A 57,671-nucleotide genomic window follows, 5' to 3' on the forward strand; every position below is an offset into this window, starting at 1 on the left:
TGATAGATTCCAGCCTCTTATTCTTCATATTTATCGGCAAAGACTTTAAACCCGCCTGACTGTACTTATAATGAAAGTAATTCGCGACTTTACTCTCATGAGTTGACAACATAATTTGCAACTCATGAAATTCATATCGCATCATTTGAACAAAAGAAGCCATATTTACTTCATCCATAGTTTGGACTGGGTCATCAATCATTAAAGTAGATAACTTGGAAGGGTAAACTTTATTCATAGCTAGCATAAACGAGATAACAACACCAGCGAGCTGCCCTGAGCTCATTGTATTCCATGCATCATGACTATCATTAGGTGTAGCGCTAAACTTCATAAAGCCTTTTTCGCTTGCCTTCGTGGGCGTAATTAAAAATATCCCGCTTCCCTCTGGGCGAGACTGAAGTATTTTAGAGCTATAAACAAAAAGCGGTATTGCAATATGTTTTGCGACATCTTTTTCATAAGCTTTAATTTCAACTTTATAGACTTTACTAATTGCCGCTATTTCTTCTCGCTTCAAATTTAACTTTCGCACTTTTTCTTGTAGCTTGGATATCTTTAAAATTTTTGCTTTATAGGATAAAGAACTTTGCTGCAATATTAGCCGAGATAATAATGATAAGTCCCTACTAATATCACCCAAATCAACTGGTAGTTTTCCAGCTTCATTAAAGGCTAAGCCTAATGCTTGCAAATCTTTTACTAAGTCCGAATACTCTTTTAAAGGCTCTTCTGAAAGTAATTTTTTGTGGCTGTTAATAAAAGTAATGAGTTGCTCTTTGGTTTCATCATAATTTTGATTAACTACAAGTAGTTTGTTATCAATAAAATGTGTGCAATCGCCAATATTGGATTCAAGCCATGTTCTTATTTTAATCATGCTCTGGAAATCGGATTTCCCTAGATTTTTATGATTATCCACACTTATTAAATCAAAGTTTAAGTAATCTTGATACTTAGAGAGATAGTTTCGCATTTTGGTAATAGAAGGGACAATAAGCTCTGTTATTAAGTTTTCAGTTACTATCTTAAGAGACTTATCATTATCCCCTAACTGTTCTAAGAAAAACTCTGATTGTTTGTCATATTCATTAAGCAAATCTTCCCCTGTTGGTTTCATATCCCCACATAATGGGCAGGGTATGTTTTTATGCTCTTTAACTCCATCATAACCAATATGCTCTTTGTAATGAGATAATAGATTTTTTCGACTGTCATCGATTTTAATAAGTAAAGAGCTCAGCGAACTATTTACCTTAGATAAACTTAAAAATGAAGTTATATCACTTATGAATCTATCATAGCTTGAAGGAAAATTTTCTTTGTAAATATTTAAAGTATCTTCGCTAAGGCTATTTGGCTTATCATCAAAAAATGTAATTAGCTCATTATAGATATCAGCTTTTTTCTTCGCCTTCCGCCAAATCAAGTTATGCTTATTTAGTTTTTTTGTTAGCCCTTCATAATTTTCAACTAAGCCAACTTTTAAATAATTCTCAAGTTGCTCAGTTCGCTCTGTTGTCATTTTATTCAACAAATAATTAAATTTTAGCTTTTTATAATCTGAGTTATTTTTTATGAGCCACTCAACACCTTCTAAGCTATATTTGTAAACTTCAAGCTGCTCAAGGGTACTAGATGATAAATCACTAAATAGAGCAATTTTCCCACTGCTAAGTATGCTTTCTGAACCTTCAGCTTCAGTAGTCGGCTTTGCTAACTGTATTAACTCTCCTTCTTCTTTTGTGATTAAGGGGATGTAGTAATCATTTATTGTTTGCTTCAGCTTGGTAGAAAGTGCATCTAACTTATCTGCTTTATTTTTTTCTTCTATCGTACCAAATAGATAACTTATTTCTTGGTGGCGTTTACTTTCATCAAGTTTTAAGAAGTGACACGTCTCTTCTTGTTGGATGTAATTAAACAAAGTAAAAGTTTTATCTAGTTTTTCATTTTCTAATAAATTATCTAATCTGCCTTCATCCAGCTTATTTTTACTTAACTCACGAAAAACAGCTGCATCCTGCCACATCTCCGTTTCAAAACGCTCTATAGCATTTTGATATTTTGCTACCTTTCCTGCTTCGCCTGAGATATTCGCTGGTATATGAATACCGATAACTAATAAGGTTCTTGTGTCGTTTAAAAGCTCTAATTGAATAGTCGTTGGCTCAGCATTATCTCCCTTGAGAATATGATCCCCTTTGCTCTTTGTGTCAGTGTGCTTGACTCGGGATATTTTCCCCGTGAAACACAGCTCAATAGCATCAAATATTGTTGTCTTTCCAAAACCATTTGGACCATCAAAAAGAACTAAATCATTACCAGTGAAATCAAACTCAACCGATTCTTTAAAAGATTTAAAGTTCTCAATTCGCATCTTTCCTAGTTTAATCATTATTTTCATCTTCCTTAACAAGTTCAGTAAACCAGTCTTCAAGATCATTTATATCAAGATCTAGCAGCTTCTCACATTCAGCTAATTGCTCTTTAGACAACTTATTATCTATCTCCTGTTGCAAGACGTCCTGAACAGAAGGAGTAACTATTAAAGACAAAAAAGGAATTTTTTCATAAAGCTTTGCTACAAATAAGTATTCAATTTCTCTTTTAGATAACTTTGATGCTTTAGCGTTAGTAAATTCATTAAACCTTTCGATATCAGAAATTAGACTTTGAATATAAGCAATATGACTGCCTTTACTACTATTAAAATAACTTTCAATGATTGGAAGTTCTTCAACAGATGATAATAGAACTTGTTTCTTGAAAAAGTATGGATCTTCTTCAATCGAAATAGCATTTTTAATTGCATCGTTCTTTGTACTAGATTTATGAGTAGTAAAAATTATCAAAGTAGCATTTTTATCAAATGAGGATGAGATCTCTACTGCTGAATCTGTTATTTGCTCGAAGCTTTTAGAATGGTTTTTAAGTAAAGAGAGTAACTTTATTTGAATATCATTCGTGACATGAGGCAAAAGTCTTTCTGGTAAATGAAGATAAATAAAGTAGTCGCCTTGTAATGTTTGACCAATATAGACTACTGCTGAAAAATCATGATCCTTTTCAATATATTTTACTTTTGCTAAGGAGAGATGAGACTCTATAAAAATCTGCTCTATTATACTATCCATTGATTTCCCCTAATGCTTTTCTACTATCCATAAAACTAATTTCTTTTTGTTGGGTAATTTTATCTGACTCTTTTAAATCTGAGCTCTGTTGCTCATAGCTTTTCACTTCAGTTATTTTTTCTATACCAGCTAAAATTTCATCATCTTTATCTGTTGAATTAACGACTATATAATCAACATTTGTGAAAATGTTAGATTGATTTCCTTGATTGTCGGCTAAACCTTTTTTTACTCTTTCAACTTCAATAAACTTACTCTCAGGATCAGCTTCATTAAAATTAATACAACTGGGTTGATACTCAAAAATATTATTTTTGCATTCTAAAGTTAACTTCCCTGACGATTTTTCAACTTTTTTAATAAAGTTGAAAAAAACACTCTTAATTTTCTTTGGCTCTGATATTTCAGTATAATACTGATGTTCCGACGTTCCTTGAAAAATATGAGGGTATATGCGCCTCAAAAAACCCGCGCAGTCATTAGGAAAGTATTGTTGAATTACGTTTTTACGAACAGACTCTAACCTTACCGTATAATATTGGTATGTCTCATTATCAATAACTGAGTTTGCTAACAGCGTGTGAGTGTCTTCAATTTGTTCTTTATAAGCCTTTTCAAAGTTTTCACGACAAACTAAATTCCAATAAGCCTCATTTTGTACTCTAAAACTAGATTTTAACTCCCTAACAATTTCATTGAAATTAATGCTTGGTTTTGTACGTCGTAGATATTGAATGTCGTTATCGGCCTTATCTCTAATGTGCTGATGCCTTGTTACTAAGTTTTGATCAATCAAAGCACATAAAGCCGTTTTATATAATTTAATATTTTCTTCTAAACAAGCTTCTTTAGGATGAAATAATGCTAAAAGTTCCTTTATTAGGTTATCTAGCTCTAAATTAAGTGCATTATCAGATAGTGCAAGCTTGTAATCTTTAGAGTTATCAAAACTAAGAAAAACCTGTTGGCAAGAAAGGCTCATCGGCTGAGCTAAATTTGGAATTAGATGGCTTGGTATACCTGCAATATCGGTAATACTTTCCAGAGGTGGTTCAACTTCATCTGCAGTATGAAAATAGGTAGTTGAGATGCTAAATGCTTTTTGTGAAAGTGATTCAAAATCGGTAAAACATTTTGCAAGATTTCTGCGATATTCAATGTTGGCAGACTGAACATTAGATTTCCAATTACTATCTAATAAACCATTATCATTAACAAGCCTACAATTAATTATCTCCGTTTTAATCTTCTCTTTTTCAGCTGCAGTATCACCTTTTTTTTTGCTTTTAAATGTAAAGTATTTAAAGATATCAGTGTCTGAAAGTACACCATTCTTTCGATGTAAAATTGTTGCAATAGCCTCAACATGGTCTTTAAATTTATTTTCGCCTTTATGTTTAACTTGGTGAAGAGACAAATAATCCTCACCTCTTTTAATGGCAAAATCTTCAATCCATTCATACTCAATATGGTGCTCATCTAGGAAGGTATCGAAAGCAGGTAAATCAACTCCTACACGGCCTTCTTTAAGAATATTTATTAAACAAACATAGAGGCCTACTTTTCCTTGGTAGTTATAACCATTCCAAGAGGGTGTCGCATCGTGCAAAATGCTTTTAGATGATGCATTACTCATATTAAAGTTACTCGCTTATACAAACTAGATATAGTCAAAAATCTTTACTTCAGAAAGCCAATTTACCAACATACTCCAACTCCCCGTGATCACACCTGAAACTTAGTTAATGATGAGTAATTTACAGCATGGATGCTGTACAAAGCGTAGCTTGGCCATGGATGGCCTATCTACGCTGGTTACGTTCACATCATTCACGTAAGTTGAAGATAAAGTGTGATCCTCGGGTGCGCCGTGGGATTCCAAAGGGCGGTCGGCGGCAGCCGCCCTTTGGTTGCCATCGTCAACGCGATATAACCTCGAATAGAGGTTTTTAATCCCTTGAATATCAAGAAAAATTTATGATCGCGATATAAAATCGTGACTACAAAACCACCTGTTTAAAGCGTGCGAACGTTCGCATGCTTTCATCTGCAATCATTACTTCGTAATCTGGGTTTTGAGCAATTAGCTCATATTGCCCGTTTGGTAATTTATTTACTTTACGAAGTAAATACTGACCTTCCCCGTCTATTTCATCTCGCTCTATAACAACTATTTGGTCGCGTAGCGAACCCGCTTTATCGGGTGTTATAAGTTCAAGTAGCAGTAAATCACCATCAAATATTGGGTGTTTACCGCCATTCATAGAGTTGCCCGATGCGCGTGCTAAAAAATGCACATTTGGATCAAGCTTGCCTGCGCCAAGTGGCGCTTCTAAATATTCAACATCGCTGCTATCGCCTGTTTTAAAATGCCCACAGGCTATTTTAATATTTGGGAAGTACGGCAGCTTTAATGCGTTATCAATTGATTTTAAACTAACGGCTGGTTCAGCAACTTGATTTAACTCAGGTTGTGGTGCATTGGGAAGCGTAAACAACTCAGCCGTTGGTTTTGCTTGTTCAAAACTGTTTTTGCCAAGCCATAATTTAGCACTGCTTGATTCTGCTACCTGATACGCCCAATTGCTTACAGCGAGAGATTTATCGGCATCGCAATGAAAATACGCGCTTAGCTCGTCACTAATAATTTGGCTGTTAACAACCAAATTTTGATTTTGCCAGCGCTCACGGTGTTGTTGCGCAGCTAAAAAATTGCTTTTGCTCTTATTACATGCTCGGTGCGCGGCCACAAAGTTATGTCCAAGATCGTTTGTGTAGCGGGAAAACGGTATAAAGTGATCAACATCAACATCGTCTTTCATTGGCTTTTGGCAATAAAAACACGTATTTGATTGCAGCTCTACTAAAACAGGTTTTGCTTTAGTGAGTGCGCTGCGGTCTATCCCAAATAAAAATTTTTGTAGTTGGCTTGGCGGGCCAATTAACGCTTGGTTGTGCGTTATGCTTTGAATTTTTTGTAACCAACCACTTTTAGCTAAATAGGTTACTAGATCGTAAAAGCGCCTAAAACAGTCGGCGATACCTGCATTTAACGTAATGTATTCTTTACTATTAGTATGCGGGTATAAAAAACATACTTCTTGTTTAGATAGCTTCTGTAAACGCCATAACGGTTGTTTCGTCAAAGTAGCTAACACTTCACTATGGGTCGTTTTATAGTATTTACTTCGTTTTAATTGCTGTAGGTGAGTAATATTTTTTTGCTGACAATTATAAAGTAGTGAAATCACTTTAGACTGTGTGTCGTTACTTTGTCTTAGTAATGCATCTTTGCCAATCTTATCTGGCGCAAACGGCACTGCATGATGCCAATATAAAACAATTAGCTTGTCGGTTAATGTCGCTAAATCTATTTTCAGCTCTGATTGCTCTGATTGAAGCGGCTGTTCTATACATACATCTGCAATAGCATGCAACAATGCATATTTATAAGTAGCTGTGAATTCACCTTCAACTAACATACGTTGTATATAAGCAATAAATTCGAGCTGTTGTTTCATTCCATTTGTCATATATTAGTCACTTTTTTATTAAGGCATTGAGCCATACTTCACTTTCGCGCTCTGGACGCTGATCAATACTTTGCCATTGTTTTATTATTTTAAGCTCGGTGAGCTGATCTATTAATGCAGTTAAAGTACTTTCATTTAAATCGGTAAATTCACGACCATTATGTACACGCTCTTGCGTGCCATATTTAAACGATACATACAAAACGCCATTCGGTTTAAGCGCATTTTGTAGGTTTAAAAACACCTCTGGTAACTCAGCTTTTGGAACGTGTAATAAACTCGCGCAGCACCAAATACCGTCGTATTGGTTTACACAATTTAGCTCTTGGAATGTTTTAACCGCTACAGGTTGCTGTAAGTAACTGCTTGCCAACTCTGCCAGCTCTGGGCTTGCATCAAACGCACTCACAGTAAAACCCTGCGCTTTAAAAAATGCGGCATCGCGAGCGCTGCCACAACCGGCATCTAAAATACGCCCGTGTTGTGCAACGTGCGGTAAAAACTCAGCATAAAGCGCCGACATATCAACGTTAAGTGTTGAGTCGCTAAAGGCTTTGGCATTTTGGTTGTAATAAGTAAGTGTGGTGTTTGACACGAGACTCACCGCTCCTTGGCTAATCGTTTAACAGCTAAGACACTGTTAATACTGCATTCATTATTTGTTTAATCTACAGGAACAAGCGTATTAAATATAGGCTTAATAAGTAGAAATTTTTAAATTAATACGCCATTGTTATTAAGCACTGATTTTAAGTGATACATACGCAGTATAAAATTTAAAATGCAATACAAACGCCTTTATCTGTGCTCCTCTAGTGTGTTGTCAGATTCCAAGGGCGCTTGCAATCCTTGGTACCGAGATATTAAGCCGCCTCTCATTAAAAATCTCTGATCTAAAACACCAACAAACAAATTACCAATAACTTTTCAATCATCACTTTTATTTGCAAACAAGCCAAATACCGCTAAAATAATCATTAACACCTTAATGACCGAGTAGGCACTCATTAATGAGATCGGAACAAGCTTTAAAAATGGCGCAGCGATTAGGTGATTTAATACGCCAGCACCGCACTTTGCATTACACGCAAAGCACCTTTGCAAAAATGATTGGTGTGTCGCGCTCTACTGTGCAAAAACTTGAGCAAGGCGAGACAGTTAAAAGCGATATTTTATTTGAAGCTTTAGTTGTGCTGCAATTACAAGGATCGCTCCTTGATGAAATTAATGAATTAGCCGCCGATGTAGGTGGCTACAATGCACGGCAACGTAAAACCAATAAAGCGCAGGTTATTAACGATGACTTCTGAATGTTATGTGTTTATTGACGGGTTTGAAATTTATTATTTCAAGTATGGCGCTTTGCGAACATAAGCGACATTGATGCTGCACGCTTAACAAGCGTGATTTCTACTATTGAATAAAAAATTTAAAAAGCGGTTATGCACTTCAAATTGAATCTGCGTTATGTTTAGCGCGATATAAATCACGCTAAACGTTTTTTATTTACTTTTTTCTTAGCCAAAAAAGACTCGCAGGCACCGAAATCCACGCCTGTTTACCTAGTGAATCAAGGTAAACACCTACCTCTTCTTTGCTGCCTGGGCTAAAATATGGCGACTGTTGTTCTTTTAGTTTTTCTTGCCCTGTAAGTATTTTGCTAAAGTGTTTATTTTGCTGCTGGAGCATTTTTTTGTAATCGTTAGCGGGTTTTGAATCGCCATGTTTTACAAAAGCACTTAGCGCACGGCTTGCTGTTGCGTGTAGTTCTTCACTGTCGGACTTAACCAATAGAGCGTCTAACTTGTCCCATTCTTTATTAATTATTAGGCAGTTCATTAACAAAAAGCGGTTTGCTTGATTGTCGTTTGGGTTTAGCGTTAATAACTCTTCGAGTTCTGACTGCGCTTTTTGGGTATAACCATGCAGTGCGTGTATTTTTGCTCGATGCGCGCGCAGCATCATATAAGGGCGGGTTTCGTGCAATCCCCAAAAGTGCCCTGTGTTGTCTTTAATAAATTGCTTTGTAATGTGCCCTTCCATCATTTCTAAAAGCATCTGCATTGGCTCAAGTGCTTTTAGTTCTGTGTCGGCAAGTACCAGTTCAAGTAGTTCATCAAGCTCATCTAATTCATTTGGTTCTTCGTCTAAAAAGCTGTTGTTAAATTGTGCCTCATCTTCATCACTTAAAGTTAGGTCGTTACTAAATCGAAGTTCAAAAATAGCGTCGGCCATAAAATACACATAATTACGTTTATATTCTTGGGCGTTGTATTGGGCAAATTCACCAAATACTTTTGCCGCTGCTTTTTCGCTAGTAAAAGCTTTTAAAACGCCACTTAGGCTATCAACAGCCTGTTTTTGTAGTGCATTAAGTGCACGTTTATTTATGTGTTTAAGCGCCTGTAAAACCCCTTTACAGTAACTTGGTAGGGGCATATTCGGCTTTAGCGAATCCCGGTAGTCTTGCTTGGATAGGCTGCATTTTGCTGGCATTTTTAATTCGTTTTGAATTACTTTATCCATGCTTTGGTTATACAACGCCATTAAGCTTTCGAGATATTTTAGCTCGCTCTCTTTTTGAAGGTTAATACCTCCAAATAAATCAGGTTGCCACTCACTCGGGGGAAGCATTTGGGGTAATGCGCCTAACCCCATTAAATAGCCTTGTATAAAATAGTAATTTGGTTTTTTAGTGCTTAATTCACTGATTTTTATAACATTGTTACGCATTTTAGTTGGCGACATAATGTGACCTGCTATGTATTAATTTATTATTAGTGTACCCGTAGATAAGGTTACCAACAATATGACTATTAAATTCACACAATAAATACAATTTTAGATTAGATGACCAATAACTATACCTAGGTTACTTTATCCTCAAGTACATTTTTACGAGCTATTTACATATTCACACAAACCCGCGCCGCTAAAATATAAAAGCTGGTTTATACTGTTGTAATAATAAACAAAAATAAATAAACCCGAGGCGCAATGAATAAAATAATAACCATATTTTTATGTGTGCTGTTTACCGCTCAAATAAATGCATTTGCTTGCGAAAGAACCTTTAGCGTTGCCTCGCACGATGCCTTTTGGCCGCCGTATGTAATAGGCATGAGTGATGTATTTAAAGGTACTGAAGTTGATGCGCTTAACCTAATTTTTAAAGACTCCCCTTTTTGCTTTAAAGTAGAGCTACTGCCTAATTCTAAACGCGCTTTTACTGAAGTTAGACATGGCCGAATAGATTTGGGTTGGGCTGGTAGCTATACCGAAAAACGTGCTAAATACGCTCACTACACTGTTAGCTATCGTACTGAGGTTATGCGTTTATACGAAAACAAAAACAATACGCATGTAGTTAAAAGTTTGGCTGATATTTTTGACCAAGGTTTAACCATAGGCGCTAACTTTGGAAGTTACTACGGCGAAGAGTTTGAAAAATATAAAACAACGCATAAAAAACAAATTGAATACACCAGTGCAACCAGTAAACGCTTTGAAATGCTTAATAAAAAACGTATTGATTTTGCTATTGAAGACGAGTTAGTGGGTGCTTATTTTGCAAAAGAAAACTCGAGCATAAAATTAGTCACCAACATTGAGTATGTAAATAAAGACGATATTTATTTAATGTTTAGCAAAAAAACGGTATCGGTTGCTGAACTTGCAATAATTAATGATCATATAAACAAAAACGAAACCGCACTTAATGCGCTGTTTAAATACTAGGAGTGTAATGAAAACTTTATTTTTAGCGTTTACAACACTGCTATTTACTCAATTTAATGCCCTAGCATGTACAAAAACATTAGTGATGGGCACTAACGAAACTAATTGGCCGCCTTACCTTGTTAAGCAAGGTGATGCATTTTTAGGCACAGAAGTGGATGCTGTAAACGCTATTTTTAAAGATTCAAAATTTTGTATTAAATGGACTTATTTCCCGAGTTTTTCGCGTGTTCAAGCTGAGCTTAAAAATGGCCGAGTAGATATAACCTACGCGGCAAGTTACACAAAAAAACGTGCTCAATATGCGCACTTTAGTTTGCCCTACCGCGCAGAAGTTATGCATCTTTATAAACATAAAGACTCGCCTGATGTAACAAGTTTACCTGAGCTTTTTAGTAAAGAGTTTACAGCTGGTATTAACCGAGGAAGCTTTTTTGGTAACGAGCTTGAACAACTAAAAACTAAGTATTCAACACAGGTAGTGCTTACTGCTCAAGCAAATAATCGATTTAGCATGTTAGATAAAAAACGAATCGACTATGTTATTGAAGACTCTGTGGTTGCGCAGTACTTTGTAAAAAAACACCCCTCAATTACGCAGGTAAAGTCTATTACACCGATTAACGTTAACAATGTGCACTTTATGCTAAGTAAGGAGTCGCTAACACTGGATGATGTGGCGACCGTTAATCAATTAATTACTAAAAATGCAGCCGCTATAAAGTTAATTTATCAACCTGTGCATTAAAGCATGGGCAATAACTTAGCTCTTTGACTGCAACACTTATTTAATATTGCTGGCGGTGGTACTTACTTACATTCCCCGCTGTAAGTAAGTACCACCGCTCACGCTAAAAATAGTGGCTTAAAAACGAGAATTGCCGTTATTTTCGCTTGGTTATAAATTAGCTGCCTTTTATCTTTCATTCGTTGTGGCTGATCTGTATAATTCGCCAGCTAATTTACCCTATTGTCTGGTTCTTGTTTGTGGCGTATTGCTGCAGCGTACTCCTGTCAGTACTAATCTAGGATTACCCTTTTTGATCTCCACCGCAAATATTACGATGCAGTTTGGCGCAGAGCCGTTGTTTGAAAACATTTCAGCTAAATTTGGTAACGGTAACCGTTACGGTTTAATTGGCGCTAACGGCTGCGGCAAGTCGACTTTCATGAAAATTTTAAGCGGTGCGCTTGTTCCAAGTGCGGGTAATGTATCTATTACTCCAGGGTTGAAATTAGGTAACCTAAGCCAAGACCAGTTTGCTTTTGAGCAATACAGCGTTGTAGACGCGGTAATTATGGGCGACGTGGAGCTTTGGAAAGTAAAGCAAGAGCGCGAACGTATTTACTCGTTACCAGAAATGAGCGAAGACGACGGCATGAAAGTAGCCGATCTTGAAAGCGTATTTGCTGAAATGGACGGTTACACGGCAGAAAGCCGTGCTGAAGAAATTTTGCTTGAAGCGGGTATCGATAAAGAATTTCATTACGGGTTAATGGCAAACGTTGCCCCAGGTTGGAAACTACGCGTGCTTTTAGCACAAGCGTTATTTGCAAATCCTGACATTTTGCTACTGGATGAGCCTACCAATAACTTGGATATTCATACAATTACGTGGCTTGCTAACGAGCTAAATAAACGTAGATGTACGATGATAATTATTTCGCATGACCGTCACTTTTTAAACTCGGTATGTACGCATATGGCCGACATTGATTACGGCGAGCTTCGTATTTACCCAGGTAACTATGAGAAATTTTTAGAAGCGGCTGGTCTGCAACGCGAACAGCTTTTAGCTGAAAATGCTAAAAAGAGCGCTGAGATTGACGAACTACAAGACTTTGTTAACCGTTTTGGTGCTAATGCATCTAAAGCTAAACAAGCAAGTTCGCGCGCTAAAAAAATGGATAAAATTAAGCTTGATGAAGTTAAATCTTCAAGCCGTATGAGCCCATCGCTTTCGTTTGACGAAGGTAAAAAAATGTATCGTCAAGCGCTTGAAGTTAATAAGATTGGCCATGGTTTTGATGGCGAAATGTTATTTACTGGTGGCGATTTGTTACTTGAAGCTGGCGCTAAGCTTGCTGTAATTGGCGAAAATGGTGTGGGTAAAACAACCTTTTTACGCTGTTTAGTAGATGAGCTTAAAAGTAATGAAGGCGAAATTAAATGGTCTGAAAATGCGACCTTTGGTTATTGCCCTCAAGACAGCACTAAAGATTTTGAAAACGATTTAACGTTGTTTGATTGGATGTCGCAATGGCGCACAGCTAAGCACAACGATTTAATGGTTCGTGGCATGTTAGGCCGTTTGTTGTTTACAGCAGACGATTCAAACAAAAAAGCACGTAACTGTTCTGGTGGTGAAAAAAACCGCCTGTTATTTGGTAAGTTAATGATGCAAGACGTTAACGTTCTTGTAATGGACGAACCAACTAACCACATGGATATGGAAGCCATTGAAGCGCTTAACAATGCGCTTAAAGACTTTGAAGGTACGCTTATTTTTGTAAGCCATGACCGTGAGTTTGTTTCGTCATTAGCTACGCGTATCATTGATATTAAAGATAAAAAAGTAATCGACTTCCAAGGTACGTTTGACGAATACCTAGCAAGTTGTGAAGAGAAAAAAGCGTAAACGCTTTTTCTCATTACTTATAAAAACGGTGCTAAATTTAGCGCCGTTTTTTTATGTGTGGAATTTGAGTTTAACTATAAAATTAATTAATAAAGGCTTAAATAAATAATTCACTAAGAGGTTAAGAGACGCTACGCTTTTAGAGTCAGTGATAAAATACTCGTTTTCGGCTTGGTTCTTCTCATTTACTCCTCTTTGGCTTCTCCTAGTGCAATAGTTTTTCAAGTAAATAATTCACTAATGGTGATATAAGACGCAGCGCTTTTAAAGTGAGTGATAAAATACTCGTTTTCTGGCTTGGTTCTTCTCATTTACTCCTCTTTGGCTTCTCCTAGTGCAATAGTTTTTCAAGTAAATAATTCACTAATGGTGATATAAGACGCAGCGCTTTTAAAGTGAGTGATAAAATAAAAAAGCACTGTTTTTTTGACTTTATTTTTCTTAGTTACTGCTGCTTCGCTTTTCCTTATGCAATTAATGGCTCTTATCGCAGAGCTAATTATTCACATTATTTTATTGGTAAATTCTGCATACATCACTGCTTTAAATCTAGTCATATTCTCCTGTAAGTCTTTGTCACTTAATGCTAATGTTTATGGAGTGAGTTATTTAAAACTTTAATGGCTAAACCAAGAGGTAACTATGTCTAATTGGGTTGAAGCAACAGTAAAAAGCGTAACATGGTGGAGCGAAACGCTCTTTAGCTTAACCGTTAATGCTAATGTAGAGCCGTTTAAAGCAGGGCAATTTACAAAGCTTTCTATAATGGATGGCGACAAGCGTATTGCTCGGGCTTATTCATATGTGAATGCCCCTGAAAATCCCGATCTTGAATTTTACCTTATTAACGTTATTGACGGTTTGCTTTCTCCTCGTTTAGCTACATTACAACCTGGCGAAACCGTACTTATAGAACAACACGCAACCGGCTTTTTTACCCTTGATGAAATACCACAAAGCGATCAGCTTTGGATGTTAGGTACTGGCACTGCCATAGGCCCTTTTTTATCGATATTACAACAGCCCGATGTATGGAAAAAATACAAAAGCATAAACTTAGTGCATGGTGTACGTTTTAATAACGACTTAAGCTATCAGGCACTTATTAACGAGTTATTAAGAGTGTACCCAGAACAACTCAACTACATTCCTGTTGTAAGTAGAGAAGAGCCATTACAAGGCTTAAGTGGCCGGATTACTAACGCTATTGAGAGCAACGGCTTGTTTGAACATGTAAAATTAAATCCTGAGCCTAGTAACGCGCAATTTATGATTTGCGGAAATCCACAAATGGTAAAAGACACCACCGCGCTACTTCTCGATAAAAACTTTACGCGTAACCGCCGCAAAGCACCCGGTAACATTACTGTAGAGCAGTACTGGTAGGCTACAGTGGTGGTATTAACTATCCGATAACGTTAAAATTTGCTATGTTGCACCCTTATACCAATATTATCAAAAATATGATCATTCTATCGCATTAAATAACTCACTAACTGCGTTAAAAGTTATTCATATAGAACAACTATATGTCACAATTTTCGCCTTGTTATTGTGCTATTTTCTTGACGCTATAATAGATCACTTATTTAATGTAATTGGTATTACACGTGTTTAGTGTTCATTTTAGGAAAGTTATGAAACCGTTATCTATTATTTTTGCCTCGTTAATTACCACCGTTGCGCTTATTACTTACGCCGCAGAACAAAGCGAGCCTGAGCAAAAAGAGCAGCAAGTTGAAGCTCAAGCAAACGTTGAAAAACCAAAAGTTGAAGATGAGCAATCAGTAACTCAAGTCAAAGCTGACGACAAAGTAAATACGCTTGAATACAAAGCACCTGAGCTTAAAAAGCCAACAATTGATGCGACTAAACCAGACGATTCAAAGGTATTGGGTAACGAGCAGATTAAACCTACTGAAAAGCCGAAAAATAAAATAGAAAAAGCAGTGGCTGTAGCCGAAGCTGAAAAAGCAGTTACGCAAGCAAAAGAAGCGCTGACAGTTAAGCAACAAACTAAAGCTAAGCAATCGCGCGAATCACTTGCGGTAGTAGAGCAGTTAGTTAAAGCGTATAACGCGCGTAACATTGAAGAGTTTCTTCGTGTATATGCCGAAGATGTTGAGTTTTATATTTTCCCTAATGAGCTATTATTTAAAGGTAAAGAAAAACTAATAGAACGTTATGGGCTAATGTTTAAAAAGTTAAAGTGTATTCACTCATCACCAATTAAGCGCATAGTGCACGGCGATATAGTGATTGATCACGAACTATCAGAAACCTGCTCAACTGACGAAAAGGTAGTTGATAAACGCTCAGAACTTATTTCGAGTTACCAAATTAAAGATGGAAAAATAGTACGCGTACTGTTTTTTAGATAAAGGCTTTATATGCAAATAAATGACGACAAAAAAATTCGCTTAATGTATCGCATCGAGCCCGGTTGCCTTGGCCCTAAGGGTGCTGAGCATGTTGAAGATTTTTGTCGTTTTGCAAATAAACATATTAAGTCACCATTTTATGGCCAATTTGTATTTTTACCTCGTTACGATAAAGCCATAGACGAGCGACAATATAGCGTTAACAGCCGTAATTTATCCCTTGTGCAGGCTCATGCGTACTTAAAGCATTTTGATATTGATATAGAAGAATTTGAAGAACAGCTCGACGAGCTCCTCACTAAAGCGATTGATTTATACTTTAAGCGATAGCGTTTAATTGCTGTTGCTTAGGTATTCTCCTCCTCCACAATGCGTTTTTATTTATTTTAATTATTATTAAAAGTATAAGTAATTTCTTCCACAAAGATAAGGTAATCAGTAATAGCTGAGAAAAACCAGATCGGCCAATATGTATCACTTACTCTAAAAGCGCAGTGCCTCTTAACCTCTTTGTGAATTAATTAGGTCTTTAAAAGCTTTTATTTGCACAATGAGAAGTAAAAGAGGAGTGAATGAGAAAAGCCAAAAACAAAAACCAGTATTTTTATGTTTTATCACTACTCTAAAAGCGCAGCGCTTCTAACCTCTTTGTGAATTAATTAGCCCTTTAAAAGCTTTTATTTGCACGATGAGAAGTAAAATGGGAGTAAATGAGAAAAGCCAAAAACAAAAACCAGTATTTTTATGTTTTATCATTACTTTAAAAAGCGCAGCGTCTCTTAAGCTCTTTGTGAATTAATTCGCCCTTTAAAAGCTTTTATTTGCACAATGAGAAGTAAAAGAGGAGTAAATGAGAAAGCCAAAAACAGTATTTTTATGTTTTATCACTACTCTAAAAGCGCAGCGCCTCTTAACCTCTTTGTGAATTAATTAACTAAATATTTTAAAAGCCCTTAAAACAAAAAAGCGGTGTTAATTTTAACACCGCTTAATGCGAACTATTTATAGCTATGTGCTTTTATAATCAGATTTACAACATCGGTTTTATAACATCAAACACAGCTTCTATGTGGTCGTCTCTGTCGTTTAGTGCCGCTATGTAACGGTATTTTTTGCCGCCTGCGTTTTCGAATATTTCTCGGTTTTCGCCTTCCAGCTCTTCAAGTGTTTCTAGGCAGTCGGCGCTAAAAGCAGGACTGATAATGGCTACATCGGTAATACCCTCATCAGGCAGGGCTTCAAGCGTTGCGTCGGTGTAAGGCTTTAACCACTCGGCTTTACCAAATCGACTTTGAAAAGTACTAATTACTTTGTCTTTATCAAGGCCCAGTTTTTCGACAACTAAACGCGTGGTTTGTAAACATAGGCAATGGTACGGATCGCCGCGCTCTAAAAATAGTTTAGGCATACCGTGATACGAAAAAACAATTTTTTGTGGCATACCATTCGCTTCTAAATCCTCACTAATACTATTAGCAAGTGACTCAATATAACGGGTGTTTTTATGATAGCCATTAATAAAATGCAGCTCTGGCACCCAGCGCCATTTACGCAGTACGCTTGATACAGCATCGAACGTTGAACCCGTGGTTGGGCTAGAATATTGCGGATACATTGGCAATATAATAATACGCGTTAAGCCTTTATCACGAAGCTCTTCAAGGCCTGCCTCTATTGAGGGATTACCATAGCGCATAGCCATTACCACTTCAGTATTGGTATAACCTTGTTCTTTTAATAAGGTATTTAGCTTTACGCTTTGTTGGCGAGTAATGTGAGTAAGCGGTGAGCCATTTTCGGTCCATATACTTTCGTATAATTTAGCTGAACGCTTAGGGCGCACACGCAAAATAATGCCATGTAAAATTATCATCCATACTAGGCGTGGTATTTCTACAATGCGTGGATCTGATAAAAACTCACGTAAGTATATACGAAGCGCAGCAGCTGTTGGTGCATCAGGGCTACCTAGGTTAGTAAGCAGTATTCCCGTTTTTTGGTTAAAACGCCCATCATGGGGGTTATCAGTAACCGCAGAAAATCGCGACACAGAGTGCTCCTTCAAGCAAATTCAATAATGTATTTTATGCACATTGTAACGAAAAAAACTGCCGTTTAGATCAATCATTTAGCAGTTTTAACCATAATTCTAAATGGGGCTGGTTTTTTAGATTCTAGTTGCTGCAGTTTTTCTATTGATTTGCGGCTAAACACATGACCTTTAGGCAGCAACATTATACCCGAATGGCTGTGCAGAGCATGGCCGAGTATCATTTGATCTTTGAGTTCATGGGCATTACAAATTAGTACTGATCCTGCTGAACTTTTTTGTTCGTGTAGTTTTGCATGGCTTGCTTCAAGCGCACGAACTATTTTAGGGTGGTAAAACGAACCACTATAAAGTTTTACACTTTCGAGTGCGTCCTCATGGCGCTGTTTTTCATCGCTTGCATTGCTCTGCTCAAACGCATCCCAATAGTCGCGCGCTAAACCTAATACCATAGCCCCTATCGGTATGTCGTTTCCAGCAAGGCCTTTGGGCATTCCATTTCCATTAAAACGTTCAAACTGATAATAAATAGCATCCGATAAATCGTGTAAATGTATTGCTGGCATTAGCATTAATTGTGCAGTACTTGGGTGAGTATAAAAGGTCTTACGTTGTTGCTCATTTAACCGATTTAGCGGTTTTTTATAAAGCTCAGGGTCCATAGCAAGCAAACCTATTTGTGCTAAATAACCCGCCATTGGGGCAAGATCAATGCTTTTTTGCGACAGGTTTAAGTAAAGCGCTATTTGTGTGCAGGTATTTGCAATATTTTGTGCTTTGTTGCCATCAAGATAAGGGTTTGCGTTAACAAAATTATATAGCAGCTCAACGGTTGATTTGTGCTCTTGTTTTTCGCGTTCGTTGGCGTCTTCAAGCTTTTTTAAAACTTGTTTAATTTGTAAGGTGCGTTTTTCTACTCGTTGCTCTAACGTGTTATTTAGCTCAAGTAGTTCTTGGTTTTGTGCCTTAACTTGTGTTTCTAATTTTTTGTTTTGCTTTTTTAGCACAAATTTTTCTAGGCTATCTTTAATGCTTCGAAGTAATAAGTCATTTTGCCATGGTTTTTGAATATAACCATTTATTTGCCCTTGGTTAACAGCCGCTAGGGTTGTTTGTATATCGGCGTAACCGGTTAATAAAATGCGTTGAGTGTCGGGTGCCAGCGCACGCGCTTTTTCTAAAAACTCGGCACCGTTCATTACTGGCATCCGCATGTCGCTAATAATTAAACCAAATTCATGATTTTTAAAAAGTGTTAGTGCGTTTTGCGGATTATCGCAAACAATAACCGTTAAGCCATTTACTTCAAGTAGTCGTGTTAACGTACGTAGTACTATTTCGTCATCATCAATACAAAGTACATCGATCTGATTCATTGGTGTGTTTGGTGTTGCTTGAGTCATTGCGCCGCCTTTAAATTACTTCTGGCTAAATAATAGCTTAAAAAAACATCCGTGACCTGTTTATGCTTACCTTTTATATAGAGTAGGAGTCACCTAATGTGGTTATTATCTATAAGTAGATAAATGCTCACACTAAAGTTGCAAATTTGCATGTAGACGACTAAACGTTAAGTATAAAGTTATCTATATGGATGAAAGGAATGAATGGATCAGATGGTAATTTTGAACGTGCTTTTTTAAACGAACAAAAGCTGCGCTTGGCCGCAGAACAATTACTCAAAGATAAAAGCACCGTTTTAGTTGCCATAAATAATGAATTACAAAAAAAAGTAGCCGATTTAGAACACCAGCAAATGCTGTTTGTGCAAACCGAAAAAATGGCAACCTTAGGAACGCTTTGTGCAGGCGTAGCCCATGAAATAAATACCCCGCTTGCCTATGCAATGAGTAATATAGAAAGCTTACAAAATTCTACTCCTTTGCTTATCACGTTGCTAAAGCTTAACGAGCAATACTTAAACAATGAAATTAAAGAAAGCCGTTTTAAACACGAAATCGACATACTCAATTTACAGTATCCGTATGCGTGGCTTTATAACAATTTGCAGGGACAAGTTAACGACAGCGTTGAAGGACTCAAACGAATAAAACAAATTGTGCATGACTTATTAAACTTTGCCCACCCCTCCTCCTCGCAAGATAAACAACTAACCGATGTAACAACGGGTGCTAATAATGCTTTAAGATTATTAAGTAACAAACTCAAACTATGCGAGATAAAAACGCGGTTTGAACCACTACCACTTATTTGGTGCAATTTATCGTCAATTAATCAAATTTTTGTAAATCTATTAATGAATGCTTGGCAAGCATGCGAGCTTGATTTAGAAAAAGGCTGCATTATTGAGGTCAATATTTTTGAACTAAACACAAATATCTGTATTGAGGTAAAAGATAATGGCTGTGGAATGAGTGAAGACACAATAGCGCATATGTTTGACCCTTTTTACACGACAAAAGAAGTTGGAGAAGGTACCGGTATGGGTATGACACTTGTATACGCTATGGTGAGCGATCATGGCGGAAAAATAGAAGTTAACAGCACATTAGGGACAGGTACGACCATCCGCTGCCTATTACCTTTAAAAGCGTAAACTAACGAACAAAATCACAATGTAAATAAAAAGTTAATATATCTTTTTTTTGAAGTTTAATGCCCTTGTAGCGTGTATTTTAATCGATTAAAGGTGGTTTTTTCTTATCTTGAAATTTATTTGCATACTTAGACCAAATATTTAGTTTTTTTCATTTCTTTTTGTTTGCATATGTTGCTAGGATGTTTGCAACAGGTTATGAGCACCATAACCACACACATATTATAAGAATACAAAAAAACAGGGTCGTCACTATGCCAACATACCGTTTAAACACACTTGCTGTAGCCGTTGCTTTCGCGTTTAGCGCACCAAGCATTGTTAACGCAGAAGAAGCACCAGTGCAAGCTGCTAAAAACATTGAGCAAATATCTGTATTAGGATCGCGTGTATCTAACCGTACTTCTACTGAGTCTTCTTCTCCTATTGATTTAATTGACGCAGATGATTTAACCAAAGGTGGCTTTACCGAGCTTGGCCAAAGCCTTCAAGCGACAGCGCCTTCATTTAACTTTTCGCGTACACAAGTATCTGACGGTTCTGATTTATTTAGACCCGCAACACTTCGTGGCCTACAGCCAGATCAAACTCTTGTATTAGTAAATGGTAAACGTCGTCATAACCAATCAATTTTTGGCCTTAACGGTACTGTAGGCGCGGGCGCTGCGGGTACTGATATGAATGCGATTCCGCTAACGGCCCTTAAAGGCGTTGAAGTATTACGCGATGGCGCAGCGGCGCAATATGGCTCTGATGCTATTGCAGGCGTAATTAACTTATCTCTTAATAACTCAACCGGTATTACAACGGGTTTTGTACAATACGGCGGCACAAGTGAAGGTGACGGCGACACTATTTCAGCAGGTTTAAACCGTGGTTTTGAATTAGGTAACGAAGGCGGCTTTATTAACCTATCGCTTGAGTACCGTGATGCCGATGGCACTAACCGCGCCGAGCGTGATACGGGGGGGTCGCTTAATGTTGAACCAGGTACGTTAAGTGAAGACGTACGCTGGGGCCAAGGTAACTCAGAAAGTGAATTTACGTCGTTATTTTACAACATGGCATTACCAATGGGCGACGGCGAGCTTTACTCGTTTGGTGGCTACTCAGAGCGCACGGCGCTGGGTAATGGTTTTTACCGTAACTTTAACGAAGCGTCTAAAAACGTAACTCAAGTATATAGCGATGGTTTTTTACCGCGCATATATAACGAAGCACAAGATATTTCAGTCGCGCTTGGTTTTAAAGGCGATATAAACACAGATTGGAATTACGATGTTTCGGCCGTTTATGGTGAAAACCAATACGACTTTACATCACGCAATACATTAAACGCTTCTTACGCGGCTGAGTATTTATTTAATAACCCAAGTGCAAGCGATGCCGATATTGCAGCAAATTCAGGCCCTAGTGGCGGTTACTCAGGTGGTTTTAGATTTGATCAAACAACGCTTAACCTTGATGTAAACGGTATTGTAGATATTGGCCGTGGTGAACCTTTATATGTAACAGTAGGCGCTGAATACCGTAAAGAAAACTACGAAATAGTGCCTGGCGATGAAGCATCATACGCCTGTGGACTAGCAAATATGGATACCTCGTACCCATCAGTAAACGATCCGGACCAATTTGCACAGTGTGGTTTTCAGGCTTATAACGGCCTACGCCCTGAAGCAGCTAACGACAGCGACCGTAACAGCTACGCAGTTTATGTAGACGTAGAAACTATGATCACCGATGCATGGAACGTAAGTGGTGCGCTACGTTATGAAGATTTCTCAGATGCTGGGGATGATTTAATTGGTAAATTAGCAACACGTTATGAATTTTCAGATGATTTTGCTGTACGTGGTGCGGTATCTACTGGTTTTAGAGCACCATCACTTCAACAAAGTGGTTATACAGCCTTTACAACTAACTTAGGCTCAGACGGCACATTAACGCAATCGTTCACTGCAAACACAGGGACCGCTTTCCCAAGTGCGTTAGGCGTAGATAGCTTAGAGCTTGAAACTTCAACAAACTACAGTGCAGGTTTTGTTTACGATGTAACAAGCGAGCTTTCGTTAACGGTTGATTTTTACCGTGTAGAAATTGAAGACCGTATTACGCTTGGCAGCTTACTTACCGCTGACGACGTATCGTTTAGCTCAGAAGCAGTTGCAGCGCTACAAGCAACTGGAGCTGTGCAAGCTAACTACTTCTCAAACTCGGTTGATTCTACTACGCAAGGCGTTGATATTATTGCATCGTACCGTACAGAAGTTGAAGGTGGCAATTTAGGAGTAACCTTTGCAGGTAACCTAAACGATACTAAAATTGACGGCGTAAATGCTGAAGACGGTATTCCTGAAGCGGTTGCTTTTGATGATTTACAACGTAGCTTTTTTACCGACGGACAACCTAGTGAACGTGCAACGCTTACGTTTGACTACGAACGCGATGCCTACACATCAACCATTCGCTTTAACTACTTTGGCGAAACAGATGTAAAATACTTTGGTAATGACCATATTTCATTACCAGGTGAGCTTTCGCCTACGGGTTCATTTAAACCAACAAGTACGGTTGAGTCTGCTGTGTTAGTTGATTTAAATGTTAGCTACCAAATTAACGACATGTTTGCGCTTTCAGTGGGTGCCGATAACGTATTTGACGAAACGCCAGACGAGCTAGGCGACGACGAAGTACTTAACTTTATCACCAACGGCGCATTTAAATACCCAGTACGCGCATTGCCATACGGCTTTGACGGCAGAACGTACTATGCAAAAGTAAGCTTTAGTTTTTAATTTATAAAGCAAACTAAAGTAATATTAAGCGCAGTTATTAACTGCGCTTTTTTTATACTTTTTTATTATTAAAAAAGTATCTGTTGGGCATTAAAAATACTTGCGCGGTTGAAAATTAAGCCTACAATCGCCATCTCTTAAATAGGCTAATATAAAAGCCTTTTTATTATTTAACTTAAAATAACCATTAGTTGATAGGAAATATATGACTAAAAAATCTAAAGCAAAAACCGCAAGCAACAGCGCGGTAGACACAGGACGAGGCGTTATAAACCACAATGCACTAGCGGCGATGGTCACCTCTAAATTATTTAAACCACAAGTGGTTAAAGCTAAAAAAGGCAAAGGTTCGTTTAAACGCAACAACAAGCATTCAGGACAAGAGTCCTATTTAATCGCGGCTTAAATAGCACCGATCAAATAGGGCTTTTGAATATAGTAAGCGAGGTTTTATACCTCGCTTTTACTTTTAAAGCATACAAGCCACGTTACATAAGCGCGAAATAAATTCGCACCTACGGGTTTGATATTTGCACGATGTAGGTGAGGTTTTATACCTCGCTTTCACTTTTAGAGCATTAAAGCCATGTTACATGAGCGCGAAATAAATTCGCACCTACGGGTTTGGTGTTTGCACGATGTAGGTGAGGTTTTATACCTCGCTTTCACTTTTAGAGCATTAAAGCCATGTTACATAAGCGCGAAATAAATTCGCACCTACGGGTTCGGTGTTGATGTAGGTGAGGTTTTATACTTCGCTTTCACTTTTAGAGCATTTAAGCCACGTTACATTAGCGCGAAATAAATTCGCACCTACGGGTTTGTAGAGCACGGTGGTTTAAACTGCTGTGCTGAATTTTTAACTGTTTGTGATGGGTTTTCACCAAATAGTTGCGTGTAATCTTTAGCAAATTGTCCCGCATGCCAAAATCCCCAATTGGCTGCTATTACTGAAATTGGCTTATCTTGGTTTGGTTTTTTTAGTTCCCGCCTTACATTATTTAAACGTGTTAAACGTAAAAACCGCAAAGGGTTAATTCCTAAAACACTCTCAAAACTATACTGAAGTGTGCGCCTACTTACAAAGGCAAGCTCGCACAGCTCGGTTATGGTTATTGGGTTTTGTGGATTTGTGGCCACGTAATCTTTTACTTTATCTACTACGGCTTTTCGATGTTTATAACTTGGCGCAATATTTTGTTGTGGATTATCTGCTTGTAATAAGTGTAGTGCCAACATGTTTAGCATATCTTGCTGTGATTCGGTTTTAAGTCCAAAGCCCTTGCCTACAACCATGCTATTAATTATTTGCCTTGCCGTTTGCAATGATGAGTTGCTTACCGATAAGCGAGCTGATTGTGCTGATGATAGGTTTTTCAATGTTACGCCTTGTAGCTGCGCCATATATTCAATTGAATTCCAATCGATTACCAAACCATAAATATTAAATTGCTCAGGGGTTATCAGCTCAAAGTCATTATCACTTGTGCGGCACATAAATTGATTACTTGCCACACTTAGACCATTAATCTTACTTTGCTGCGACTGACAAGGAATGCCAAGCCAAACCGAATTGGGGGCGATGTTACATTGCTGACGAAGCGCTCGCTCGGTGTATTCTTTAAACACATGAATATTGACGTAATCTGTTTCTTCAATAAAACCATAAAAGCTGCCGTCGCTCATTTGATCGTATTTTTGCTGCCATTGAGTAAGGCTATGCGCTTGCTCGTCTATATCGTGTGTTTGCACCTTGCTCTTTAGTGGTGCGTTGTAGCTACTTTGCTGCGCCATATAGGGGATGCTCTTTTTGGTTACACTTTTATTATGGTTAAGTTAACACCGCTTTGCGTATGTAACCAATTGAATTGGATTAATAAATAATCTTTTGCCGAAATTCGATAGTTACTTGGTACAAAATAAGCTGTCTTGTAACTATTGAAAATTGATTTATAGCTAAAGATGCAGCAAAACCTATACCAAGGTTTATCATGTTAGTTATGTGGAGTAAATCATGGGGCAAGCGTACAGTTACACTTTAGGTACACACACTTATAAATTCAAGAACTTAGCCCAGTTAATGGCTAAAGCAACGCCACAGCGTTCGGGTGATCGCTTAGCGGGCGTCATTGCACAATCAGCACAAGAACGTGCTGTGGCTCAAATGACATTGGCCGATGTACCTCTTAAAACATTTTTAAATGAGGTACTTATTCCCTACGAAGATGACGAAATTACACGCTTAATTATTGACGAGCACGATGCCAATGCCTTTATGGCTATTGCACATTTAACTGTAGGCGATTTTCGTAATTGGCTTTTAAGCGACTTTGCAACACCCGCTGTACTTGCAAGTATAAGGCAAGGAATTACGCCTGAAATGGCTGCTGCAGTTAGCAAAATAATGCGCAATCAAGATCTCATATTAATTGCTAAAAAGTGCCATGTTACAAGTGCTTTTAGAAACACTATTGGCCTCCCTGGGCATTTATCTACACGTTTACAACCCAATCATCCAACTGACGATATTAACGGTATTGCTGCATGCATGCTTGATGGGCTGCTATACGGTAATGGCGATGCCGTAATAGGTATAAACCCAGCAACCGACAACGTTGCCCAGGCCATTAAATTAATGACATTAATGGATGATGTTATTCAAAAATACGCCATACCGACGCAAAGCTGTGTGCTTACACATGTTACTAACACTATTGAATGTATAGAAGCTGGCGCACCGGTTGATTTGGTATTTCAGTCGATTGGCGGCACGGAGGCTACTAACTCAAGTTTTGGTTTTAATTTAAATACTTTAGCTGAAGCGCAAGATGCCGCTTTGAGTTTAAAGCGCGGCACTGTTGGCAATAATGTGATGTATTTTGAAACTGGGCAAGGCAGTTCGCTTTCAGCAAATGCGCATCATGGGCTTGATCAGCAAACGTGTGAAGCTCGCGCTTATGCAGTTGCTCGTAAGTTTGATCCGTTACTGGTTAATACCGTGGTGGGGTTTATTGGCCCTGAATATTTGTTTGATGGTAAAGAAATTACCCGAGCAGGACTTGAGGATCACTTTTGCGCTAAGTTACTAGGCATACCGATGGGGTGCGACGTGTGTTACACCAATCATGCAGAGGCCGATCAAAACGATATGGATAATTTGCTAACGCTATTAGGTGTTGCAGGTTGCTCGTTTGTAATGGGAATACCTGGCTCTGACGATATTATGCTTAATTACCAAACTACGTCGTTTCATGATGCATTATATGTGCGTCGAGTTCTTGGCTCTAGACCCGCCCCTGAGTTTGAAGCATGGCTAAGCAAAATGAAAATTATGCAAAGCACTACCGACATCACACTTTCAGATACCTTGCCTCCCGCTTTTGCTAAACCTCTGGGTGCAATTGCTGGAGGTGGCTCATGAAATCACGTTCAAAACCGACCACTCCATTAGATAACTCAATAAATGAGCATAAAAATAACGGTAATGTAGTGCACAACCCTTGGAGTGATTTACGGCGTTTTACCGACGCCCGTATTGGGCTTGGTCGCGCTGGTATAAGTTTGCCAACCTCAGAAATGCTGGCTTTTCAGCTATCTCATGCACAAGCGCGTGATGCGGTGAGTTTTCCGCTTGATATTAACGAAATGACTGAGCAACTAGGCAGTATTAATGCTCTAAAAGAGGTTGCCCCTCCCCTGCATTTACACAGCCAAGCCGTTGACAGGGTTACTTACCTTCAGCGACCCGATTTAGGCCGCAAACTTGATGAAAATGGTAGGCAAGTACTTCTCAGCTATATGAATAAACAAAAGCACACTGCGCAGGCTAAATACGATTTAGCGATTGTAGTGGTTGATGGACTTTCGTCGTTGGCGGTACAAAAAAATGCATACCCATTTATAACAGAGCTATTAACGCACCTTACAACAGACAAGCAATTTAAAATTGCTCCCATTACTTTGGTTGAGCAAGGGCGAGTAGCGATTGGCGACGATATAGGTGAGTTGCTAAATGCGCAGGTGGTTATGGTGTTAATAGGAGAGCGCCCAGGACTTAGTTCGCCAGATAGCCTTGGCTTGTATTTAACATGGGAGCCCAAAACAGGACTTAACGATGCATGTCGTAATTGCATATCGAATATTCGCCCTGCAGGCCTACCTTATACAGAAGCGGCGAGACGCGCACTGTACTTATTACGTGAAGCTAAAAAACTAAAACTAACTGGGGTTAATTTAAAAGACCGCACACAAGATGATGTAATTGAGCATCAGGTTTCAACCACTAACTTTTTAATTGCTGAATAATTTTAATTAAAAACACATGAAATAAAAAATAAAAACTAAACATCAACGGAGAAAGGTTATGTCTACTAATAATAATACAGAGTACCTTGCTAAAAGACAGTTAAAACGGGGTACTGCGGGGTGGTTATTGCTCGCAGGTTTGGGTGTGTCGTATGTAATATCGGGTGACTTTGCAGGCTGGAACTTTGGTATCGCCGAAGCCGGTTGGGGTGGTTTTGCCATTGCTGCAGTATTAATGGCGGTTATGTATTTAGCGCTTGTACTATCGCTTGCTGAAATGTCAGCTGCAATACCTGCTGCAGGCGGTGGTTATAGTTTTGCGCGTCAAGCTATGGGGCCAGCGGGAGGCTATTTAACCGGGCTTGCCGTATTAATTGAATATGCCTTAGCGCCCGCTGCTATTGTTATTTTTATAGGCTCGGCAGTTGAAGTCCTCACCGGGTTTAATGGTCCATGGGTATATGCATTATTTTACTTACTATTTGTAGGAATTCATTTAGCGGGCGTAGGAGAAGCGCTAAAAGTAATGATGGTAATAAGTGGTTTAGCGGTATTAGCTATTATTGCAACGGCTTTTGTTTTAATCACAAATTTTGATGCATCACGCTTATTTGACGTCCCCGTAACCGATGCAGTGGGAGCTAGTGAGTTTTTACCTTTAGGTTGGTACGGGGTTTGGGCTGCATTACCGTTTGCCATGTGGTTATTTTTAGCAGTTGAAGGTGTACCGCTTGCTGCTGAAGAAGCAAAAGATCCCGCTAGAGATGTGCCAAAAGGCATTATTGGTGCAATGATCTTTTTGTTATTTACTGCTTTTTTAGTTGTTGTTTTAGTACCTGGTGCTGGCGGTGCTGCTGCAATGGGGGCAAGTGCTGTGCCTTTAGTTGATGCATTAAATGCATCGGGTAGTGAGGGCTTAGCAACCGTTGTAAATATATTAGGGCTTGCGGGTTTAGTTGCTTCGTTTTTCTCTATTATTTATGGTTATAGTCGCTTAGTGTTTGCTTTATCTAGAGCCGGTTATTTACCTCGTTCGTTGTCTATTACGACTAATCGCAAAGTGCCAGCACGTGCGTTGATTGTACCGGCAGTATTTGGCTTTTTAGTATCACTCAGTGGTGAGGGTGACTTAATACTTGCAATGGCAGTAGTAGGTGCAACGCTCTCGTATGCATTAATGGCGCTGAGCCATATTTTACTTCGCGTTAAACAACCTGATTTACCTCGCCCGTACAAAACTCCAGGTGGCGTAGTTACGTCAAGTATTGCTTTAGTACTTTCGCTTATAGCATTAACGGGTGTGTATGCGTTTGACCCTCGTGCATTTTTATACACTATGGTGCTGTTTATTGTGGGCGCCGCATATTACTTTGGCTATAGCTCAAAACACTTAGTTGCTAAAAGCGCTGATGAAGAGTTTGCAATGTTGGCAAATGCAGAATCTGATTTAGAAATGGCTAAGTAGGTATTAATAGTTATTAAATATAAGTGAGGCTACCCCTCACTCATATTTTTATACGTACAATACGATGTAAAAATGGTGCCTGCATGTAGGCATCAAGTCCCTTCTATACTTTATTAATACCGTTTAAAACTAAAACTTTATGTTGCCGCGTAGCGCTTTGTTTTGCCCGTGTTTAGTTTTTTTATCCATGCGCTTTCGCTGTGAATTACGGCTGGGCTTGGTGGCACGACGCGCTTTATTAACAACGGTAGCACTAAGTATTAAATCTTTTAAGCGCTTAAGGGCATCTTCTCGGTTTAGCTCTTGAGTACGATGGCTTTGCGCTTTAATTATTAAAACGCCTTCTTTGGTAATTCTTGTATCATTTAAGGCTAGCAAACGCTCTTTATAAAAATCAGGTAATTTAGAGCGGTTAATATCAAAGCGTAAATGAATTGCACTTGCGACTTTGTTAACATTTTGACCACCGGCACCTTGCGAACGAATAGCCGTTAGCTCTAGTTCCCATTCATCGATAGTGACAGTATTTGAAATTGTTAACATTGTGTTCAGCTCTATTTGTCAAAAATGTATTATATCATCAGTACATTAGCTTGTGGTGAATGAACTAAATTCTTAGAACTTAAATAAATTCTCATAAATTGTACTATAAAATCAGCCAATATATTATTTTGTGTTGGCAAGTGTTGCTTATTAGTTTCTAATTGGCACAACTTTAATACTAGGAAATGCTCAATGAAAAAAATACTTGTATCACTTAGCTTATTAGCAATGAGTTTCTCAAGCCTTGCAGTAGATATTAACGAAGGTCAACTTCAAAGCTATATGAAAGCACTGCCAGCTGTAACGAGCTGGGCAAGCAGCCAAGAGTCTTTAAAAGACTTAGACTTAGCAAGTATGTTAGGTGGTTCTGCAGATCAAAGTGTTGACGAACAAAGCTCTTTAGCTAATAGCGCACTAAGCATGATTAAAGAGCAAGACCTATACAAAAGCTTCGCGGGTGTTACAGGCCGCTACGGCTTTACACCAGAGCAACTAGTAACTGTAGGTTCTGAAGTATCAATGGCTTATATCGAAAACCTTAAATCGGGTTTATCTGCTGATAATCAAGAAACAGCGAATAAAGTAATGGGCGGTTTTCAAAGCATGAAAAGTGCTAAAGATAAAGGCGCTAGCTCGTTAATGGGTTCGTTTGGTAAATCGTCAAGCGCAGCTGAGGAGTCTACAGAGTCTTTAGTAAGCGAAAGCAACCTTGAACTTGTCAGCGAATACATGCCACAACTACAAAAGCTTTTTGCACTTCTATAAGTTTTATTGTTTTATAAAAAGGTGGCTTTTGCCGCCTTTTTTAATGCCTAATTTTTATATGACTTAGATAAATTACAATATTTTATAAGTAATACTGACCGGGACTATATGCAAAAACGGGGGAGTAAATTATTACTCCCCCGTTTTTATTTAGCGTACAGATTATTTAAGATCGAATCTATCGGCATTCATTACTTTTACCCATGCGTTTACAAAGTCATGTACAAAGCGCTCTTTGTTGTCGTCTTGTGCATAAAACTCAGCAAGTGCGCGCAATATAGAGTTTGATCCAAATACTAAATCAACGCGTGTTGCAGTCCATTTAGTAGTGCCACTTTTACGGTCTACTATATTGTATAAACCTTTTTGAGTTGGCTCCCAACGGTTTGACATGTCAGTTAAGTTTACAAAGAAGTCGTTGGTTAATGAGCCTACGCTATTTGTAAATACGCCGTGTTCGCTGCCAGCATAGTTAGTACCTAGTACTCGCATACCACCAATAAGTACCGACATTTCTGGTGCACTTAATCCCATTAATTGGCTGCGCTCTAGTAATAACTCTTCCGCTGACACTGCGTAATCTTTTTTCAGCCAGTTTCTAAAACCATCGTGTATTGGTTCTAGTACATCAAACGATTCTGCATCAGTCATTTCGTCTGTTGCATCTCCACGTCCTGGAGCAAACGGCACGTTTACATCAACACCGGCTTGTTTTGCAGCTTGTTCTACGGCTGCTGTACCACCTAAAACAATTAAGTCGGCGATGCTAACAGGTTTACTCAAGCCAGCCTGCACTTTTTCAAGCGCACTAAGTACTGATGTTAAACGTTCTGGCTCATTACCTTGCCAATCTTTTTGCGGTGCTAAACGAATGCGTGCACCATTTGCGCCGCCACGTTTATCAGAACCACGATAAGTACGTGCGCTATCCCAAGCTGTATTTATTAAATCAGCGGCACTAACACCACAATTTAATAATGTTGTTTTTAGATTGCTAATTTCGTCGTCTGTTAATGTGTAATCAACGGTTGGAATTGGATCTTGCCAAATTAAGTCTTCGCTTGGTACGTCAGCACCTAAGTAACATGATTTAGGGCCTAAATCGCGGTGAGTTAGTTTAAACCAGGCACGTGCAAACACGTCTGAAAAGTAGTCAAAGTCGTTATAAAAACGCTCAATAATTTTACGGTACGTTGGGTCCACTTTCATGGCCATATCAGCATCTGTCATCATTGGGTTTAAACGAATTGATGAATCTTCTACATCGACAGGTTTGTCTTCTTCTTTAATATTAATAGGCTCCCACTGATGAGCGCCTGCTGGGCTTTTAGTGAGTTCCCATTCGTAGGTTAATAAAAGCTTACAGTATTCGTTGTCCCATTGTGTTGGGTGCGTAGTCCATGCGCCCTCTACACCTGATGTAACTGTATCGCGGCCAATCCCACGTGTTGTAGTGTTATTCCAACCAAGGCCTTGCTCGTGTACGTCAGCAGCTTCTGGCTCTGGGCCTAAGTTTTCTGCTTTGCCATTACCATGTGCTTTACCTACTGTGTGCCCGCCTACCGTTAATGCAGCGGTTTCTTCGTCATCCATTGCCATACGCGCAAAAGTTTCGCGAATTTGGGCCGCTGTTTTAAGCGGATCAGGAATACCATTTACACCTTCAGGGTTTACATAAATTAAGCCCATTTGTACTGCGGCTAATGGATTTTCCATGGTGTCTGGTTTATCTACACTTTCGTAACGACCGTCACTTGGCGCTAACCATTCTTTTTCAGCTCCCCAGTAAACGTCTTTTTCAGGATGCCAAATATCTTCTCGGCCGCCGGCAAAACCAAAGGTTTTTAAACCCATTGATTCGTATGCCATGTTGCCCGCTAAAATAATTAAGTCGGCCCATGAAAGCTTGTTACCGTATTTTTTCTTTATTGGCCAAAGTAAACGGCGCGCTTTGTCGAGGTTACCGTTGTCTGGCCATGAATTTAGTGGCGCAAAACGTTGATTACCTGTACCACCGCCCCCTCTACCATCGGCCAAACGGTATGAACCCGCTGAGTGCCATGCTAAACGAATCATTAAACCGCCGTAATGTCCCCAATCGGCTGGCCACCAATCTTGGCTATCGGTCATTAAGCTTTTTACGTCTGTTTTTAGCGCGTCAAGATCGATTGATTTAAATGCTTCAGCGTAATTAAAGTCGCTATTGTATGGATTTGATTTGGTGTCGTGCTGATGAAGAATGTCTAAGTTTAGGGCATTTGGCCACCAATCAGTATTGGGATTAGACGTTTTAGTATTACTGCCGTGCATGACCGGACATTGGCCTGCTTTAGGGTTGCTCATTCTGGAATCCTTATAATAGAAAAGTAAAATACTTAATCAATCAGTATTGTTGCTTATGTATTTATAACTTTTTAAAAAGTAACGGTTATTTTTATTTAATCGGCTTACTTATTATTTAGTGTGCCTGCCTAAACACTTACGTATCCTTAATATAGGCGCATAAATTATGCTACGCCAGCCTCAACATACTATTTAAAACGATTGCTCCAATTTATATTTTTGATTGGCCTTTTGCTAATGATGTATTTAACAATAGCTTTGTAATTACGTTCAAAATAATAGTAAAAATAAATTTGATGACGCTCGTATAAGGTATTACGTAAGATAAAAAAACAAATTAGTGAATTAACCTTAACCTTTTTACTAGACCTGTGATCGAATTGAAAAATTTCGGCGTAATGGTATGTGAAGGGTTTGAAAGTGGCTTTAATTTATTTAAAGCGCACATTGGAATACCCCCCTTCACCATGAAATTGTAGTTATATAGTTATAATTATAATTATAAAGGTGCATTACTTAAGCCCAATGCACCTTTACTTTATAAACCGAATACTTTGAGTATTCTTATATTTTTAACTAATTGAATTGAATTAAGTATTTGTTCATAAAGATTCAGTTAGTATGAAGTTGTTCTCCTGTGAATCCCTACGACATATTGTTGTTTTAAGCAGTTTTTGCCAGCTCATATTGAGCTGGTTTTTTTTTGCCTATTTTTTCTTAAAACCAACTAAGTATTAGAAAAATGCTCATGCTTTAACCTGTTATTGCTAAGCTCACTAGGCTAAAAAATTCTTACAACTATTACTCCTATCTAAATTAGGTCAATTTTAATCCTGAAAAGTCAACGCGCCCTAGTGCCATTCAGCCCTGCATGTTAAAGTTATTACAGTAATTAATTTAATTAGGCGTACCGATGCGTTATTACCTATCTACACTTTTTGTTTGTTTAACTTTTTTTTCGGGCATAGTAAATTCTGCTGAACAAAAACCAGCAGCCCCTACAGCACAACAAGAGCAACAAGCCCTCAAACAACTTAAAGAGTCTATGTTTAAACCGCTAATGGAGCGCTACATACTCGACGAGCTAAAAGCCGTAAGGCAAGATCAACAAAAACTCCGTGAGGATGTAACTAAGCAAGTTACTCATGCACAGCTTGATACTGCAGATCGCGCATTAACATACACTACCGATACTATTAATAATGTATTTTTTATAATTACCGCTACGGCTTCTATTTTGGTTTTAGTGGGCTGGAACTCACTACGCGATGTTAAAAACAAAGTAGAAGATATTGTAAATACACGTGTAAGTGTAATTACTGACGAGTATGAAGACCGATTAAAAATTCTTGAAGAAAAACTACGCGTACGCTCAGAAGAAATACTCAGTAACCAAGAGCGCATATCAGTTACCAACGAGGTTCATTCGTTATGGATGCGCGCCAATTTAGAAAGTGATTTTGCTAATAAAATTGAAATATTTGATGAGATTTTAAAACGCAAACCAGAGGATGTTGAAGCCATTGCTTATAAGGCCGATGCGTTATTAGAAATAAATGAAACAGCACAAGCCATTGAGTTGTGTAATCAAGCCATTGATATAGATAGTGTCTATGGTTATGCCTATTGGCAACGAGCATGTGCTTATGCGCTAACACATAAGCATGCAGATGCATTAGCCGACATCAAAATGGCACTTGAATACTCTCCAAACTTACGTAATGAGCTATTACATGAGAGCGCATTTGCAAGCTTACATGACAACGACAGCTTTAATACGATAGTAGCTGGTGAAGTTGTTTAAGCACTCGGTATTTGGCCTGTATGATTAGGCGCAACATCATAAAAAAGGGCCTTGGCCCTTTTTTTGTTTTTAAAGGTTATGTTTGTTGGGTAATACCAACCTGCATAAATTTTTGATCAATTTAACGAATTAAATTGCACTATAACGTCGTTAAAAATTTTTTATTTAGAACAACTAGATACAAAAATTTTTGCCTAGTTCTAGCGTAATTTTCTTAACGTTAAATAGACCCCATATATAAGCAGATTGGTATAATTAGAAGCTTTACTGCGCTCTACAAACTCTGCTCTACCGTAGAGTTAAGACCTAAAGCGATTAATTCACAAAGAGGTTTAGAGACGCTGCGCTTTTAGAGTAGTTAGCTTAAGTAATTAGAAGCTGTGCTTCTCGCGCGAGCAAGCTTAGCGCCTACGTAGAAAACTTAACGCGGTGGTTAAAATTCACTTGTAGACGCGCTGCTTACGGGCGTTTAAAAACGTAGTTTTTAGGATGGGTGATTAAGTAATTAGAAGCTGCGCTTCTCGCGCGAGCAAGCTCTGCGCCTACGTGGAAAACTTAACGCGGTGGCTAAAATTCACTTGTAGACGCGCTGCTTGCGGGCGTTAAAAAACGCAGTTTTTAGATGGTTGAATTAATACCAACCCGCAATAATACTTAATCATTTTTAGGGGCTAAACGTGTCACTACCTGCGTTAAAAAATTCTCATTTAGAACAACTAAATAGCGAATTTTTTGCCTAGCTATCAACACGTTTTTCCATCCTCAAAATAGATCACTTAATTAAGCGAATTGGTATAAGTAATTAGAAGCTGCTACCCATTTTCTTCAGGCATAAAAAAAGCCGCATAAAATGCGGCTTTGGAGGTTTAGTCTCACTTCACTTTGGGCGTGTCTCCAAAACTTAGTGAATACGTTACCAAGGAACTGTTATGTGTTATTTAAGCTATTGACTCTAATGCAATTTTAACCATTTCGTTAAACGTGCTTTGACGCTCATCAGCAGGTGTTGCTTCGCCAGTGATTACGTGGTCACTTACTGTAAATAATGCCATTGCGTTTGCGCCGTATTCAGCTGCAACGCCGTATAAGCCTGCTGTTTCCATATCTACTGCTAGCATGCCTAACTTGTCTAAGTCTTTATAGAACGAATCATCTGCTTGATAGAATGTGTCTGTCGTAAATACGTTACCTACTTTTGCTTTAATTCCTAGCTCTTTAGCAGCGTTTACGCCGTTTAAAAGTAGGTCAAAGTTAGCAATAGCAGCAAAATCGTAGCCACGTACGCGTGCACGGTTTACGTTTGAATCTGTGCTTGCACCTTGTGCAAAAATTACGTCACGAATTTTGATATCTGTGCCAATACCGCCACACGTACCAATACGTATAATATTTTTAACGCCAAAGCTTACAATTAGCTCACGTGCATAAATAGACATTGATGGGATGCCCATGCCTGAACCCATGATACTTACTGGCTTACCTTTGTAAGTACCAGTGAAACCGTACATGTTACGAACGCCTGTAACTTGTACTGCATCATCTAAAAAGTTTTCAGCAATATATTGCGCACGTAGCGGATCGCCTGGCATTAATACTGTTTCGGCGAAATCACCAACGTTTGCACTGATATGCGGAGTACTCATTAATTGTTTTCCTTTTTATTTGGCGTTTTTAGCTCATTTAAAAAGCTGTCGCCGTAATCAAGCGCAGATAAACCAAACCACTGTGCCAGTGTTTGACCTATATCTGCAAAACTGTTGCGTTCACCTAATGGTGTGTTACTCATACCTGGTTGGTATGCAATAACAGGTACGTATTCACGAGTGTGCTCAGAGCCTGGAAAGGTTGGGTCACAGCCATGATCTGCAGTGATCATTAATACGTCATCTGCTTTTAACTGATTTAGTATAGTTGGTAAATAGTCATCAAATTCTTTTAATGCTTTTGCGTATCCTACTGGATTACGGCGATGACCAAATTTTTCATCAAAATCAACTAGGTTAGTAAAGATTAAGCTACGATCTGGCGCGCTTTCCATTACTTCGCTGGTTTTTTCTAGCAAGTTCATAAGTCCAGGTGCTTTATGCTTTTGGGTTATGCCCTGATGCGCGTAAATATCTGAAATTTTACCAATACTAATTACTTCGCCGCCGTCTTTTGCTAGTACATCTAGCAATGTTGGTGCTGGCGGAAGTACTGAATAGTCACGACGATTACCCGTTCGAGCAAAGTCTTGGCTATTTGAACCCAAAAATGGCCGCGCAATCACTCGTCCTATATTCAGTTCATCAAGTAGCGCCCGTGCGATTTCGCAAACTTGATAAAGCTTCTCTAGGCCGAATGACTCTTCATGCGCGGCTATTTGAAACACGCTATCAGCTGAGGTGTAACAGATTGGTTTACCTGTTTTTACGTGCTCTTCACCTAGCTGTTCTAAAATGGTAGTTCCTGATGCATGGCAATTGCCTAATATGTCAGGAATACCTGTACGAGCAATAAACTCGTCTATAAATTCTTGTGGGAAACTTGGCTGTGTTTTTGGGAAATATCCCCAATCAAATAACACAGGTACGCCTGCCATTTCCCAATGACCTGATGGCGTGTCTTTTCCGCTAGAGATTTCTTTAGCGTAACCCCATGCACCTTGAGGAGCTTGGCGGTCTGAAATTAAACACGGTTCGCCACCGGCAGCTTCGCATGCATCCACTAACCCAAGTTTTGATAGGTTAGGAAGCGACAGCGCACTGCCTGTTTCGTCGTAATATGCTTTTAGTAAGTGAGCGAATGTATTAGCCCCAAGATCGCCGAATTTATCTGCATCTGGTGCTGCACCGATTCCTAGGCTATCTGCCATTAAAATAATTGCTCTTGCCATTTTGACCTCACTTTGATTCTAGGTGGTTACTTTATCCGCTGATCGAATTTTCCGTACAGGACAAAAGTCCTGTTTCATAAAACCTAAACATTATAAATTTGCACCCTTGAGCGAAGCAAAAGAGATTAATCGTGTCTTTTTTGCTATTGTGATCTACCAACAATATATCTTTCTGTGTGGATGAGAACTTTAGTGACACGAACTACTATTATAGCCATTGCAGGCGCATCAGCGTCGGGCAAATCTCTTTTTAGCCAAACAATTTACAATGAATTGGTTAATGAGCTTGAACCAGGCGCTATCGCCATTATTGAAGAAGATGCTTATTACAAGGATCAGTCGCATTTGCCGATGGCTCATCGTACGCAAACAAATTACGACCATCCAGATGCATTTGAACACGCATTAATGCTTGAGCATTTAACGCAACTTCGTTGTGGTAACTCAGTAGAAGTACCAACGTATGATTATGCACAGCACACGCGTAGCGCAACCACACGCCGAGTGCCAGCTGCTAAAATACTCATTGTTGAAGGTATTTTACTATTGAGTGATAAAGCGCTTAATAAAGAATTTGATATTAAGGTGTTTATAGACACACCTTTAGATATTTGTTTAATGCGTCGTATGCAACGTGATATGGAGCAACGAGGCAGAACATTACAATCTGTTGTTGAGCAATATCAGGCAACTGTTAGACCGATGTTTTATCAATTCATTGAGCCTTCTAAACATAACGCTGATTTAGTTGTGACTCGAGGCGGCATGAACCGCGTTGCGATTGATATAATAAAAAGTAAAATTAAATATTTACTACAAGAATAACAACGGGAAACATTTGTATGACAACATTTATGAGCTTAGTAGGCATGTGTGTGCTACTAAGCATTGCCTTTGCTGCGTCAACTAATCGCAAGGCAATTAATTTAAGAACCGTTGGTATAGCATTTGCGATGCAAATTGTTATTGGTGGTTTTGTACTGTTTTTCGAAGCAGGTAAAAATGTGTTAACTAGCATGTCATCAGCCGTTTCATCGGTTATTGGTTATGCAAACGACGGTATTGGATTTTTATTTGGTCCACTTGCCTCACAAGACACATTAGGTTTTATTTTTGCGATTCAAGTTTTGCCGGTTATCGTGTTTTTCTCAGCACTTGTTGCTGTGTTATATCACCTTGGCATTATGGATTGGATAATTAGGATTTTAGGCGGCGGTTTACAAAAATTATTGAAGACCTCGCGCACAGAATCGCTTTCAGCAACTGCAAATATTTTTGTAGGCCAAACTGAAGCCCCGTTAATAGTTAAACCTTTTATTGCAACAATGACTAAATCAGAGTTGTTTGCAGTTATGGTAGGTGGCCTAGCCACGGTAGCAGGCTCTGTAATGGCCGGTTACGTAATTATTGGCGTAGATCTTAAGTATCTTATTGCTGCGAGCTTTATGGCTGCACCAGGTGGTTTCTTAATGGCCAAGATGATTGTGCCAGAAACTGAAACGCCTAGAGATAACTTAGCTGATTTAGATTTAGATGACGAAGATAAGCCTGTAAATGTAATTGATGCAGCTGCATCAGGTGCTGCAAACGGTATGCATTTAGCACTTAATGTAGGTGCAATGTTACTTGCTTTTGTAGCGCTAATTGCATTATTAAACGGTTTATTAGGCGGTATTGGCGGGTGGTTTGATTACCCAACATTAACGCTTCAAGAAATATTAGGTTATGTATTTGCTCCAGTTGCATGGTTACTAGGTGTGCCATGGGATGAAGCGATTATAGCCGGCAGCTTTATTGGTCAAAAGATAGTAGTAAACGAGTTTGTTGCTTACTTAGACTTTATAAATTATCGCGATACGTTAAGCGCGCACACACAAGCAATCGTTACTTTTGCTTTATGTGGGTTTGCTAACTTATCATCGATAGCCATTTTACTAGGTGGGTTAGGCGGTATGGCGCCTAGTCGGCGGAAGGATATCGCACGCTTAGGGCTCAGAGCAGTGTTAGCCGGATCTATGGCTAACCTTATGAGCGCAGCAATTGCTGGGTTTTTCCTCTCGCTAGCTTAGAAACTTATTGAGATGAACACCGGTGTTGCAAAACAAGAGGATAGCGCTTTAAGGGGTTAAAGCTCTATCTGACTTGAACGATACTTCACCAAGGGCCGCAAGGCCCTTTTATCGTTTTAGGCCTTAATTTTTAGCCTCATCTACTTCAAATCTCAAGCCACTTATCTATTTAGCCTCCTTTATAGTTATACATAACTCAAATAAACCAATATCTTAGTAACAAGTTCACATAAATAATTTTTGTGTTTTTCATATTTTCAGCCACACTTATTATTACTTAAGCTAACCGAATGACGATTCGCTATTGTGAAATATATTCTTTATTCTCTTTTTTTAATTTGCTCTGCGTATGCTCAAGCAAAGGAAGCCCTGCTTGTTGTTACAGAGTTAGCACCACCAAACCAAGTATTGATTAATGGCGAGGTAGCAGGTGAAGGTACTCAGTTTATTAGAGATATATTTGCTGAGGCTGATCTCACACCTAACATTCAAATGTATCCTTGGGCACGTGCTTATAAAATTGCAGATGAGTTAAAAAACACCTTTATATACAGCCTTGCACGCACTGTAGAGCGAGAAAATAAATTTTATTGGATAGGACCTGTCGGACGTTTTGAACTAGGCTTTATTGGCCTATCAGAGCGAGATGATCTTATTATAAACACTACTGAACAAGCAAAAGTGTATAAAATTGCAATGCAACGCAATGACTTTTCAACACAAACCCTCACGAAACTTGGATTTGAAGTTGTTTTAACCTCTGACATTCAAAAATCATACTCTTTACTATTAGCTAAAAAAGTAGATTTAATTGTAGACGATCCTTTATATATGCAGCAGATGAGCGACTATTTAAAGCTTGAACCAGCACACTTAAAGTTTATTTATAAAATAGATGAGCTAACAATTGATGCTTATTTAGCTGCGAATAAAAAAACAGATATGCATTTAATAGAAGCACTGCAAGCTGCATTTTTAAAAATAAAGCAAAATAAAGGGCTGCCTTATGAAAGATAAATCATTGAAGGTAAGTATGCTTATAGGCGGCAAAATCATCTTTCATTTTTAACTTTTTATATTCTTTGTTAAATCGCTTTATGACACGCACAACTACTTACTTATTAAATGCGATGCAATTGCTAGCAAGCGCACAAAGATATAATTTTTACAGCCTTTCAGCACCTTCCCCACTTTATAGTCAAAGGTTCCAGCTGATGCATTATTGTCATTATGAGCCCAAAATTAGATCTATTTTTCTTTTTAAAAACAAATCCATATATTGTTTTCGCCCGCTTTAAAACCAATTTTATATACGCCTAGAACTGAATTTTTTTTCGGCTTAAAATTTAGACCGCATACTTAATGGAATTGGTATAACTTGCTTATTAGCTTTGAGCTTATAAAAGAAGGTTTTACTAGATGCTAGCGGCTGACCCCAATTAAATAGAGGGTCACGTTCGATGTTTTTAATTATTGAAACAATGCCAAAGTAAGGGGCTTTTAAACTAAGTTATAAGCACGCTTCCAAAGTAGCAATTTAAACTCGCAGGTTATATCAATAGCTGTGCAAATACCTTTTACAATATTGAGAGTACTACTAACAAGCTGGTCTTTGTCGTTTTGAATTTGTTGTTTTGAAATTATAAGGGAGAAATGTTCGGTATAAATTACAAGCTTAAACTCACTTGCATTAGCGCAATGACTTAGAAGAATAGAAAAACGAATATTAGGAGGGCTAAATAATAGCAATATCATTTAGTTAATTTACATTGATAATGGGCGTTGCTTGGTTTGAGTCAAATTTCAGACACAAAAAAAGCGCCTTAAGCGCTTTTTTTTCATTTTACTTAAAAAGTAAAATTATACAGCTGTGATGTTATCAGCTTGTGGACCTTTTTGACCTTGTGAAAGAGTAAACTCTACACGTTGGCCTTCAGCTAAAGTTTTGAAACCTTCGCTTTTGATTGCTGAGAAATGTGCGAAAACGTCTGGGCCATTTTCTTGCTCGATGAAACCAAAACCTTTAGACTCGTTAAACCACTTAACTGTACCTGATACGATGTTAGACATTGTAATATCCTGAAATAAAAATAAAAATATGCTCATAAGAGCGGGTGTAGCAAAAAATGAGATGGTACTTTAAAAACTTCAGGACGGTACTACAAGTATTACTTATATCGAAATGGAGATTTATAGCTTACATGCTTTCTTTCTAGCTGCGGCCCACTATATAGAGTTTAAATAATATGTCAAGTACACATTTATGATCAGAATGATAAACAACCAAAACAGCTATCATTGGTTATTAAAATTCAAATTCTAATGCGAGCCTAAAACTATGGTTTTTTTCTGATTGGCTTATCTCAGTGATGAAACCCGCTTCCCATTTTAATTGCTTTTGCCCATCAAAGCGCTGTAAACCTATAAAGCCAGGCCCTATACCAATAAAGTCTTCACCTAGGTAAACCTCTATAGAAGGCTGGAAAGCAGAGCGATATCGATAGCGATATTGTGCTCTAAACTCACTTTCCCATTCGTTTTTAATGTCTTGCCCCCACTCATAAACCAAAAAAGCATTTAGCGTAAGACTTGTTTTTCCAAATTCTTTTTCGATCACAAAACCCGAGGTTGCCTCATACACATCTTCGTTATGTTTTTTTTCAAGCTCAAACAACGCGCCCCAATCAGCCCATAATTTACCTTGTTCAATTAATTGCCAACGTAGCTCAAGCTCATAAGCTTCTAATCCAAAGTCGCCGTTGTCGTCTCGCTCACCAACTAAATAGCCTTCGAGTGCCATTGTATCGTTAATAGCACCGCCACCACCCAAACGCTGCGCTAGTATGTTGCCACTATCTGTTTGGTGCGACACTAATCGCCACTCAAATTCACGCTCAAAAGGCAAAACATAGGGGTGATATACCTTATCAACAACAATACCATCAGCATTCGCTTGGGTTGGAAGTAACAACACACAAAAAGCGGTAAAACTAAGTGCTAAATATAAGTTGAGTGCTTTCATACACGTTCCTTAGTTATTGAAGCCGGAATAACATAACAAAGTAATAAAAATAACACGCTGCTTGTACTATATATAAGTACACTCATTAAATCAGGAGTGGCCTCGTAACCAACAAGAGCACGCAATACGCGGCCTAGCTCAGAGTTTTCGCTTAATACATCGCGTAAATCCCACACTGTTGAGGTGTTTGTAATTAAATCTATTTGGCTTGCCAAATCCAATGCAACTAATAACTTAGCCGCGCTGTTAAAAGCAAGCAAAGTAAAAAGCGGGTACATACCAAAACGGTGCTTAATTGCATTCATTAAAAAGTACAGCAATACGCTAAAACTTAAACAAATTCCAACACCTAATAAAGTGCCAATAAATAAGCTTTGCCCTGCATCACTATTTTGCCAAAAACTGGTGAGGTAAATAATATAATGGCTTAAATAGAGCGTTATTGTGCTTATAACTGCGATATAAAATGCCGCTGACTTTTGCTTTAGTGCAAATACCAATACAGCAATAAATATAGTGATACATAGCCCTATTTGTGAGTACTCTAACCCTTGGTGTTCAAACCACTGGCTCACCCACGACGCACTTTGCATGTACAAAAACGACATTACCGCGCCTATTAATAAAGCAGAATATATTCGCAAAGAGCTCTGTTTTTTAACTACTTGTAGTAATACTAATAAAATAGCCACAGGTAGTAATTGGTTAAGGCTCATGACTAAACTAGTTATTAGCATGCTGCGCCCCTTCATCGCTAACTATAACAACGCCCCTTGCTGTATTTGGCGAAAACTCACCAAAAAACTCGTAATGCCCTTTACTTAGCGGTCCTATATAAATAATGCTTTTACGATTTGGGTAGAGTACTTTTTCTCTGTTTAGATCAAAGCTATCAAACTCTTCTGGTGTGCTGTCTTGGTTTTCTATCAATAGTTTTACTTTTTTATTTGCGGGAATAATTATTTGCGAGGGATAAAACAAATGATCTTTTAAAATAATAAGGTACTCTTTACTCGCCGCGTTAAACGACAAAAATAGCAAACAACAAAGACATTGATTGAATAAACGTTTAGTCACTTTTTACTCCTGTAAAAGTAACCTTAACGGTTAATCCACCTAAAGAGCTATTCGCTAAATGAATTTTTGCGTCATAAATAGCAATAATGTGTTGAACAATCGCCATACCTAAACCGGCACCTTGCTCGCCTGATGGATGTTGATCGCCACCTACGCGATAAAAGCGATTAAATATTCGGTCTTTTTGCTCTTCAGTCATCCCCGCACCAGAATCATCAATTTGCCAACTATAGTCATTATTACTTGATGCTAATTTAATTATAATTTGACCGTTACTAGGTGTGTATTTAATCGCATTACTGAGCAAGTTAGAGATAAGGGTCGTTAATGTAAACTCATCACCATTAATTACAAAATCATCGCCTTCGAGGCTAATCGTTTGGTTTTTTTCGTCTATTTTATCGTATTGCTCCGACACGGCTTGTTGGGTAATGGTTAGCAATGATTGCTCGCTAAACTGCTTCTGCCATTGCTCAGGCTGGGTGCGCCCTAAAATTAGCATTTGTTCAACAATATTACTTAAGCGGTTAATGCCCTGCGACATGGCTTGTAATTCTTGATGGTCTTGCAGATTACTTTGTTTATTAGCCAAATTATGTACATTAATTTTTAAGCTACTGAGCGGGGTACGTAATTCGTGAGCTGCATCTGAGGCAAAAAAGCGCTCTCGTAAGTAAGCGGTTTCTACGCGTTTAAATAAGTCGTTTAAACGATTAATAACCGGTTTAATTTCTTCGTCGGTTACTTGCCAGTTAATTGGCGTAAAGTCGTTAGCTTGGCGAGACGCCAACTGCTTAGATAATCGGGTAAGAGGGGCTAATGCGTATTTAACAAAAAAGCTAATAAAAATAGCAAGCAGAGGGACTGCCCATAGCATAGGTAACATTGCAGATAAAATAACGGCTTCAGCTAATTCAAAACGCTTTGCCATAGGTTCAGCAACAATGACTTTACGGGTGTTTTTACTCATCACAAATACCCGCATACGCTGCCCTGCTACATTGGCTGTTTGAAAGCCCTCGCTAAAACTAATTTGGTTATTCGTTAAACTCGATGAGCCACTAAGTAAATTATTATTTTGCCAAATTTGATACAACAACTGAGCGCTATTATTACTTACTTGTACTGCATCTGTGCTTAGTACCAATGGTTGCTCAATTAAAACGCCAGCCACTATTTTAAGTTCATTATCAAGCAAGTTTTCGCCGTGGTGCATGCTTTTTTGATAGCCTTTTACTAATGCTAAAAAGCAAGTTAGCACCATCATTGAAAGTAAAATTAAGGTCAGGCGTTTACGAATAGACATTTTCAACCTCGAAAGATAAACACACCCTAACGCTTACCAACTACGTAGCCAATGCCACGTAAGGTTTTAATAAAATCGCTAGGGAATTTTTTACGAAGATGATGAATATGGACCTCTATGGCATTAGAGCCAACTTCTTCACCCCATTGGTAAAGTTTATTTTCGAGTTGTTGTTTTGATTGCACCCTTCCCTGATTTTCCATCAGCGCTTTTAAAAGCATGTATTCTTTCCGCGGTAGTGTAAGTGACTGCCCACTTTGTGTAACTGTATGAGCAGATGTATCCATTACTACATCACCACAGCGCAATAAGCTTGATTGTGTTTGGTTAATGCGCCGACTTGCTACACGTAAACGGGCAAATAGCTCAGCGGGGTCAAACGGCTTTGCAAGGTAATCGTCAGCGCCCATGTCAAGCCCTTGGACTTTGTCGTCAATACTGCTGCGAGCAGTTAAAATAACCACCGGTATTACTTTTTTTTGCGCTTTAATATGCTTTAAAACTTGCGAGCCATCGCCGTCAGGTAATCCTAAATCGAGAATAACAAGCTCAATTTCACCACTAGAAAGGCACTCTAAGGCATGCTTAACTGTGCCACTATGCTCTACACTGTAGCCCTCTTGACGCAAAGAGCGAATAAGCCCTTGCGCCACTAAATGATCATCCTCAACGAGTAATAAATGCATTATGTGTTTATCTTTTTAGTTTTTTATCTACTTTTACCAATAGCTGGCTTATTGATTGTTGGCGATATTCATCTGCTTTTGCACGAGTATCACGAATGCCCGCAGCTTGTGCTACAAGTAGTCGTGCTTTAGCTTGTTTATAATCGCCTTCGTCATACAAATATTCACCGTATAAGTAATTAGTATCAATGCCTTCGAGATTAAAAGCGAGCGCTTGTTTAAATAATTTTTCAGCTTTGTCGTCATCACCAAAACCAATTGGCCAACCAGGTACTTTACTGTAAAGCGTTGCAAGGCTTGCGTAAGCTGAGCCATTTAATGCAGTGCCATCTATTGAGAGTGCATTTTCAAGTGACACTTTTGCCTCTTTTGCCAAACCAAGTGCACCCAAGCCCCCTTTTGCACCTGCAAAGCTAGCTAACACAATTCCATTCCAAATATGTGTTTGTGCTGAGCTTGGGTAGTTTTTAACAAATAACGCGCTTTGCTCACTTAGTTGCGTAAACGCGTCTATTTGCGCATCGTCTTCAAGTTCGTAGTTGGCAATTGCCCACTTTTGTTGAATTGAGGTTAAGTCTTGCGCTTCATCTGCCTGTACTGCGGTCGTAAATACAGCCGTTAATATTAAATATAATGCGAGTGTAAATTTATACATAATTTTGCCCTTGTATGTGTTTGTTAACTTAAAAAGCGTTTGATTTTAGGAAGTTGTTTTGCAATAGCGTTATCAACAACGCTTGGGAATGCGCCATTTATGCGTGCAAATAATTTTTCAGGAAAACCAATAAAGCGCCTTGTTTGGTTCGAACTTATAAGTGCTAATAACTCTTGAGCAACTAATTCTGGCGAGTCCATTTTATTACCGAGCTCTTTATTCATTGCCCGCGCTTTACTGCTATTAATAGAGGTATCTGTTGCTCTTGGTGCTAAATAGGTCACTTTAACGCCTGAACCATTTAACTCACGCGATAACGCTTCACTAAAACCACGTAAACCAAATTTACTGGCGCAATAAAGTGTTTGAAACGGGTAACCAATACTGCCAAACGATGATCCCACGTTAACAATGGTGCCTTTGGTATACTGTAACTGCCCTAAAAATAGCTGGCATAATTTAATAGGCACCGACAAATTAGTAGTCAGCATATTATCTATTTGCTCAGAACTTGTGTGCTCAAGGCTTTGCATCGTATTTACGCCAGCGTTATTAATAAGTAATTTAACGCCACCGAGTTGCTTGGCTTTTATTGCTAAGTTAATGCGTGTTGTATCGTCGGTTAAATCGCCAGTAAATGTTTCACTGTCTGGGCATTCACGGCTCAGTTTTTCAAGAGCTTGCGTATTACGCCCTACAAGCAGTAACGTCCACCCTTTTGCATATAGGGCTTTAGCAATTGCTTGCCCTATTCCGCCTGTTGCACCAGTTAGCACACATAAAGAGCTGCTCATGCCGATTTGCCTTGTGCACTTGCTTTAAAAAACGGTTCATCATCGAGTCCACGAAATATATCGCCGTATAAACGATAAAAGCGCTTTGCACCATGAAGTATGGCTTCTTGATCCGCCTCATCTGTTATTTGGTTCATCAGGTTTTCAAAAAACTTTACATGCTCTATATCAAGCGCGCCGTGAGAGGTTAAATAACTAAATGCTTTTTTAGGTAAGCCCACAGCATTTGCAATGTTTGAAGCCGCGCCATCAGCAAGCGCTATCGAAGTACCTTCAAGTACATGCACCATGCCAAAAAAGCTCAAAGGATTTTTACGTGCAATGGAGTCGTACGCATACGACACCATCATCTCGGTAGCAAATTGTGGCTGACTACACCTCACTGTTTCTTTATCAAAACCACAGGCTGCAATATCGTTAAGTACCCACTCTTGATGGCCTATTTCTTCTTCAATGTATTCTGCGACCGCTTCGCGCAGCCATTCTTGATCGTCAGTTAATCGCGAACCAACCGACATCATTAATGGCACTGTGTGCTTAACATGGTGATACGCTTGTGCTAAAAACGAGGCGTATTCTTCAAGTGATGCTTCGCCTTTAAAAACACGCTGGATAATAGGTGCTGCAAGCAGATAGTTTTGCTCTTGTTTAGTTTGCTCTTTAAGGGTGTTAAAAAAATCACTCATTAATTACTTCTCCAAGTCGGTAAAATTGCTCAAACACAGCATGGTACTGCTTACTTATGGCATCTCGTTTTGGGCGATTATTTGTGGTTAATAATCCTTGTTGCACACTTAATGGGGCAGTTAAACGATGCCATTTTTGAATTCGTGCATAGTCGGGTAGTTGTTTATTAATTGCGTTAATGTATTGCGCTAACGCTGGGTTACTTAGCTTTGAATCGGCATAAATAATGGCGGTTAAAAAAGGTCGACCTTCACCAAACACAACCGCTTGTAAAATACCGCTTTGACTTAGTAATAGTGATTCAGGCCACTCGGCACTGATATTGCGCCCCATGCTGGTAATAATTAGGTTTTTTAAGCGGCCTTTAATAAATAAGGTATTTTGATGCTGATCGACCAGATCGCCGGTTGCATACCACTGGTTTTTGTCGTGAGGTTGATGATTTAAGTAACCTAAAAACAAATCGCCTTTTATAAAAAGCTGGCCATTTTCAATTTTGGTTTGAATATGAGGTAACACAGAGCCTGCACTGTGAAGGTTATCGTTTGTGGGCGTATTTAAACTAACTACAGATGCCGCCTCAGAAAGTCCATAACCTTGGTACACCGGTAAGTTTAAGCTACGCGCTTTAACTATTAGCATTTCGCTGACAAGCGCACCACCTACTGCAATAAACTGTAACGAACTAGGCGGTTGCCACCCTTGCTCTGCAAAAGCGACTAAGCATGCTAATAGTTCAGGCACTAAAATAAGCGTATTTGGCTTAACTTTATCAATAGCAGCTATAAGCTGTGCGGGCTGTTTTAATGTAGTTCCAACAAAGCCTAATTCATTTAACGGCATTAAATGCACTGTACCGCCACTTTTTAAAGGGGCATACACACCGGCTATATTTTCAAGCAATACAGCAAGCGGCAATAAACATAAATGAACAGGGTTTTTAATATTAATTTTATCGCACAGCGATTGCGCTACCTGCATTTGGCTCTTTGTAGATAAACACACGCCTTTTGGTTGCCCAGTCGATCCTGATGTAAACGTTACTTTTTGAGTTTCTGGAAAATAACTGACGGGTTTAGCTGCAACAATTTCGTAAATATATAATGTGTAACACTCAAATAAATTGATTGATGCGGTCGGCTCCCCAAATAAAGGGTTTAGCGTGTCGCTCATAAATACATTAGCGCCGCATTGCGCTAGTACATATTGAGTTTGTTGTTCACTAAAAAAGTGAGCAATTGGCACAGCCACTTTATTAGAAACCGCAGTAGCGGCATCAATAACAAGCCAAGCTGGCGTATTATCGAGCTTATAAGCGACACATTTGCCGTTAAAGCTTTGTAGTATTTTTACTACTTTTTGTATTTGCTGGTTAAACTCATCACCGTTAATTTCACGTGTTAGATCTTTATTATGGGCAATAATTAATGGCGATACTGAATGAGTATTATAGTAGTTCATACATTCACCAATGCGTTTACCAAAGAATTGATATTTGAGTGGTTTTGCTGCATCAAACTATAAAGCATTGGGGTATTTAATACTTGTTGGTGAGCTTGCTCTAGGCTCACAATGCATACTGTTGGTTGGTTGGCGTAATAGCTGCCCCACTTTAATGGGTTCTCAACTACAAAACTGCTCGCAAGTGCAATTTCGGTACACGTAACACCAAGTAAGCGCAATAAAGCACGCACTTTGTTGGTTGCACAAAACACTAAATGTTTTGCCCCCACACTTTGCAGAGCTTCGTTAACAATAATAAAATGTGCAAGTGTTGCTCTTCGATTTGTAGAGCAGAGATTACCAAGTTCAAAAATTTTATTGCGAGAAATACTTTCATCTAAAAAATCTTCAACGGGTGATGCTAAATATTGCTCAATAAACAATGGCGAAGTTGCTTGCCTTAGCCCTAACGTGCACTTTCCTTGCTCGGTAACGTATTGGCAAAGTAGTGGCATAAAAGAAGTAAGCTTAGCGTTATACGCAACTAAAAAACCTTCTTTCACTGTATTTTCGAGATTTTTTCGATGCACATCATCAATACGAGCACTAATAAACTGACTGTTATTTTGTGTTAAATCTAATGATGTAGAAGTGTGGGCTAATTGCATAAGCTCGCTCATTTAAACCTGTTTATATTTCAGGGTTTAAACTTAACGAGTGAAACTTAAAGAAAACTTAAGAAATTTAATTTAAATGAAAAAGCGTCTTAAGTATTAAATCGCGAGGGCCTAGGCAAGCTAAATAGATCAGAATTCAACTAACTAACAAATTGCTATAACAAAACTTCTTTTTTAAATTAAACTTAGGTTAATTATTACCCTAGGGCCTATTTATCTTTCGAGGTTAAATTTGCAGCAGCATGTTTGTTTTTTAGGCAAGGCAGAGCCTATGTAGTGTGGTTATTCCCCATTAATGGGCGATAACGCAGCATAAATACCAAACATGCGCTGCCCTCTGGGTTCTTTCTAGGGACGATTAACTCTTTGTTGCCTGCATGGATGTAGGTAAGGGGCGTGAGCAGGACGCGGAAGCTTTGCTCGGTTTTTACTTATTCTTACATGGATGTAAGCCAGTAGGGTAACGCAGGAGCAGTTACCGAGCCCACTAGGTTACAAACCTCGCGCCGCGATTAAATCGCCCCTAGATAGAACAATTTTTAATCCTGAAAGGTCAACAGGCCCTAGCAGCTTTGTATGCATCACGTTAGTATAGTGTTCTACTTAAGTTACATAACGATAATTTCATGAGCATAAAAACAAACGCGTTAATTTACTTTTTAGCTTTTTGCAGCGGCTTTTGCATAATGGGCATTGAGCTTTTAGGTGGGAGGATTCTTGCCCCCTTTTTTGGCAGTAGCGTGCATATTTGGGGCAGTATAATTACTGTGTTTATGCTTAGTTTATCTTTTGGGTATTTACTTGGTGGTAAACTCAGCACTAAAAATGCATCCCTTACCAAATATGGTTTAATATTTTTAATTGCCAGCATTATGGTTGTTCCTATTACATTATTTTCGCAGCCTATAATGGAATTTATATTTACCCATATTGAAGATAGCCGCTACGGCTCACTCTTAGCGTCAACTGCTTTATTTTTTATACCTACCGTTATTTTAGGCATGATCTCGCCCTACTCTGTGCGCTTACTGGTAACAGATAGCGATAAAAGCGGCCAAGTGGCTGGGCGTTTATACTTTGTAAGTACGCTTGGCAGTGCCCTGGGTACTATTATTACCTCGTTTTACTTTGTGCTCGCGTTTGACGTAAATACAATTATTAGCGCCTTTGCTTTAACACTTGGGGCACTGGGTTTAGTCGCGATTGTTATTAATACCTTGGTTAATAATAAGGGGCTTGCTCATGCTTAAATATTTGCTACTGCCATTAATTGTGTTTTCAGGTTCTGCGTTTAGTAAGGTTATTCATGAAGAACGCTCGCTTTATCGCAATATTATTGTTGAAGAAACGAGCGACTTACGTTGCCTTAAATTTAATACTAAAAGTAGCCAAACAAGCCAAAGTTGCATGTATAAAAGCAATCCCGACAAACTTGTTTTTAATTACACAAAATTGACGTTTGCGAGCCTTTTAGTAACCGACAACCCTAAAAGTGTACTTATTATAGGATTAGGTGGCGGTACGCTTTCTAATGTTATTCATGAGCTATACCCCACTGCAAATATTCATAATGTTGAAATAGATCCTGCAGTAACTAAAGTTGCACGCGATTACTTTAACTTTATAGAAAACGACTTAGTGACATCAAGCGTGCAAGATGGCCGTATTTTTATAAAGCGCGCCGCTATTAAAAAGCAAAAGTACGATTGGATTATTTTGGATGCGTTTAACGGTGACTATATTCCGGAGCATTTGCTCACTAAAGAGTTTTTTGAAGAAGTACAAAGCGTATTAGCCGATGGTGGCGTTATTGCCGCAAATACGTTTTCAAGTAGTAAACTTTATGAGCATGAGTCGGCAACTTACCACGCTGTATTTGGCGACTTTATAAATGTAAGCCGCGAAAATCGCAGCAACCGTATTATTTTAGCGGGACTTAAATCAATACCGAGCGAAGCGCAAATTAACACGCGTGTTAATGCTCTCGCCCCTAAATTAGTAAAATACGGTGTAGATATAAAAGCGATTAGCCAACTTATGCACTTTACTAAAGACGGCCAAGATTGGCCTGCAGATACAAAAGTACTTACCGATCAATACTCCCCAGCTAATTTACTTAACTTTTAAAACTCCCTAAACCTCACCATTTTTTTACAGGTGAGGTTTAGCAAATATTTTGCCACTTCTCGCACTTACGCATATTTACTTAGCTTGCTAAGTAATGATAAAATAGTTAGCTTGCTAACTATATTGGGATGGCTATGCCTACACAAAAACCTTTTCACGAGACGCTCGATTTAACCGTTATCGGTAATATGGGCCGAGTTCATCGCTTATGCCGCGAAGCAGTAACCATTGCTGTTGAGCCTTTGGGGCTTACTCAGTCGCGCTGGACTGCACTAATGCATATAAATATGCGTGGTGAGGGACTAACACAACTTGAACTTGCTAATAGCTTAGGGATAGAAATGCCTTCACTGACTCGCACGCTTAAGCAATTAGAGGAGCAATCGTTAATCGTTCGCCGTGTAGACAAACATGATAAGCGCAGTAAAAGACTCTATTTTACTGAGCAAAGTGATGCCATTTTACATTCATTGCAAGAGACCATTTCCGATATAAAAAATCAGTTATACAGCGGTTTATCTGTTGAGCAGCTAGATGCCATTGCATTTGGTTTGATCAAAATAGAGCAAAACGCCCTTAAATGTATTCAAGTTAATAAGTAAGGCTAAAAATGACACCGGATCAAAAGTTTGCACGCTATGTAAGGTTTTCTCTCATAGGGTTTATCTTAGTATTTATTTACTATTTAGTGGCCGATATGGTTTTACCTGTGACACCACAGGCACGTGTATACCACCCTGTTGTGCAAATATCACCGCAAATTAGTGGCCGAGTCACTAGTGTGCAAGTTAATAATAACCAACCAGTTAAAGCGGGCGATATATTATTTAGTATCGATGAAGGCCCATATAATTTAGCCAAAGAGCAAGCTCAACTCGCGCTTGATGATGCCAAATTACAAAATAAGCGTCTTGATACCAATGTTAAAGCCCTTGAAGCACAAATTAGTGCTGCAAATGCTAAGCAGCATGAGCAAAAGCTATTAAAAAGCAGAGGCGAAAAACTCTATACTCAAAAGTCTATATCGGAGCAAGAGCTTGAAAGCATTCGTGCTAACTTTGAAGCCAGTAAAGCAAATGTTGCGGCTCTAGAAGCGCAGTTAGCTGAAGCAGTTTTAGCTAGAGGTGACTCAGGTAATAAAAACTTAGCTATGCGTCATGCTGCTAACCAGTTAGCGCAGGCTGAGTTAAATTTATCCTACACGCAAGTACGTGCACTAAGTGACGGCGTAGTTGCTAACTTACAGTTATTAGACGGCGCGTATGCTGTTGCAGGTAGCCCATTATTAGCTATTGTCGCTAAAAAAGCCGATTTAGTTGCCGACTTTAGAGAAAAGTCACTCTCAAATATGAAGCAAGGCACTCAAGCGCGCGTAGTATTTGATAGCCGCCCAGGTGAAGTTTACGACGCAATACTAGAAACATTTGAAGCAGGTGTTAGCAACGGTCAACTTAGTGCAAATGGTTTACTAAGTACAACAGAAACCAGCAATCGTTGGGTACGCGATGCACAGCGTCAACGCATTCATTTAAAGCTCGTAAATCATCAAGACTTAATAGCAAACATGCCGAGCGGGTCACGTGCAACAGTACAATTATTACCAGAATCGACAATTGGGCAATGGTTTGGCTCTGCACAAATTAGGTTTATTAGCTGGTTACACTACATTTATTAATGGAGACTTTATGACTCAAATTGTTAGCCAAGGCCCACAATTAGACTCTAATGGCCTTCGCCAAGCACTACGCATTGCAGGTGGATGCACCCTTGGCTTTACTATTAGTAAATTAATGAACTGGCCTAATGGTATATTTTTTACCGTTTATCCTATGTTGATATTGGGCATGGTACCTACGTTAAGTCGTGGGCTTATAAATCAATTTATAGCATCTGCTGCATTTAGCGCGCTTATAGTGCTGATAATGCAGGGATTGTTTTCTCACTTACCAGTCGTTATGACATTATTAGTGTTTGGTGTTTTTTGCTTTTTATTTTACCAAATGAGTAGCGGTAGTGCCTTTTTATTTGGCGCTTTAGGCGTGATAAGCCTTTCTATTCAGCTGCATTTTTCGAGCTATGTTGATGAAGGAAGTAGTATTTATCCGTTAATTTTAACTAATGGTTTGGCTATATTTTTAACCGTTGTTATTGGAGCATTAATGCATGGCCTATTTCCTGATGTAACCGCAAGGCCCGGGCGAGTAATGCCAGCTAAAGCAAAAGAAAGTATTCGCCATGAGGTATTGTTATGCTCAACCGTGGCTACGCTCTCTTTTGTGGTTTTTCAGGTTCTTGATTTACAAGACTCAATATCTGCGCAGGCAGCTTCTGTGCTTATTCTGTTTTCATTATGCTGGAAAGCCGCAGGTATGGCTGGTTGGCAGCGAGCAATTGGAACGCTTATAGGGTGTAATGCAGCGTTACTATCGCAACTATTTTTGTATAGTCACTCTGATTTTTTACTTTTTCCGATGGCTATTTTATGGATACTTTCGTTTCTTTTTGCGCGTTTTCATATTTTAGGCGGAGGCATACCTGGTATTGGTTTTGGTGTGTTGACTACGTTTGGTATTTTATTTGGGAACTCACTCGGACCAGGCCAAGATCTTGTTTATAGCGCAATGTACCGGTTTAGCTCGGTATCGGTGGCTATAATATTAAGTCTGTGCGTTGTGTATATTATGCACCATATACTTAATCGGTTTAGTGTAACTCGCCATCATACTTTTGATTAGGTAAATCTTGTTTTATAAAACTAAAGGCTGCAATTGCAGCCTTTTTTATAAGCTTAGTTAAGTTATTTTAATGATATAAATAAACTATAATTTTGTTTTAAATACTCACCAACGGCTCTTTGTACACAATAAAGCTTTTAGTCTTTTTGGGTGATAAGAAGCGTAAGCACACCTGCTATAATTCCCCAAAAAGCAGACCCCACTGAGAGTAATGTTAAGTTAGATGCAGTTACTAAAAAAGTAACAATTGCGGCCTCCGTATATTTAGTACTACTAAGGGCTTGCTGCAAACTATTAGCAATGGTGCCAAATAGCGCAATGCCCGCCAAAGCTAAAATAAGTGCCTGCGGTAAACTTGCTACCAACCCAACTAATGTAGCCGCGCACAGCGCCATTAAAATATAAAATGCGCCCGCCGCTATACTCGCCCAATAACGTTTATCATGATTTTCATCCGCTTCATCACTCATACAAATAGCAGCAGTAATAGCGGCTAAATTAATAGAATAAGCTCCAAACGGGGCGGTAAGTATATTTACAAAACCAGTCACATTAAGAGATGCAGATATAGGCGCTTTATATTTATGCGCTTTTAAAACAGCAATACCCGGTAAATTTTGCGAGGTCATGGTAACTATATAAAGTGGTAAACCTATGCTAATGCATGCTTGCAAGTGAAAAACGGGTTCAATATAAGCAAATTCGCTCATTTTCCAGTGCAGTGCGCTGGTATCAATATGGCCCATTTGCCAAGCGAGTAGTACACCTATAATAAGCACACTTAACATAGCAAAACGGGCAAAAAAGCGTTTACCAATAAAGTACATAACAACCATTAAGCCAATCACTAAAGGCATGTCGTTCATAAAATTAAACACATCGATACCAAAGGTAACAAGTACGCCGGCCAACATGGCGCACGCAAGCTCACTTGGAATACGGTTCATTATTTTTTCAAACCAGCCCGTCACCCCCGACAAAAAAACGAGCAATGCACTGAGCATAAACGCGCCAATAGCCTCGTTTAAGTTATACCCTTGTGCACTTGAAATCAGTAATGCAGCCCCCGTGGTAGACCACGCAATTAAAACAGGCACTTTGTAATAGTACGACAAACCTATTGACGTTGTGCCCATCACTAAACCAAGCATTAAAATCCAACTAGCTACTAAATCAGGCGTGCCTCCAAGGGTTATCACCACCTGATAAATCAATGCAATGGAACTCGAAAAACCAATAATTACAGCCACAAGCCCTGCTGTAATTCGGTTAAGCAACTGATCAGACACCTTCATAAATCCCTCGTAATGCCATTTATGCAGCACACAACATACGTGCCCGATAAATGCATTGCAATTAGCGATTAGTTTACAAAGAGTGAAAAAAATTCACTTTTTATTTTTCATTGTAATTAACGTCAAAAAGTCACTTTTAACCATTGTATTTAACTAAACAAACAAGTACCCACAAACGCGCCAAAGGCCGCATAAACCCTACAAAAAACCAATACTAAAAAGAGTGAAAAACATACCAAAAATAAATATCCTTATATTTTATAAGGAATTATGAAATTTAGAATTAATTCTTTTCGGTTACATTTATTATCTTGATCTAATCCATTTAATAATATAAAACATAACAAACAGTTAACCAAAAACACTAAAAGAGAAACAAATGAAGAGATCTGTCGTCTTACTAATTGCTATACCATTATCGGCATTTGCAGTTTATGGGCTATTTTTTAATGCAGATGAAACGGGCGAACCTATCGCGCCTGTTGCTATTGATTTTGTTCCTATTGATTTACAAAAAACGCGCAATACACATCCCCCTGCACCTATTGATATGAGTAAAGATCCAATTACCGTTAAACCTATTATTGCCCCTGACAACAGCTTACCGTTTGAAGAATTTGATGCCGTAAATCGCCTATCCGACAAAGCAAAGCAAGTGCTTATAAACGCAAAAGTTTTACCTACCGACTTACATAACGAGGCCTATATTGAGTTTGATTTAAATTCTTTACAGGCGTTAGAGACTGGCGAAAATTTTGATTTAGCTATTCCGCAAACAGCCGAAACATTCACCGCAGAAGTGACTAATGTGGTTGAGTCTGAAAATGGCGATAAGAGCATATTTGGCAAAATAGTGGGTGTTGATGGCCGCATGCATAATACCGTTTTAACGGTAGGTAAAGATGCCGTATATGGTCAATTTACTGCGCCTTCTGGCAATTATGTATTCGAAAGTAAAGGTAAGTACGGATGGATTGCAGCAAAACGCGATTTATATAAAAGCCACATAGAGCATGATGTAACCGCACCAAAACCCAAATCAGATAAAAGCATCGATATATTTGCACCAAAAATTGATGGCTAACCAATAATCAAAATATAAAAAACAACTAAAGCCGCACTATAGGGCAGCTTTAGTGTGTCTGCTTTTTATGAGATCAACCAAGTTAAAAACAAGTTCCAACCACAACAAGAGTAAGGAAATACAATAATGAAAAAAGTAATCACAACAACCGCACTGGCTGCGGCATTATGTGCAGCAAGTGTTGCACAAGCAGAAACAATCGATATCGGTATTTTATATACCGACCAATCAGCTGCTGCAACTAGCAATATTGACACTAAAATAAATCAACTAATTGCTTTTAGTAATCAGGTATATAGCCAAAATGGCGTTGATATAACACTACGCTTAGCTGGCAAACAAAACTTAGGTGACTATGCAGTAACGCCGTCTGAGGATTGGTTAGATTCGGTTACAAATAGCAGCTACGTAGATGGTTTACGCAGCGATTGGAAAGCCGACATGATTGCCGTATTAGGTACTGGTCAAAGTGCTGGCAATGGGCTTATTTCATGTGGTTTAGCATGGGTTGGCCAAGGCACTAATGGCAATCTATACAGCTCAATGAGCAGCCGTATGTACTCAATCACTGCAATTGATTGTGGTGCAACGACATTTGTACACGAACTTGGTCATAACCAAGGTTTAGCGCATTCACGCAAACAAGGTGATACGTCTGGCGGTGTATATGTAGATGGCATGGGTCATGGCGTACAAAACGAGTTTGCAAGTATAATGGCTTACCCGCACGTTTACGGTAGCGCAACTCAGTACGATTACTTCTCTAACCCTGGCTGGAGCGTAAACGGTATTGCATTTGGTATTACAAACCAAGCGCATGCAATTCGCACAGTTACTGCTACAAAAACAAGTATTGCTAACTTTAAATAAGCTGCCCAATAAAAAAGTGGGCTAAATAGCCCACTTTAAAGTTTTAACATGTTCTTCCCTGCAGAGCGCTTACGCGCTCTTTTAGATTAAGCTAATGCACAACGATTTTTTGCTTAATTGCTGGCATTAATGTTTTACCATTGCCATCTACTTTGTTTAACAATTTAAGTCCCATCACTTTTGCAAGTACTGGGTAAATATCAAGGTTATTTAC

At 38.7% G+C, this 57,671-nt stretch carries 51 protein-coding genes (2 of these 51 cut by a window edge); 25 read left to right on the plus strand and 26 right to left on the minus strand.

The genetic code is table 11. From position 1 onward, the window contains the following. The 5 genes from GQR52_RS13460 to GQR52_RS13480 form a co-directional block, all read right to left on the minus strand. Nucleotides 1-2,398, minus strand: partial view of an AAA family ATPase gene (locus GQR52_RS13460; RefSeq protein ID WP_165728781.1) — the 5' portion only. Its footprint begins 5 nt before the window's first position; the window shows 2,398 of its 2,403 coding nt (coding positions 1-2,398); the start codon lies at nucleotides 2,396-2,398; the stop codon falls past the left edge of the window. After that, nucleotides 2,391-3,137 (minus strand): ABC-three component system middle component 1, encoded by a 747-nt coding sequence (locus GQR52_RS13465; RefSeq protein WP_165728782.1) that lies wholly within the window; start codon nucleotides 3,135-3,137, stop codon nucleotides 2,391-2,393. Before GQR52_RS13465 ends, GQR52_RS13460 begins: the two co-directional genes overlap by 8 nt. Continuing rightward, nucleotides 3,130-4,773 (minus strand): ABC-three component system protein, encoded by a 1,644-nt coding sequence (locus tag GQR52_RS13470; protein WP_165728783.1) that lies wholly within the window; start codon nucleotides 4,771-4,773, stop codon nucleotides 3,130-3,132. The genes GQR52_RS13465 and GQR52_RS13470 overlap by 8 nt, the downstream gene beginning before the upstream one ends. Before the next feature lie 364 nt (nucleotides 4,774-5,137). Then, nucleotides 5,138-6,670, minus strand: a complete 1,533-nt coding sequence (locus tag GQR52_RS13475) for a S24 family peptidase (RefSeq protein WP_165728784.1) — start codon at nucleotides 6,668-6,670, stop codon at nucleotides 5,138-5,140. Between the two features lie 7 nt (nucleotides 6,671-6,677). Beyond that, on the minus strand, nucleotides 6,678-7,265 hold the full coding sequence (locus GQR52_RS13480) for a class I SAM-dependent methyltransferase (protein WP_165728785.1): 588 nt from the start codon (nucleotides 7,263-7,265) through the stop codon (nucleotides 6,678-6,680). A gap of 415 nt (nucleotides 7,266-7,680) precedes the next feature. On the opposite strand from GQR52_RS13480, the gene GQR52_RS13485 reads away from it, so the two are divergent. Further along, on the plus strand, nucleotides 7,681-7,980 hold the full coding sequence (locus GQR52_RS13485) for a helix-turn-helix transcriptional regulator (RefSeq protein WP_024591148.1): 300 nt from the start codon (nucleotides 7,681-7,683) through the stop codon (nucleotides 7,978-7,980). Between the two features lie 196 nt (nucleotides 7,981-8,176). Here the strand turns inward: GQR52_RS13485 and GQR52_RS13490 are convergent, their stop codons facing one another. After that, the gene (locus GQR52_RS13490; RefSeq protein WP_165728786.1) at nucleotides 8,177-9,418 is read right to left on the minus strand and encodes a UPF0149 family protein; all 1,242 of its coding nucleotides are present in this window, start codon (nucleotides 9,416-9,418) and stop codon (nucleotides 8,177-8,179) included. A gap of 249 nt (nucleotides 9,419-9,667) precedes the next feature. On the opposite strand from GQR52_RS13490, the gene GQR52_RS13495 reads away from it, so the two are divergent. The 6 genes from GQR52_RS13495 to GQR52_RS13520 all read left to right on the plus strand — a co-directional run bounded on the left by GQR52_RS13495 (nucleotide 9,668) and on the right by GQR52_RS13520 (nucleotide 15,758). After that, nucleotides 9,668-10,408: a transporter substrate-binding domain-containing protein gene (locus GQR52_RS13495; RefSeq protein WP_165728787.1), complete on the plus strand. Its 741-nt coding sequence runs from the start codon at nucleotides 9,668-9,670 to the stop codon at nucleotides 10,406-10,408. A gap of 7 nt (nucleotides 10,409-10,415) precedes the next feature. Then, nucleotides 10,416-11,156, plus strand: coding sequence for a transporter substrate-binding domain-containing protein (locus GQR52_RS13500; RefSeq protein WP_165728788.1), 741 nt, complete (start codon nucleotides 10,416-10,418; stop codon nucleotides 11,154-11,156). A 292-nt stretch (nucleotides 11,157-11,448) separates the two neighbouring features. Further along, complete coding sequence (locus GQR52_RS13505; RefSeq protein WP_165728789.1) at nucleotides 11,449-13,047, plus strand: ABC-F family ATPase; 1,599 nt, start codon at nucleotides 11,449-11,451, stop codon at nucleotides 13,045-13,047. Nucleotides 13,048-13,689: 642 nt separating this feature from the next. Beyond that, nucleotides 13,690-14,433 carry a ferredoxin--NADP reductase gene (locus GQR52_RS13510; protein ID WP_101164395.1) on the plus strand — a complete coding sequence of 248 codons (744 nt, stop codon included), beginning with the start codon at nucleotides 13,690-13,692 and terminating at the stop codon, nucleotides 14,431-14,433. Nucleotides 14,434-14,684: 251 nt separating this feature from the next. After that, nucleotides 14,685-15,428, plus strand: a complete 744-nt coding sequence (locus GQR52_RS13515; RefSeq protein ID WP_165728790.1) for a nuclear transport factor 2 family protein — start codon at nucleotides 14,685-14,687, stop codon at nucleotides 15,426-15,428. A 9-nt stretch (nucleotides 15,429-15,437) separates the two neighbouring features. Then, the gene (locus GQR52_RS13520; RefSeq protein ID WP_165728791.1) at nucleotides 15,438-15,758 is read left to right on the plus strand and encodes a hypothetical protein; all 321 of its coding nucleotides are present in this window, start codon (nucleotides 15,438-15,440) and stop codon (nucleotides 15,756-15,758) included. A gap of 700 nt (nucleotides 15,759-16,458) precedes the next feature. Here the strand turns inward: GQR52_RS13520 and hemH are convergent. Both hemH and GQR52_RS13530 read right to left on the minus strand, forming a co-directional pair. Then, nucleotides 16,459-17,478, minus strand: coding sequence for a ferrochelatase (hemH, locus tag GQR52_RS13525; protein WP_007583511.1), 1,020 nt, complete (start codon nucleotides 17,476-17,478; stop codon nucleotides 16,459-16,461). 74 nt (nucleotides 17,479-17,552) lie between these two features. Further along, the gene (locus GQR52_RS13530; protein WP_165728792.1) at nucleotides 17,553-18,881 is read right to left on the minus strand and encodes an HD domain-containing phosphohydrolase; all 1,329 of its coding nucleotides are present in this window, start codon (nucleotides 18,879-18,881) and stop codon (nucleotides 17,553-17,555) included. A 200-nt stretch (nucleotides 18,882-19,081) separates the two neighbouring features. Here GQR52_RS13530 and GQR52_RS13535 point away from each other — a divergent pair, with 200 nt between their 5' ends. The 3 genes from GQR52_RS13535 (at nucleotide 19,082) to GQR52_RS13545 (ending at nucleotide 23,236) form a co-directional block, all read left to right on the plus strand. Next, complete coding sequence (locus GQR52_RS13535; RefSeq protein WP_007583514.1) at nucleotides 19,082-20,035, plus strand: HAMP domain-containing sensor histidine kinase; 954 nt, start codon at nucleotides 19,082-19,084, stop codon at nucleotides 20,033-20,035. A gap of 254 nt (nucleotides 20,036-20,289) precedes the next feature. Next, nucleotides 20,290-22,830: a TonB-dependent receptor gene (locus GQR52_RS13540; protein WP_165728793.1), complete on the plus strand. Its 2,541-nt coding sequence runs from the start codon at nucleotides 20,290-20,292 to the stop codon at nucleotides 22,828-22,830. Nucleotides 22,831-23,035: 205 nt separating this feature from the next. After that, a complete protein-coding gene (locus tag GQR52_RS13545) occupies nucleotides 23,036-23,236 on the plus strand; it encodes a ribosome alternative rescue factor ArfA (RefSeq protein WP_024593211.1) in 201 nt (66 codons plus the stop codon). Nucleotides 23,237-23,643: 407 nt separating this feature from the next. Here GQR52_RS13545 and GQR52_RS13550 read toward each other — a convergent pair whose 3' ends face one another. Continuing rightward, nucleotides 23,644-24,624: a helix-turn-helix domain-containing protein gene (locus GQR52_RS13550; protein ID WP_165728794.1), complete on the minus strand. Its 981-nt coding sequence runs from the start codon at nucleotides 24,622-24,624 to the stop codon at nucleotides 23,644-23,646. Nucleotides 24,625-24,844: 220 nt separating this feature from the next. On the opposite strand from GQR52_RS13550, the gene GQR52_RS13555 reads away from it, so the two are divergent. Genes GQR52_RS13555 through eat form a run of 3 tightly spaced genes read left to right on the plus strand, consistent with a single transcriptional unit; the run spans nucleotide 24,845 to nucleotide 28,600 of the window. Then, nucleotides 24,845-26,251, plus strand: a complete 1,407-nt coding sequence (locus GQR52_RS13555; protein WP_024594012.1) for an ethanolamine ammonia-lyase subunit EutB — start codon at nucleotides 24,845-24,847, stop codon at nucleotides 26,249-26,251. Next, on the plus strand, nucleotides 26,248-27,135 hold the full coding sequence (gene eutC / locus GQR52_RS13560; RefSeq protein ID WP_165728795.1) for an ethanolamine ammonia-lyase subunit EutC: 888 nt from the start codon (nucleotides 26,248-26,250) through the stop codon (nucleotides 27,133-27,135). The genes GQR52_RS13555 and eutC overlap by 4 nt, the downstream gene beginning before the upstream one ends. 58 nt (nucleotides 27,136-27,193) lie before the next feature. Next, a complete protein-coding gene (gene eat / locus GQR52_RS13565; RefSeq protein WP_165728796.1) occupies nucleotides 27,194-28,600 on the plus strand; it encodes an ethanolamine permease in 1,407 nt (468 codons plus the stop codon). A 129-nt stretch (nucleotides 28,601-28,729) separates the two neighbouring features. Here eat and arfB read toward each other — a convergent pair whose 3' ends face one another. After that, nucleotides 28,730-29,143 (minus strand): alternative ribosome rescue aminoacyl-tRNA hydrolase ArfB, encoded by a 414-nt coding sequence (arfB, locus tag GQR52_RS13570; RefSeq protein ID WP_007583522.1) that lies wholly within the window; start codon nucleotides 29,141-29,143, stop codon nucleotides 28,730-28,732. 192 nt (nucleotides 29,144-29,335) lie between these two features. Between arfB and GQR52_RS13575 the strand changes: the two genes are divergently transcribed. Next, a complete protein-coding gene (locus GQR52_RS13575) occupies nucleotides 29,336-29,908 on the plus strand; it encodes a hypothetical protein (RefSeq protein WP_010555231.1) in 573 nt (190 codons plus the stop codon). A 162-nt stretch (nucleotides 29,909-30,070) separates the two neighbouring features. On the opposite strand, the gene katG is transcribed toward GQR52_RS13575, so the two are convergent. Continuing rightward, nucleotides 30,071-32,251 carry a catalase/peroxidase HPI gene (gene katG / locus GQR52_RS13580; protein ID WP_165728797.1) on the minus strand — a complete coding sequence of 727 codons (2,181 nt, stop codon included), beginning with the start codon at nucleotides 32,249-32,251 and terminating at the stop codon, nucleotides 30,071-30,073. A 913-nt stretch (nucleotides 32,252-33,164) separates the two neighbouring features. On the opposite strand from katG, the gene GQR52_RS13585 reads away from it, so the two are divergent. Beyond that, a complete protein-coding gene (locus GQR52_RS13585) occupies nucleotides 33,165-34,055 on the plus strand; it encodes a tetratricopeptide repeat protein (protein ID WP_007583526.1) in 891 nt (296 codons plus the stop codon). A 938-nt stretch (nucleotides 34,056-34,993) separates the two neighbouring features. Here the strand turns inward: GQR52_RS13585 and deoD are convergent. Both deoD and GQR52_RS13595 read right to left on the minus strand, forming a co-directional pair. Continuing rightward, nucleotides 34,994-35,698 carry a purine-nucleoside phosphorylase gene (deoD, locus tag GQR52_RS13590; protein WP_002959109.1) on the minus strand — a complete coding sequence of 235 codons (705 nt, stop codon included), beginning with the start codon at nucleotides 35,696-35,698 and terminating at the stop codon, nucleotides 34,994-34,996. Beyond that, nucleotides 35,698-36,930 carry a phosphopentomutase gene (locus GQR52_RS13595; protein WP_165728798.1) on the minus strand — a complete coding sequence of 411 codons (1,233 nt, stop codon included), beginning with the start codon at nucleotides 36,928-36,930 and terminating at the stop codon, nucleotides 35,698-35,700. The genes deoD and GQR52_RS13595 overlap by 1 nt, the downstream gene beginning before the upstream one ends. Before the next feature lie 192 nt (nucleotides 36,931-37,122). On the opposite strand from GQR52_RS13595, the gene udk reads away from it, so the two are divergent. From udk to GQR52_RS13610, 3 genes are all read left to right on the plus strand, one after another. Continuing rightward, nucleotides 37,123-37,755: a uridine kinase gene (gene udk / locus GQR52_RS13600; protein ID WP_007583533.1), complete on the plus strand. Its 633-nt coding sequence runs from the start codon at nucleotides 37,123-37,125 to the stop codon at nucleotides 37,753-37,755. Nucleotides 37,756-37,772: 17 nt separating this feature from the next. After that, a complete protein-coding gene (locus tag GQR52_RS13605; protein WP_007583535.1) occupies nucleotides 37,773-38,999 on the plus strand; it encodes a NupC/NupG family nucleoside CNT transporter in 1,227 nt (408 codons plus the stop codon). A 306-nt stretch (nucleotides 39,000-39,305) separates the two neighbouring features. After that, nucleotides 39,306-40,016: a transporter substrate-binding domain-containing protein gene (locus tag GQR52_RS13610; protein WP_165728799.1), complete on the plus strand. Its 711-nt coding sequence runs from the start codon at nucleotides 39,306-39,308 to the stop codon at nucleotides 40,014-40,016. Nucleotides 40,017-40,859: 843 nt separating this feature from the next. Here the strand turns inward: GQR52_RS13610 and GQR52_RS13615 are convergent. The 11 genes from GQR52_RS13615 to GQR52_RS13665 all read right to left on the minus strand — a co-directional run bounded on the left by GQR52_RS13615 (nucleotide 40,860) and on the right by GQR52_RS13665 (nucleotide 49,337). Further along, complete coding sequence (locus GQR52_RS13615) at nucleotides 40,860-41,069, minus strand: cold-shock protein (protein ID WP_002959120.1); 210 nt, start codon at nucleotides 41,067-41,069, stop codon at nucleotides 40,860-40,862. Between the two features lie 235 nt (nucleotides 41,070-41,304). Then, nucleotides 41,305-42,021, minus strand: a complete 717-nt coding sequence (locus GQR52_RS13620) for a hypothetical protein (protein ID WP_165728800.1) — start codon at nucleotides 42,019-42,021, stop codon at nucleotides 41,305-41,307. Further along, complete coding sequence (locus GQR52_RS13625; RefSeq protein WP_165728801.1) at nucleotides 42,018-42,758, minus strand: iron transporter; 741 nt, start codon at nucleotides 42,756-42,758, stop codon at nucleotides 42,018-42,020. Before GQR52_RS13625 ends, GQR52_RS13620 begins: the two co-directional genes overlap by 4 nt. Beyond that, nucleotides 42,745-43,098, minus strand: coding sequence for a cupredoxin domain-containing protein (locus GQR52_RS13630; protein ID WP_024591521.1), 354 nt, complete (start codon nucleotides 43,096-43,098; stop codon nucleotides 42,745-42,747). The genes GQR52_RS13625 and GQR52_RS13630 overlap by 14 nt, the downstream gene beginning before the upstream one ends. After that, nucleotides 43,091-44,404, minus strand: a complete 1,314-nt coding sequence (locus tag GQR52_RS13635) for an ATP-binding protein (RefSeq protein ID WP_165728802.1) — start codon at nucleotides 44,402-44,404, stop codon at nucleotides 43,091-43,093. Before GQR52_RS13635 ends, GQR52_RS13630 begins: the two co-directional genes overlap by 8 nt. Nucleotides 44,405-44,430: 26 nt before the next feature. After that, nucleotides 44,431-45,090 (minus strand): response regulator transcription factor, encoded by a 660-nt coding sequence (locus tag GQR52_RS13640; protein ID WP_165728803.1) that lies wholly within the window; start codon nucleotides 45,088-45,090, stop codon nucleotides 44,431-44,433. Between the two features lie 7 nt (nucleotides 45,091-45,097). Continuing rightward, nucleotides 45,098-45,745 carry a hypothetical protein gene (locus GQR52_RS13645; protein ID WP_165728804.1) on the minus strand — a complete coding sequence of 216 codons (648 nt, stop codon included), beginning with the start codon at nucleotides 45,743-45,745 and terminating at the stop codon, nucleotides 45,098-45,100. 23 nt (nucleotides 45,746-45,768) lie between these two features. After that, a complete protein-coding gene (locus GQR52_RS13650; protein WP_165728805.1) occupies nucleotides 45,769-46,539 on the minus strand; it encodes an SDR family oxidoreductase in 771 nt (256 codons plus the stop codon). After that, nucleotides 46,536-47,225: an iron-containing redox enzyme family protein gene (locus GQR52_RS13655; protein ID WP_165728806.1), complete on the minus strand. Its 690-nt coding sequence runs from the start codon at nucleotides 47,223-47,225 to the stop codon at nucleotides 46,536-46,538. The genes GQR52_RS13650 and GQR52_RS13655 overlap by 4 nt, the downstream gene beginning before the upstream one ends. Next, the gene (locus GQR52_RS13660) at nucleotides 47,218-48,687 is read right to left on the minus strand and encodes an AMP-binding protein (RefSeq protein ID WP_165728807.1); all 1,470 of its coding nucleotides are present in this window, start codon (nucleotides 48,685-48,687) and stop codon (nucleotides 47,218-47,220) included. Before GQR52_RS13660 ends, GQR52_RS13655 begins: the two co-directional genes overlap by 8 nt. Beyond that, nucleotides 48,684-49,337, minus strand: coding sequence for a thermostable hemolysin (locus tag GQR52_RS13665; protein WP_033026818.1), 654 nt, complete (start codon nucleotides 49,335-49,337; stop codon nucleotides 48,684-48,686). Before GQR52_RS13665 ends, GQR52_RS13660 begins: the two co-directional genes overlap by 4 nt. Nucleotides 49,338-49,972: 635 nt before the next feature. Between GQR52_RS13665 and GQR52_RS13670 the strand changes: the two genes are divergently transcribed. The 5 genes from GQR52_RS13670 to GQR52_RS13690 all read left to right on the plus strand — a co-directional run bounded on the left by GQR52_RS13670 (nucleotide 49,973) and on the right by GQR52_RS13690 (nucleotide 54,208). Further along, entirely contained in the window at nucleotides 49,973-50,596 is a 624-nt protein-coding gene (locus GQR52_RS13670; RefSeq protein ID WP_007583564.1) for a fused MFS/spermidine synthase, read from the plus strand. Next, complete coding sequence (locus GQR52_RS13675) at nucleotides 50,589-51,473, plus strand: fused MFS/spermidine synthase (protein ID WP_024592422.1); 885 nt, start codon at nucleotides 50,589-50,591, stop codon at nucleotides 51,471-51,473. Before GQR52_RS13670 ends, GQR52_RS13675 begins: the two co-directional genes overlap by 8 nt. Before the next feature lie 134 nt (nucleotides 51,474-51,607). Further along, nucleotides 51,608-52,075, plus strand: a complete 468-nt coding sequence (locus tag GQR52_RS13680; RefSeq protein ID WP_007583567.1) for a MarR family transcriptional regulator — start codon at nucleotides 51,608-51,610, stop codon at nucleotides 52,073-52,075. An 8-nt stretch (nucleotides 52,076-52,083) separates the two neighbouring features. Beyond that, nucleotides 52,084-53,148 (plus strand): HlyD family secretion protein, encoded by a 1,065-nt coding sequence (locus GQR52_RS13685; RefSeq protein ID WP_121953524.1) that lies wholly within the window; start codon nucleotides 52,084-52,086, stop codon nucleotides 53,146-53,148. 10 nt (nucleotides 53,149-53,158) lie between these two features. Continuing rightward, the gene (locus GQR52_RS13690) at nucleotides 53,159-54,208 is read left to right on the plus strand and encodes a DUF2955 domain-containing protein (RefSeq protein ID WP_007583570.1); all 1,050 of its coding nucleotides are present in this window, start codon (nucleotides 53,159-53,161) and stop codon (nucleotides 54,206-54,208) included. 137 nt (nucleotides 54,209-54,345) lie between these two features. Here the strand turns inward: GQR52_RS13690 and GQR52_RS13695 are convergent, their stop codons facing one another. Then, entirely contained in the window at nucleotides 54,346-55,503 is a 1,158-nt protein-coding gene (locus tag GQR52_RS13695) for a benzoate/H(+) symporter BenE family transporter (RefSeq protein WP_165728808.1), read from the minus strand. Between the two features lie 379 nt (nucleotides 55,504-55,882). Between GQR52_RS13695 and GQR52_RS13700 the strand changes: the two genes are divergently transcribed. Together GQR52_RS13700 and GQR52_RS13705 are read left to right on the plus strand one after the other, a co-directional pair. After that, complete coding sequence (locus GQR52_RS13700) at nucleotides 55,883-56,587, plus strand: hypothetical protein (protein ID WP_165728809.1); 705 nt, start codon at nucleotides 55,883-55,885, stop codon at nucleotides 56,585-56,587. A gap of 126 nt (nucleotides 56,588-56,713) precedes the next feature. Continuing rightward, entirely contained in the window at nucleotides 56,714-57,457 is a 744-nt protein-coding gene (locus GQR52_RS13705; RefSeq protein ID WP_007583576.1) for a zinc-dependent metalloprotease family protein, read from the plus strand. 91 nt (nucleotides 57,458-57,548) lie between these two features. Here the strand turns inward: GQR52_RS13705 and GQR52_RS13710 are convergent, their stop codons facing one another. Further along, nucleotides 57,549-57,671, minus strand: partial view of an ectonucleotide pyrophosphatase/phosphodiesterase gene (locus GQR52_RS13710; protein WP_165728810.1) — the end only. The gene runs 1,098 nt beyond the window's last position; the window shows 123 of its 1,221 coding nt (coding positions 1,099-1,221); the start codon falls outside the window, past its right edge; it ends in the stop codon at nucleotides 57,549-57,551.

The sequence above is a fragment of the Pseudoalteromonas sp. 31A1 genome (genome assembly GCF_011378815.1).
Lineage (GTDB): Bacteria > Pseudomonadota > Gammaproteobacteria > Enterobacterales > Alteromonadaceae > Pseudoalteromonas > Pseudoalteromonas arctica.

What these genes read in the sequence shown, in the direction of transcription:
- GQR52_RS13660 (WP_165728807.1), bottom strand. Translation starts at nt 48,687, where the DNA reads ATGAACTACTATAATACTCATTCAGTATCGCCATTAATTATTGCCCAT.
- GQR52_RS13575 (WP_010555231.1), top strand. Translation starts at nt 29,336, where the DNA reads ATGAAAAAAATACTTGTATCACTTAGCTTATTAGCAATGAGTTTCTCA.
- GQR52_RS13620 (WP_165728800.1), bottom strand. Translation starts at nt 42,021, where the DNA reads ATGAAAGCACTCAACTTATATTTAGCACTTAGTTTTACCGCTTTTTGT.
- GQR52_RS13585 (WP_007583526.1), top strand. Translation starts at nt 33,165, where the DNA reads ATGCGTTATTACCTATCTACACTTTTTGTTTGTTTAACTTTTTTTTCG.
- GQR52_RS13655 (WP_165728806.1), bottom strand. Translation starts at nt 47,225, where the DNA reads ATGAGTGATTTTTTTAACACCCTTAAAGAGCAAACTAAACAAGAGCAA.
- deoD (WP_002959109.1), bottom strand. Translation starts at nt 35,698, where the DNA reads ATGAGTACTCCGCATATCAGTGCAAACGTTGGTGATTTCGCCGAAACA.
- GQR52_RS13475 (WP_165728784.1), bottom strand. Translation starts at nt 6,670, where the DNA reads ATGACAAATGGAATGAAACAACAGCTCGAATTTATTGCTTATATACAA.
- eat (WP_165728796.1), top strand. Translation starts at nt 27,194, where the DNA reads ATGTCTACTAATAATAATACAGAGTACCTTGCTAAAAGACAGTTAAAA.
- GQR52_RS13705 (WP_007583576.1), top strand. Translation starts at nt 56,714, where the DNA reads ATGAAAAAAGTAATCACAACAACCGCACTGGCTGCGGCATTATGTGCA.
- GQR52_RS13690 (WP_007583570.1), top strand. Translation starts at nt 53,159, where the DNA reads ATGACTCAAATTGTTAGCCAAGGCCCACAATTAGACTCTAATGGCCTT.
- eutC (WP_165728795.1), top strand. Translation starts at nt 26,248, where the DNA reads ATGAAATCACGTTCAAAACCGACCACTCCATTAGATAACTCAATAAAT.
- GQR52_RS13485 (WP_024591148.1), top strand. Translation starts at nt 7,681, where the DNA reads ATGAGATCGGAACAAGCTTTAAAAATGGCGCAGCGATTAGGTGATTTA.
- GQR52_RS13520 (WP_165728791.1), top strand. Translation starts at nt 15,438, where the DNA reads ATGCAAATAAATGACGACAAAAAAATTCGCTTAATGTATCGCATCGAG.
- GQR52_RS13465 (WP_165728782.1), bottom strand. Translation starts at nt 3,137, where the DNA reads ATGGATAGTATAATAGAGCAGATTTTTATAGAGTCTCATCTCTCCTTA.
- GQR52_RS13695 (WP_165728808.1), bottom strand. Translation starts at nt 55,503, where the DNA reads ATGAAGGTGTCTGATCAGTTGCTTAACCGAATTACAGCAGGGCTTGTG.
- GQR52_RS13515 (WP_165728790.1), top strand. Translation starts at nt 14,685, where the DNA reads ATGAAACCGTTATCTATTATTTTTGCCTCGTTAATTACCACCGTTGCG.
- GQR52_RS13540 (WP_165728793.1), top strand. Translation starts at nt 20,290, where the DNA reads ATGCCAACATACCGTTTAAACACACTTGCTGTAGCCGTTGCTTTCGCG.
- GQR52_RS13470 (WP_165728783.1), bottom strand. Translation starts at nt 4,773, where the DNA reads ATGAGTAATGCATCATCTAAAAGCATTTTGCACGATGCGACACCCTCT.
- GQR52_RS13645 (WP_165728804.1), bottom strand. Translation starts at nt 45,745, where the DNA reads ATGTATAAATTTACACTCGCATTATATTTAATATTAACGGCTGTATTT.
- GQR52_RS13595 (WP_165728798.1), bottom strand. Translation starts at nt 36,930, where the DNA reads ATGGCAAGAGCAATTATTTTAATGGCAGATAGCCTAGGAATCGGTGCA.
- GQR52_RS13615 (WP_002959120.1), bottom strand. Translation starts at nt 41,069, where the DNA reads ATGTCTAACATCGTATCAGGTACAGTTAAGTGGTTTAACGAGTCTAAA.
- katG (WP_165728797.1), bottom strand. Translation starts at nt 32,251, where the DNA reads ATGAGCAACCCTAAAGCAGGCCAATGTCCGGTCATGCACGGCAGTAAT.
- GQR52_RS13665 (WP_033026818.1), bottom strand. Translation starts at nt 49,337, where the DNA reads ATGCAATTAGCCCACACTTCTACATCATTAGATTTAACACAAAATAAC.
- GQR52_RS13680 (WP_007583567.1), top strand. Translation starts at nt 51,608, where the DNA reads ATGCCTACACAAAAACCTTTTCACGAGACGCTCGATTTAACCGTTATC.
- GQR52_RS13700 (WP_165728809.1), top strand. Translation starts at nt 55,883, where the DNA reads ATGAAGAGATCTGTCGTCTTACTAATTGCTATACCATTATCGGCATTT.
- GQR52_RS13495 (WP_165728787.1), top strand. Translation starts at nt 9,668, where the DNA reads ATGAATAAAATAATAACCATATTTTTATGTGTGCTGTTTACCGCTCAA.
- GQR52_RS13675 (WP_024592422.1), top strand. Translation starts at nt 50,589, where the DNA reads ATGCTTAAATATTTGCTACTGCCATTAATTGTGTTTTCAGGTTCTGCG.
- GQR52_RS13535 (WP_007583514.1), top strand. Translation starts at nt 19,082, where the DNA reads ATGAATGGATCAGATGGTAATTTTGAACGTGCTTTTTTAAACGAACAA.
- GQR52_RS13510 (WP_101164395.1), top strand. Translation starts at nt 13,690, where the DNA reads ATGTCTAATTGGGTTGAAGCAACAGTAAAAAGCGTAACATGGTGGAGC.
- GQR52_RS13530 (WP_165728792.1), bottom strand. Translation starts at nt 18,881, where the DNA reads ATGACTCAAGCAACACCAAACACACCAATGAATCAGATCGATGTACTT.
- GQR52_RS13650 (WP_165728805.1), bottom strand. Translation starts at nt 46,539, where the DNA reads ATGAGCAGCTCTTTATGTGTGCTAACTGGTGCAACAGGCGGAATAGGG.
- GQR52_RS13555 (WP_024594012.1), top strand. Translation starts at nt 24,845, where the DNA reads ATGGGGCAAGCGTACAGTTACACTTTAGGTACACACACTTATAAATTC.
- GQR52_RS13685 (WP_121953524.1), top strand. Translation starts at nt 52,084, where the DNA reads ATGACACCGGATCAAAAGTTTGCACGCTATGTAAGGTTTTCTCTCATA.
- GQR52_RS13670 (WP_007583564.1), top strand. Translation starts at nt 49,973, where the DNA reads ATGAGCATAAAAACAAACGCGTTAATTTACTTTTTAGCTTTTTGCAGC.
- GQR52_RS13500 (WP_165728788.1), top strand. Translation starts at nt 10,416, where the DNA reads ATGAAAACTTTATTTTTAGCGTTTACAACACTGCTATTTACTCAATTT.
- GQR52_RS13545 (WP_024593211.1), top strand. Translation starts at nt 23,036, where the DNA reads ATGACTAAAAAATCTAAAGCAAAAACCGCAAGCAACAGCGCGGTAGAC.
- arfB (WP_007583522.1), bottom strand. Translation starts at nt 29,143, where the DNA reads ATGTTAACAATTTCAAATACTGTCACTATCGATGAATGGGAACTAGAG.
- GQR52_RS13550 (WP_165728794.1), bottom strand. Translation starts at nt 24,624, where the DNA reads ATGGCGCAGCAAAGTAGCTACAACGCACCACTAAAGAGCAAGGTGCAA.
- GQR52_RS13635 (WP_165728802.1), bottom strand. Translation starts at nt 44,404, where the DNA reads ATGTCTATTCGTAAACGCCTGACCTTAATTTTACTTTCAATGATGGTG.
- GQR52_RS13640 (WP_165728803.1), bottom strand. Translation starts at nt 45,090, where the DNA reads ATGCATTTATTACTCGTTGAGGATGATCATTTAGTGGCGCAAGGGCTT.
- GQR52_RS13605 (WP_007583535.1), top strand. Translation starts at nt 37,773, where the DNA reads ATGACAACATTTATGAGCTTAGTAGGCATGTGTGTGCTACTAAGCATT.
- GQR52_RS13625 (WP_165728801.1), bottom strand. Translation starts at nt 42,758, where the DNA reads ATGCTAATAACTAGTTTAGTCATGAGCCTTAACCAATTACTACCTGTG.
- GQR52_RS13490 (WP_165728786.1), bottom strand. Translation starts at nt 9,418, where the DNA reads ATGTCGCCAACTAAAATGCGTAACAATGTTATAAAAATCAGTGAATTA.